Annotated in this window: 57 protein-coding genes, 2 tRNA genes and 2 riboswitches (2 of these 61 running past the window's edge); of the genes, 34 read left to right on the forward strand and 25 right to left on the reverse strand. The window is 58.8% G+C overall.

Translation table 11 applies throughout. From position 1 onward, the window contains the following. On the reverse strand, nucleotides 1-246 hold the 5' end (the start) of the coding sequence (locus ACN0X0_RS07625; RefSeq protein ID WP_417278658.1) for a hypothetical protein. 255 nt of this gene lie to the left of the window's left edge; the window shows 246 of its 501 coding nt (coding positions 1-246); it begins with the start codon at nucleotides 244-246; the stop codon falls past the left edge of the window. A gap of 65 nt (nucleotides 247-311) precedes the next feature. Continuing rightward, nucleotides 312-1,181: a branched-chain amino acid aminotransferase gene (locus ACN0X0_RS07630; RefSeq protein WP_417278659.1), complete on the reverse strand. Its 870-nt coding sequence runs from the start codon at nucleotides 1,179-1,181 to the stop codon at nucleotides 312-314. Nucleotides 1,182-1,359: 178 nt separating this feature from the next. Between ACN0X0_RS07630 and ACN0X0_RS07635 the strand changes: the two genes are divergently transcribed. The 6 genes from ACN0X0_RS07635 (at nucleotide 1,360) to ACN0X0_RS07660 (ending at nucleotide 7,034) form a co-directional block, all read left to right on the forward strand. Then, complete coding sequence (locus tag ACN0X0_RS07635) at nucleotides 1,360-1,884, forward strand: MarR family winged helix-turn-helix transcriptional regulator (RefSeq protein WP_417278660.1); 525 nt, start codon at nucleotides 1,360-1,362, stop codon at nucleotides 1,882-1,884. Between the two features lies 1 nt (nucleotide 1,885). Continuing rightward, on the forward strand, nucleotides 1,886-2,584 hold the full coding sequence (locus ACN0X0_RS07640; protein ID WP_417278661.1) for a response regulator: 699 nt from the start codon (nucleotides 1,886-1,888) through the stop codon (nucleotides 2,582-2,584). A gap of 93 nt (nucleotides 2,585-2,677) precedes the next feature. After that, entirely contained in the window at nucleotides 2,678-2,920 is a 243-nt protein-coding gene (locus ACN0X0_RS07645) for an exodeoxyribonuclease VII small subunit (RefSeq protein WP_226551860.1), read from the forward strand. Then, nucleotides 2,920-3,786, forward strand: a complete 867-nt coding sequence (locus tag ACN0X0_RS07650; RefSeq protein WP_417278662.1) for a polyprenyl synthetase family protein — start codon at nucleotides 2,920-2,922, stop codon at nucleotides 3,784-3,786. The genes ACN0X0_RS07645 and ACN0X0_RS07650 overlap by 1 nt, the downstream gene beginning before the upstream one ends. A 14-nt stretch (nucleotides 3,787-3,800) precedes the next feature. Next, nucleotides 3,801-5,729 (forward strand): 1-deoxy-D-xylulose-5-phosphate synthase, encoded by a 1,929-nt coding sequence (gene dxs / locus ACN0X0_RS07655; protein WP_417278663.1) that lies wholly within the window; start codon nucleotides 3,801-3,803, stop codon nucleotides 5,727-5,729. Between the two features lie 111 nt (nucleotides 5,730-5,840). Further along, nucleotides 5,841-7,034, forward strand: a complete 1,194-nt coding sequence (locus ACN0X0_RS07660) for an MFS transporter (protein WP_417278664.1) — start codon at nucleotides 5,841-5,843, stop codon at nucleotides 7,032-7,034. A gap of 5 nt (nucleotides 7,035-7,039) precedes the next feature. Here the strand turns inward: ACN0X0_RS07660 and ACN0X0_RS07665 are convergent, their stop codons facing one another. Then, complete coding sequence (locus ACN0X0_RS07665; protein ID WP_417278665.1) at nucleotides 7,040-7,906, reverse strand: SDR family oxidoreductase; 867 nt, start codon at nucleotides 7,904-7,906, stop codon at nucleotides 7,040-7,042. Nucleotides 7,907-8,053: 147 nt separating this feature from the next. On the opposite strand from ACN0X0_RS07665, the gene ACN0X0_RS07670 reads away from it, so the two are divergent. Both ACN0X0_RS07670 and ACN0X0_RS07675 read left to right on the forward strand, forming a co-directional pair. Beyond that, nucleotides 8,054-9,538, forward strand: coding sequence for an AMP nucleosidase (locus tag ACN0X0_RS07670; RefSeq protein WP_417278666.1), 1,485 nt, complete (start codon nucleotides 8,054-8,056; stop codon nucleotides 9,536-9,538). A 134-nt stretch (nucleotides 9,539-9,672) separates the two neighbouring features. Further along, on the forward strand, nucleotides 9,673-9,960 hold the full coding sequence (locus tag ACN0X0_RS07675) for an HU family DNA-binding protein (protein WP_167601248.1): 288 nt from the start codon (nucleotides 9,673-9,675) through the stop codon (nucleotides 9,958-9,960). A gap of 86 nt (nucleotides 9,961-10,046) precedes the next feature. On the opposite strand, the gene ACN0X0_RS07680 is transcribed toward ACN0X0_RS07675, so the two are convergent. The 3 genes from ACN0X0_RS07680 to ACN0X0_RS07690 all read right to left on the reverse strand — a co-directional run bounded on the left by ACN0X0_RS07680 (nucleotide 10,047) and on the right by ACN0X0_RS07690 (nucleotide 12,958). Further along, a complete protein-coding gene (locus ACN0X0_RS07680) occupies nucleotides 10,047-11,000 on the reverse strand; it encodes an AEC family transporter (protein WP_417278667.1) in 954 nt (317 codons plus the stop codon). Then, nucleotides 10,993-12,093: a chorismate synthase gene (gene aroC / locus ACN0X0_RS07685; RefSeq protein ID WP_417278668.1), complete on the reverse strand. Its 1,101-nt coding sequence runs from the start codon at nucleotides 12,091-12,093 to the stop codon at nucleotides 10,993-10,995. The genes ACN0X0_RS07680 and aroC overlap by 8 nt, the downstream gene beginning before the upstream one ends. 97 nt (nucleotides 12,094-12,190) lie before the next feature. After that, a complete protein-coding gene (locus ACN0X0_RS07690) occupies nucleotides 12,191-12,958 on the reverse strand; it encodes a DeoR/GlpR family DNA-binding transcription regulator (RefSeq protein WP_417278669.1) in 768 nt (255 codons plus the stop codon). Nucleotides 12,959-13,138: 180 nt separating this feature from the next. Here ACN0X0_RS07690 and ACN0X0_RS07695 point away from each other — a divergent pair, with 180 nt between their 5' ends. From ACN0X0_RS07695 to ACN0X0_RS07720, 6 genes are read left to right on the forward strand one after another with little or no spacing between them, the layout of a single operon-like run. Further along, nucleotides 13,139-14,107 (forward strand): ABC transporter substrate-binding protein, encoded by a 969-nt coding sequence (locus tag ACN0X0_RS07695; RefSeq protein ID WP_417278670.1) that lies wholly within the window; start codon nucleotides 13,139-13,141, stop codon nucleotides 14,105-14,107. Further along, nucleotides 14,107-15,810, forward strand: a complete 1,704-nt coding sequence (locus ACN0X0_RS07700; protein ID WP_417278671.1) for an ABC transporter permease — start codon at nucleotides 14,107-14,109, stop codon at nucleotides 15,808-15,810. The genes ACN0X0_RS07695 and ACN0X0_RS07700 overlap by 1 nt, the downstream gene beginning before the upstream one ends. Continuing rightward, nucleotides 15,798-16,838, forward strand: coding sequence for an ABC transporter ATP-binding protein (locus tag ACN0X0_RS07705; protein WP_417278672.1), 1,041 nt, complete (start codon nucleotides 15,798-15,800; stop codon nucleotides 16,836-16,838). The genes ACN0X0_RS07700 and ACN0X0_RS07705 overlap by 13 nt, the downstream gene beginning before the upstream one ends. A 51-nt stretch (nucleotides 16,839-16,889) precedes the next feature. Next, a complete protein-coding gene (locus ACN0X0_RS07710; protein ID WP_417278673.1) occupies nucleotides 16,890-17,906 on the forward strand; it encodes an MBL fold metallo-hydrolase in 1,017 nt (338 codons plus the stop codon). Beyond that, complete coding sequence (locus ACN0X0_RS07715; RefSeq protein ID WP_417278674.1) at nucleotides 17,903-18,442, forward strand: histidine phosphatase family protein; 540 nt, start codon at nucleotides 17,903-17,905, stop codon at nucleotides 18,440-18,442. The genes ACN0X0_RS07710 and ACN0X0_RS07715 overlap by 4 nt, the downstream gene beginning before the upstream one ends. Beyond that, the gene (locus ACN0X0_RS07720; RefSeq protein ID WP_417262339.1) at nucleotides 18,439-18,900 is read left to right on the forward strand and encodes an HAD family acid phosphatase; all 462 of its coding nucleotides are present in this window, start codon (nucleotides 18,439-18,441) and stop codon (nucleotides 18,898-18,900) included. Before ACN0X0_RS07715 ends, ACN0X0_RS07720 begins: the two co-directional genes overlap by 4 nt. Nucleotides 18,901-18,903: 3 nt before the next feature. Here the strand turns inward: ACN0X0_RS07720 and tenA are convergent, their stop codons facing one another. From tenA to ACN0X0_RS07745, 5 genes are all read right to left on the reverse strand, one after another. Further along, nucleotides 18,904-19,584, reverse strand: a complete 681-nt coding sequence (gene tenA, locus ACN0X0_RS07725) for a thiaminase II (protein ID WP_417262338.1) — start codon at nucleotides 19,582-19,584, stop codon at nucleotides 18,904-18,906. Continuing rightward, nucleotides 19,581-20,384 (reverse strand): bifunctional hydroxymethylpyrimidine kinase/phosphomethylpyrimidine kinase, encoded by an 804-nt coding sequence (gene thiD, locus ACN0X0_RS07730; RefSeq protein ID WP_417278675.1) that lies wholly within the window; start codon nucleotides 20,382-20,384, stop codon nucleotides 19,581-19,583. The genes tenA and thiD overlap by 4 nt, the downstream gene beginning before the upstream one ends. After that, entirely contained in the window at nucleotides 20,381-21,004 is a 624-nt protein-coding gene (gene thiE / locus ACN0X0_RS07735; protein ID WP_417278676.1) for a thiamine phosphate synthase, read from the reverse strand. The genes thiD and thiE overlap by 4 nt, the downstream gene beginning before the upstream one ends. Continuing rightward, nucleotides 21,001-21,798, reverse strand: a complete 798-nt coding sequence (gene thiM, locus ACN0X0_RS07740; protein WP_417278764.1) for a hydroxyethylthiazole kinase — start codon at nucleotides 21,796-21,798, stop codon at nucleotides 21,001-21,003. Before thiM ends, thiE begins: the two co-directional genes overlap by 4 nt. A gap of 55 nt (nucleotides 21,799-21,853) precedes the next feature. Then, a riboswitch (TPP riboswitch) is annotated at nucleotides 21,854-21,950 on the reverse strand. Nucleotides 21,951-22,063: 113 nt separating this feature from the next. After that, the gene (locus ACN0X0_RS07745; RefSeq protein WP_417278677.1) at nucleotides 22,064-22,585 is read right to left on the reverse strand and encodes a CBS domain-containing protein; all 522 of its coding nucleotides are present in this window, start codon (nucleotides 22,583-22,585) and stop codon (nucleotides 22,064-22,066) included. 78 nt (nucleotides 22,586-22,663) lie between these two features. Here ACN0X0_RS07745 and ACN0X0_RS07750 point away from each other — a divergent pair, with 78 nt between their 5' ends. Further along, nucleotides 22,664-22,861 (forward strand): hypothetical protein, encoded by a 198-nt coding sequence (locus ACN0X0_RS07750; protein ID WP_417262394.1) that lies wholly within the window; start codon nucleotides 22,664-22,666, stop codon nucleotides 22,859-22,861. 19 nt (nucleotides 22,862-22,880) lie between these two features. Here ACN0X0_RS07750 and nqrM read toward each other — a convergent pair whose 3' ends face one another. Together nqrM and ACN0X0_RS07760 are read right to left on the reverse strand one after the other, a co-directional pair. Further along, on the reverse strand, nucleotides 22,881-23,120 hold the full coding sequence (gene nqrM / locus ACN0X0_RS07755; protein WP_107815960.1) for a (Na+)-NQR maturation NqrM: 240 nt from the start codon (nucleotides 23,118-23,120) through the stop codon (nucleotides 22,881-22,883). A gap of 29 nt (nucleotides 23,121-23,149) precedes the next feature. Further along, a complete protein-coding gene (locus ACN0X0_RS07760; protein WP_417278678.1) occupies nucleotides 23,150-24,181 on the reverse strand; it encodes an FAD:protein FMN transferase in 1,032 nt (343 codons plus the stop codon). 169 nt (nucleotides 24,182-24,350) lie between these two features. On the opposite strand from ACN0X0_RS07760, the gene ACN0X0_RS07765 reads away from it, so the two are divergent. From ACN0X0_RS07765 to nqrF, 6 genes are read left to right on the forward strand one after another with little or no spacing between them, the layout of a single operon-like run. After that, nucleotides 24,351-25,694, forward strand: coding sequence for a Na(+)-translocating NADH-quinone reductase subunit A (locus ACN0X0_RS07765; RefSeq protein WP_417278679.1), 1,344 nt, complete (start codon nucleotides 24,351-24,353; stop codon nucleotides 25,692-25,694). Nucleotides 25,695-25,698: 4 nt separating this feature from the next. Continuing rightward, complete coding sequence (locus ACN0X0_RS07770) at nucleotides 25,699-26,898, forward strand: NADH:ubiquinone reductase (Na(+)-transporting) subunit B (protein ID WP_417278680.1); 1,200 nt, start codon at nucleotides 25,699-25,701, stop codon at nucleotides 26,896-26,898. Further along, a complete protein-coding gene (locus ACN0X0_RS07775; RefSeq protein ID WP_417278681.1) occupies nucleotides 26,891-27,703 on the forward strand; it encodes a Na(+)-translocating NADH-quinone reductase subunit C in 813 nt (270 codons plus the stop codon). Before ACN0X0_RS07770 ends, ACN0X0_RS07775 begins: the two co-directional genes overlap by 8 nt. Next, on the forward strand, nucleotides 27,703-28,356 hold the full coding sequence (locus ACN0X0_RS07780) for an NADH:ubiquinone reductase (Na(+)-transporting) subunit D (RefSeq protein WP_417262330.1): 654 nt from the start codon (nucleotides 27,703-27,705) through the stop codon (nucleotides 28,354-28,356). The genes ACN0X0_RS07775 and ACN0X0_RS07780 overlap by 1 nt, the downstream gene beginning before the upstream one ends. After that, complete coding sequence (gene nqrE, locus ACN0X0_RS07785; RefSeq protein ID WP_066601138.1) at nucleotides 28,356-28,964, forward strand: NADH:ubiquinone reductase (Na(+)-transporting) subunit E; 609 nt, start codon at nucleotides 28,356-28,358, stop codon at nucleotides 28,962-28,964. Before ACN0X0_RS07780 ends, nqrE begins: the two co-directional genes overlap by 1 nt. A 15-nt stretch (nucleotides 28,965-28,979) precedes the next feature. After that, nucleotides 28,980-30,203 carry an NADH:ubiquinone reductase (Na(+)-transporting) subunit F gene (nqrF, locus tag ACN0X0_RS07790; protein WP_417278682.1) on the forward strand — a complete coding sequence of 408 codons (1,224 nt, stop codon included), beginning with the start codon at nucleotides 28,980-28,982 and terminating at the stop codon, nucleotides 30,201-30,203. Between the two features lie 167 nt (nucleotides 30,204-30,370). Here nqrF and ACN0X0_RS07795 read toward each other — a convergent pair. After that, nucleotides 30,371-30,446 (reverse strand) — tRNA-Lys (locus ACN0X0_RS07795). A 114-nt stretch (nucleotides 30,447-30,560) separates the two neighbouring features. Between ACN0X0_RS07795 and dapF the strand changes: the two genes are divergently transcribed. From dapF to ACN0X0_RS07825, 6 genes are all read left to right on the forward strand, one after another. Next, nucleotides 30,561-31,397, forward strand: coding sequence for a diaminopimelate epimerase (dapF, locus tag ACN0X0_RS07800; protein ID WP_417278683.1), 837 nt, complete (start codon nucleotides 30,561-30,563; stop codon nucleotides 31,395-31,397). Next, nucleotides 31,397-32,656, forward strand: coding sequence for a tRNA (N(6)-L-threonylcarbamoyladenosine(37)-C(2))-methylthiotransferase MtaB (gene mtaB / locus ACN0X0_RS07805; protein ID WP_417278684.1), 1,260 nt, complete (start codon nucleotides 31,397-31,399; stop codon nucleotides 32,654-32,656). Before dapF ends, mtaB begins: the two co-directional genes overlap by 1 nt. Further along, nucleotides 32,653-33,306, forward strand: a complete 654-nt coding sequence (locus ACN0X0_RS07810; RefSeq protein ID WP_417278685.1) for a glutathione S-transferase — start codon at nucleotides 32,653-32,655, stop codon at nucleotides 33,304-33,306. The genes mtaB and ACN0X0_RS07810 overlap by 4 nt, the downstream gene beginning before the upstream one ends. Nucleotides 33,307-33,550: 244 nt before the next feature. Further along, nucleotides 33,551-34,114, forward strand: coding sequence for a ubiquinol-cytochrome c reductase iron-sulfur subunit (petA, locus tag ACN0X0_RS07815; protein ID WP_417278686.1), 564 nt, complete (start codon nucleotides 33,551-33,553; stop codon nucleotides 34,112-34,114). An 11-nt stretch (nucleotides 34,115-34,125) separates the two neighbouring features. After that, complete coding sequence (petB, locus tag ACN0X0_RS07820; protein WP_417278687.1) at nucleotides 34,126-35,439, forward strand: cytochrome b; 1,314 nt, start codon at nucleotides 34,126-34,128, stop codon at nucleotides 35,437-35,439. A gap of 17 nt (nucleotides 35,440-35,456) precedes the next feature. After that, nucleotides 35,457-36,275 carry a cytochrome c1 gene (locus ACN0X0_RS07825; RefSeq protein ID WP_417278688.1) on the forward strand — a complete coding sequence of 273 codons (819 nt, stop codon included), beginning with the start codon at nucleotides 35,457-35,459 and terminating at the stop codon, nucleotides 36,273-36,275. A gap of 48 nt (nucleotides 36,276-36,323) precedes the next feature. Here ACN0X0_RS07825 and ACN0X0_RS07830 read toward each other — a convergent pair whose 3' ends face one another. Genes ACN0X0_RS07830 through thiB form a run of 3 tightly spaced genes read right to left on the reverse strand, consistent with a single transcriptional unit; the run spans nucleotide 36,324 to nucleotide 39,509 of the window. Then, on the reverse strand, nucleotides 36,324-37,022 hold the full coding sequence (locus tag ACN0X0_RS07830) for an ATP-binding cassette domain-containing protein (protein WP_417278689.1): 699 nt from the start codon (nucleotides 37,020-37,022) through the stop codon (nucleotides 36,324-36,326). Then, nucleotides 37,015-38,559, reverse strand: a complete 1,545-nt coding sequence (locus tag ACN0X0_RS07835) for a thiamine/thiamine pyrophosphate ABC transporter permease ThiP (RefSeq protein WP_417278690.1) — start codon at nucleotides 38,557-38,559, stop codon at nucleotides 37,015-37,017. The genes ACN0X0_RS07830 and ACN0X0_RS07835 overlap by 8 nt, the downstream gene beginning before the upstream one ends. Next, nucleotides 38,535-39,509 (reverse strand): thiamine ABC transporter substrate binding subunit, encoded by a 975-nt coding sequence (gene thiB / locus ACN0X0_RS07840; protein ID WP_417278691.1) that lies wholly within the window; start codon nucleotides 39,507-39,509, stop codon nucleotides 38,535-38,537. Before thiB ends, ACN0X0_RS07835 begins: the two co-directional genes overlap by 25 nt. 44 nt (nucleotides 39,510-39,553) lie before the next feature. Then, nucleotides 39,554-39,658, reverse strand: a riboswitch (TPP riboswitch). 144 nt (nucleotides 39,659-39,802) lie between these two features. Between thiB and ACN0X0_RS07845 the strand changes: the two genes are divergently transcribed. Continuing rightward, nucleotides 39,803-40,714: an META domain-containing protein gene (locus tag ACN0X0_RS07845; RefSeq protein WP_417278692.1), complete on the forward strand. Its 912-nt coding sequence runs from the start codon at nucleotides 39,803-39,805 to the stop codon at nucleotides 40,712-40,714. A 58-nt stretch (nucleotides 40,715-40,772) separates the two neighbouring features. Here the strand turns inward: ACN0X0_RS07845 and ilvD are convergent, their stop codons facing one another. Next, nucleotides 40,773-42,617 carry a dihydroxy-acid dehydratase gene (gene ilvD, locus ACN0X0_RS07850; RefSeq protein WP_417278765.1) on the reverse strand — a complete coding sequence of 615 codons (1,845 nt, stop codon included), beginning with the start codon at nucleotides 42,615-42,617 and terminating at the stop codon, nucleotides 40,773-40,775. Nucleotides 42,618-42,764: 147 nt separating this feature from the next. Continuing rightward, nucleotides 42,765-43,823 carry a LacI family DNA-binding transcriptional regulator gene (locus tag ACN0X0_RS07855; RefSeq protein ID WP_226552009.1) on the reverse strand — a complete coding sequence of 353 codons (1,059 nt, stop codon included), beginning with the start codon at nucleotides 43,821-43,823 and terminating at the stop codon, nucleotides 42,765-42,767. A 263-nt stretch (nucleotides 43,824-44,086) separates the two neighbouring features. Here ACN0X0_RS07855 and ACN0X0_RS07860 point away from each other — a divergent pair. Further along, a tRNA-Arg gene (locus tag ACN0X0_RS07860) sits at nucleotides 44,087-44,163 on the forward strand. 48 nt (nucleotides 44,164-44,211) lie between these two features. Here the strand turns inward: ACN0X0_RS07860 and ACN0X0_RS07865 are convergent. The 3 genes from ACN0X0_RS07865 to ACN0X0_RS07875 form a co-directional block, all read right to left on the reverse strand. After that, nucleotides 44,212-46,500, reverse strand: coding sequence for a methyl-accepting chemotaxis protein (locus tag ACN0X0_RS07865; protein WP_417278693.1), 2,289 nt, complete (start codon nucleotides 46,498-46,500; stop codon nucleotides 44,212-44,214). Nucleotides 46,501-46,617: 117 nt separating this feature from the next. Then, on the reverse strand, nucleotides 46,618-47,316 hold the full coding sequence (locus ACN0X0_RS07870; RefSeq protein ID WP_417262318.1) for a winged helix-turn-helix domain-containing protein: 699 nt from the start codon (nucleotides 47,314-47,316) through the stop codon (nucleotides 46,618-46,620). Next, complete coding sequence (locus tag ACN0X0_RS07875; protein WP_226552014.1) at nucleotides 47,288-47,575, reverse strand: hypothetical protein; 288 nt, start codon at nucleotides 47,573-47,575, stop codon at nucleotides 47,288-47,290. The genes ACN0X0_RS07870 and ACN0X0_RS07875 overlap by 29 nt, the downstream gene beginning before the upstream one ends. Nucleotides 47,576-47,749: 174 nt before the next feature. On the opposite strand from ACN0X0_RS07875, the gene ACN0X0_RS07880 reads away from it, so the two are divergent. From ACN0X0_RS07880 to ACN0X0_RS07890, 3 genes are all read left to right on the forward strand, one after another. Beyond that, entirely contained in the window at nucleotides 47,750-48,226 is a 477-nt protein-coding gene (locus ACN0X0_RS07880) for a hypothetical protein (RefSeq protein ID WP_417262317.1), read from the forward strand. A gap of 123 nt (nucleotides 48,227-48,349) precedes the next feature. Next, complete coding sequence (locus ACN0X0_RS07885; protein ID WP_417278694.1) at nucleotides 48,350-48,988, forward strand: ribonuclease HII; 639 nt, start codon at nucleotides 48,350-48,352, stop codon at nucleotides 48,986-48,988. A 114-nt stretch (nucleotides 48,989-49,102) separates the two neighbouring features. Next, nucleotides 49,103-50,203 carry a site-specific DNA-methyltransferase gene (locus ACN0X0_RS07890; protein WP_226552020.1) on the forward strand — a complete coding sequence of 367 codons (1,101 nt, stop codon included), beginning with the start codon at nucleotides 49,103-49,105 and terminating at the stop codon, nucleotides 50,201-50,203. A 107-nt stretch (nucleotides 50,204-50,310) separates the two neighbouring features. Here ACN0X0_RS07890 and ACN0X0_RS07895 read toward each other — a convergent pair whose 3' ends face one another. After that, nucleotides 50,311-51,450 carry an alkane 1-monooxygenase gene (locus ACN0X0_RS07895; RefSeq protein ID WP_417278695.1) on the reverse strand — a complete coding sequence of 380 codons (1,140 nt, stop codon included), beginning with the start codon at nucleotides 51,448-51,450 and terminating at the stop codon, nucleotides 50,311-50,313. Between the two features lie 34 nt (nucleotides 51,451-51,484). Continuing rightward, complete coding sequence (gene mutY, locus ACN0X0_RS07900; RefSeq protein WP_417278696.1) at nucleotides 51,485-52,534, reverse strand: A/G-specific adenine glycosylase; 1,050 nt, start codon at nucleotides 52,532-52,534, stop codon at nucleotides 51,485-51,487. A 168-nt stretch (nucleotides 52,535-52,702) separates the two neighbouring features. Between mutY and ACN0X0_RS07905 the strand changes: the two genes are divergently transcribed. Next, the gene (locus ACN0X0_RS07905; RefSeq protein ID WP_417278697.1) at nucleotides 52,703-53,170 is read left to right on the forward strand and encodes a DUF721 domain-containing protein; all 468 of its coding nucleotides are present in this window, start codon (nucleotides 52,703-52,705) and stop codon (nucleotides 53,168-53,170) included. Then, complete coding sequence (locus ACN0X0_RS07910) at nucleotides 53,170-53,823, forward strand: DsbA family protein (RefSeq protein WP_417278698.1); 654 nt, start codon at nucleotides 53,170-53,172, stop codon at nucleotides 53,821-53,823. The genes ACN0X0_RS07905 and ACN0X0_RS07910 overlap by 1 nt, the downstream gene beginning before the upstream one ends. A 4-nt stretch (nucleotides 53,824-53,827) precedes the next feature. Here ACN0X0_RS07910 and lpxK read toward each other — a convergent pair whose 3' ends face one another. Further along, on the reverse strand, nucleotides 53,828-54,414 hold the 3' portion of the coding sequence (gene lpxK / locus ACN0X0_RS07915; protein ID WP_417278699.1) for a tetraacyldisaccharide 4'-kinase. Its footprint extends 406 nt past the window's final position; only the last 587 of its 993 coding nucleotides appear in the window; its start codon lies off the right edge, out of view; its stop codon occupies nucleotides 53,828-53,830.

Below are 54,414 nucleotides of genomic sequence, written 5' to 3' on the forward strand. Positions count from 1 at the left end.
TTCCAGACTGGATTGGTATTGTGCTTTGTTGGTGGAATTCTTGGCGAGAGTTCCAATGTCGACCACGGCCAGAATGAGGCTTTTGTTCTCAATCTGCCCTGCTGCGGTCAGCCGTTCGACGGTGATGCCCAAAGGGCGCAGCGAGGGGTTTTTTGTGATCATGTAAGCGGTCAAGGCAAGGACCGCGGGGGTCACGATGAAGACCGTGATAAGAACGATAACAATACTGTCTTTGCGGCTGACCACGTCATGCCTCCTGCCAATCTGATCGTGCAAGACTGGCAGAAAGCTCTTATTTTAAGGTTAAAACCTTAGCTGCGAACCAGTTTTTCGTAGTCTTCGGAGATCTCGCGGGTCAGGGCGCCGACCTCGAACATATAATCCCCGATCTGGCCCACGGGCGTCACTTCGGCGGCGGTGCCGGTGAGGAAGCATTGTTCGAACCCGTCGAGCTCCTCGGGCATGATACGACGCTCATGCACCATGATGCCTTTGTCTTTGAGCATGCCGATTACCGTTTGGCGGGTGATGCCGTTCAGGATCGCGTCGGGGATCGGCGTGTGCACTTCGCCGTCTTTGACGAAAAAGATATTCGCACCGGTCGCTTCGGCCACATAGCCGCGATAGTCCATGAACAGAGCGTCGGAACAGCCTTTCGCCTCAGCGGCATGTTTCGACATCGTGCAGATCATGTAGAGACCGGCGGCTTTCGCGGCGGTCGGGATGGTTTCCGGCGAGGGGCGTTTCCATTTCGCGATGTCGAGCTTAGCGCCCTGCATTTTCGCATCGCCATAATAGGCGCCCCATTCCCAGGCGGCGACCGCCATGCGCACAGGGTTTCTGTTGGCCGCAACCCCCATATCGTCGCCTGCGCCACGCCAAGCCACGACACGCACATAGGCGTTGTCCCAACCGTTGGCCTTGAGCACCTCGTATTTTGCCTTCTCGATCTCTTCGACCGTGTAGGGGATCGGCATGTCGAGCGCCTTGCCGGAGGCCAGAAGACGTTCGGAATGCTCGACGGATTTGAAAATCTTGCCGTTGTAGCAGCGCTCGCCCTCAAAGACGGAGGAGGCGTAATGCATGGCGTGGGTCAGGATATGAACCTTCGCGTCACGCCAATCGACAAGGGCGCCGTCCATCCAGATATATCCGTCGCGATCTTCGTAGCTGCCCGCCATGGGTCTCTCCTTTTTGTCTCTCTGTCGCATCACTCGCTTTCGTGAAGTTGCGTGATGCGTATCATTTTGGGATTATTATTGCGCCAAATCCCGATTTCGCTATCAATTCGATCTTGGAATGTCAACAACGCTGACTTAAAGTGAGCGGAAATTACGCGATTTGAGAACGGGGCAGACTATGGCGGACGGTAAGGCTGGTGGCACGAAAAGCGGTGAGGCTCTTCTGTTCCTGACGGACGAACAGCTCCGCAAAGGGATTGAAGCCATGTTCTTTGCCTACCGCGGTTTTACGGCGGACCCGGATCGCATTTTGGAGAAATACGGCTATGGCCGGGCGCATCACAGGGCGGTCCATTTCATTGCTCGCGCGCCGGGGACGAATGTGAACAACCTTCTGGCCATTCTGGGCGTGACGAAACAGTCTCTGAACCGGGTGCTCAGAACCCTGATCGAGGACGGGCTGGTCGAAAGTCGTGTCGGTGTACAGGACAAACGCGAGCGTCACCTGTATCTTACGGACACGGGCCAGTCGCTTGAGGCGGAACTGTCGGAGGCGCAACGGGCTCGTATGCGGGTCGCTTATCGTGATGCAGGTCATGAGGCCGTCGCGGGATTTCGTCGGGTGCTTGAGGCTATGATGGACCCGGATCAGGCGGCCTATTTCAACGCCATGTCCAAAACCGGGTCGAAAAAGGAGGAGTGATGTGAGCGGGGAAATTCACCTTCTGATCGTTGACGATGACGAGCGCATCCGAGGCTTGTTGCAAAAATTCCTGATCCGTCATGGGTTCTGTGTGACGGCGGCCCGTGATGCGGCCCATGCACGGCGGCTTTTGGCGGGGTTGGAATTCGATCTCATCGTGCTCGATGTGATGATGCCGGGCGAAGATGGCATCAGCCTGACGCGAGATTTGCGCCAGTCTATCAGCACGCCGATCATGTTGCTGACGGCCAAGGGCGAGACAGAGGACCGCATCGCCGGGCTCGAAGCCGGTGCCGATGATTATCTCGCAAAGCCGTTTGAGCCAAAGGAGTTGTTGCTGCGCATCAACGCGGTTCTGCGCCGGATGCCGCAGATGGAAGAGGCCGAAGCCGGGCCGAAATACCTGCATTTGGGTCGATTCCGCTACGATGTGGAGCGGGGCGAGCTTTGGGAAGGCGATCAGATTGTGCGTCTGACCGGCACCGAAGCGCAGCTGATGAAAATCTTCGTCGCCTCGACGGGCGAACCTGTGACGCGCACCGACTTGGTCGAGCGGCTCGGACGCGATGGTGGGCAGGCGCAGGAGCGGGCTGTCGATGTGCAGATCACCCGCCTCAGACGCAAGCTCGAAGACGACCCGCGCCAACCGCGTTACCTGCAAACCGTGCGCGGTGCGGGCTATATGCTGACGCCTGAGTAGGCGCCCCAAGCAACGGGCCGGAATGCAAAACTCAAACTGGCCTTCCCCGGCGGTTTTCCTATATGCAGTGGGGGAAACATTCGGGAGAGTCCAATGAGCGATACGCCGGTCAGTGAAATGTCCTTTGAAACCGCCATGGCGGAGTTGAACGAGGTTGTGAGCAAGCTCGAACGCGGCGATGTGGCCTTGGAAGACAGCATTGCGCTCTATGAACGTGGTGCTGCGCTCAAGGCGCATTGCGAGGCCAAGCTCAAGGATGCCGAAGAGAAGGTAGAAAAGATCACCGTGGGGCCGGATGGAACGGCAACAGGGACGAGTAAGGCCGAAGGTGTCTGATGCAAGACGGGTTGGCGCGGTGTAAGGCGGCCGTTTCCGCCTGTTTCGACACTGTTTTGGCGCCTCTGGGGACCATGCCGGTCGAGGAGGGGATGCGCTATGCCCTCAATGGTGGCAAGCGCCTGCGGGCGTACCTTGTGATGGAGGGCGCCGCGCTTCATGGTGTGCCTGCCGAACGCTCCGTCTGGGCCGCCGCTGCGATTGAGGCGGTGCATGCCTATAGCCTCGTGCATGACGATCTGCCCTGTATGGACGATGACGATTTGCGTCGCGGACAGCCGACCGTGCACAAACGATGGGACGAGGCGACAGCGGTGCTTGTGGGCGATGCGCTTCAGACCCTCGCTTTTGAACTTTTGACGCGCCCTGAAATGGAGGTTTCGAGCCAGATTAGGGTCGATTTGATTGCCTCTCTGGCGAAAGCGTCTGGCGCGCAAGGCATGGTCTTGGGTCAGGCACAGGACATCGCGGCGGAGACCTCTGCGACCCCGCTCGATCTGCAAGAGATCACCGTCCTACAAGGCAACAAAACCGGCGCGCTGATCGAATGGTCCGCGCGCGCAGGCGCCATTTTGGGCGGTGGCGATCCCACCCATCTGGGCACCTACGCCAAGGCGCTGGGCCTCGCGTTTCAAATTCAAGACGACATTCTCGATGTCGAAGGCGATGTCGAGAAAACCGGTAAGGCCGTGGGCAAGGATGCCGAGGCGGGAAAGGCGACTTTCGTGTCGCTTCTGGGACTTGAGGGCGCCAAGGCCCGCGCTAGCTCATTGGTGGATGAGGCCTGTGCGGCATTGAGCCCCTATGGATCGCGGGCCGAGCCCTTGCGAGACGTCGCCCGCTTCGTTATTTCGCGGGAAACCTGAGAAAGCGAGACGCCATGTCCGACCGCCCAGCCACTCCGACCCTCGATCGCGTGAATATCCCAGCCGATCTCAAAGCTCTGTCCGACACAGAGCTCAAACGCGTGGCGCATGAGTTGCGGCAGGAAACCATCGCAGCCGTATCTGTGACGGGCGGTCATCTGGGTGCAGGTCTTGGGGTTGTCGAGTTGACCGTGGCGCTGCACGCCGTGTTCGACACCCCGAAAGATCGCCTGATCTGGGACGTGTCGCACCAATGTTATCCGCATAAAATTCTGACCGGGCGTCGTGATCGTATCCGCACCCTGCGAACCGAGGGCGGCCTCTCCGGCTTCACCAAACGTTCCGAAAGCCCTTATGACCCCTTTGGTGCGGCGCATAGTTCGACCTCGATCTCTGCCGCTTTGGGCTTTGCCGTAGCGCGCGATCTGGGTGGCGCGACAGAGCATGGCATCGGCGATGCGATTGCGGTGATCGGCGACGGGTCGATGTCCGCAGGCATGGCCTTTGAGGCGATGAACAACGCGGGCCATTTGGGCAAGCGTTTGATCGTCATTTTGAACGACAACGAAATGTCGATTGCGCCGCCGACCGGTGCGCTCTCGTCCTATTTGACCCGTCTCTATGCGGGCGAGCCGTTCCAGGATCTCAAAGCCGCGGCCAAAGGCGCCGTTTCCCTTCTGCCGCATCCGTTCCAAGAGGGCGCCAAACGGGCCAAGGAAATGCTCAAGGGCATGACCATCGGCGGCACGTTGTTCGAAGAGCTTGGGTTCTCTTACATCGGCCCGGTCGATGGCCACGATATGGACCAGCTTTTGAGCGTGCTGCGCACGGTCAAAACCCGCGCGACGGGGCCGATCCTGATCCATGCGATCACGAAAAAGGGCAAAGGCTACGCCCCCGCCGAAGGTCGCCCGGACAAAGGCCACGCGACCGCCAAGTTTGACGTGGTCACCGGTGAGCAGAAGAAAGCCAAATCCAACGCGCCGTCCTACACAAAGGTTTTCGCCGAAGCACTTCTCCAAGAGGCCGCGCAGAATGACAAAATCGTCGCAGTCACCGCTGCGATGCCCGATGGCACGGGCCTCGATCTCTTTGCCGAACGCTACCCGAGCCGGTGTTTTGACGTTGGCATTGCGGAGCAGCATGGCGTGACATTCGCGGCAGGTCTCGCCGCCGGTGGGATGAAGCCGTTCTGTGCGATGTATTCGACCTTCCTTCAGCGCGGTTACGATCAGGTCGTGCATGACGTGGCGATTCAGCGTCTGCCCGTGCGCTTCGCGATTGACCGCGCCGGTCTCGTTGGCGCCGATGGGGCGACGCATGCCGGGTCTTTCGATATTGCCTTTATGGCCAATCTGCCGGGCATGGTGGTCATGGCCGCTGCCGATGAGGCAGAGTTGAAACATATGGTCGCCACCGCCGTTGCGCATGATGAGGGGCCCATCGCTTTTCGTTATCCGCGCGGCGAAGGCGTCGGTGTTCAGATGCCGGAACGTGGTGAAGTGTTTGAGATCGGCAAAGGGCGCATCGTGCGCGAAGGCACGCGGGTGGCGCTTTTGTCCTTTGGCACACGTTTGGAGCCCGCCTTGAAAGCCGCTGAGAACCTCGCGGCCAAAGGCATCTCCTGCACCGTCGCAGACGCACGTTTCGCCAAGCCTCTGGATCACGATTTGATCCGTGATCTTGCGGGGAATCACGAGGCTCTGATCACCCTCGAAGAGGGCGCTATCGGGGGATTCGGCTCACATGTTGCCGATTTCCTCGCAGAGGAAGGCGTGTTTGATCGGGGCTTTAAATTCCGCTCTATGACGCTTCCGGACACCTTCATCGACCAAGCCAGCCCGGAGGCGATGTATGCCATCGCGGGGCTGAACACGCCGGACATCGAGGCCAAGGTGCTCTCTGTGCTTGGCATTGCGGATCTGACGAGCAAGCGAGCCTAAGGCCATGCACGTTTGTGCAAAGCGGGTATGAGCACAGTGGGTTGCTCGCAGCCTTGATCCCTGTGCGAGAATAAGGGAAGTCTCACGTGACTTCCTTTCAAGGTATATCCGATGGTTTCCACCACCTCCGTCTCTCCCGGCACCCGTCCGGGGATCGTCCTTTTTGCGCTCGCTATGGGTGGGTTTGCGATTGGCACGAGCGAATTTGCCAGCATGAGCCTATTGCCCTTCATGGCGCAGGGGCTGGAGATTGATGAGGCAACAGCCAGTCGTTTGATTTCCGCCTATGCTCTGGGGGTTGTTGTCGGCGCGCCTTTGATTGCGGTGGCGGCGGCGCGGATCGAGCGGCGAGTTTTGCTCATTGGTTTGATGGTGATGTTTTGCATCGCCCATATCCTCTCCGCTCTGGCGCCGACTTACCCGGTGATGCTTTTGGCACGTTTCCTGAGTGGGATGCCGCATGGTGCCTATTTCGGTGTTGCGGCTTTGATGGCTGCCTCTCTCGCGGGGCCGAACCAGCGGGGCAAGGCGGTGGCGCGTTTGATGCTTGGCCTCACCATCGCGACCATTGTCGGCGTGCCTGTCGCCAATGTGTTGGGGCAGACCATCGGGTGGCGCTGGGCGTTTGCTTTGGTGGGGGTTTTGGCGGCTTTAACGGCGACCATGATCCTGATTTTCGCGCCAGAAACCGCGCGTGATACCAATTCGAACGCGTTGAGAGAGCTTGGCGCACTGAAGAACCGGCAGGTGTTGTTGACGCTGTTGAGCGGGGCCATCGGGTTTGGTGGGTTCTTCGCCTTTTACACCTATCTCGCCTCGACGCTGATCGAGGTGACGCAGGTTAATGAAGCCTCGATTCCGCTGTATCTGGGTCTCATGGGCTTTGGCATGACGCTTGGTACTCTCGTTGCCGGATGGGCGGCGGACCGGGCGTTGAACTTTGCGGTTTTTGCGACGCTGATCGTGAATATCGCCTTGCTGTCACTGTTCCCGCGGATCGCTGATATGCCCTATGCCATGGTCGCGATGGTTTTGGCGATGGGGGTGGCGAATGGCTATCCGATCCTACTTCAAACCCGGCTCATGGACGTCGCCCGCGATGCGCAGGCACTGGCGGCGACGCTGCATCATGCTGCGTTCAATGCGGCCAATGCCTTGGGGCCCTATGTTGCCTCGATCTATATTGCCAAGGGCTATGGATTTCCCTCGGCGGGCTATGTCGGGGCGGCTTTGACCTTTGGCGGTGTGGTGATCTACGCCATCACGGTTCTGGATCATCGGCGATCCTGGCAGGACAGTCGCTGATTCAGCTACTCATCCTGCGCCAAAAGCGCCTTTAGCCCGGTTTTATAGTCCGGATAAATGAGATGAACGCCCAGCTCCTGTTTCATCCGGTCGTTTCGCACCTTTTTGCTTTCGGCATAAAAGCTGCGGGCCATGGGGGTCATCTTGGCGGTTTCAAAGTCTTCCTCTGGCGGCAAAGGCAGGCCCAAAAGGTCTGCGGCATAGCCGATGACCTCTTGCGGCGGCACGGGGAGATCGTCACAGACGTTATAAATTCCTCCGGATTGGGGGCTGTTTATCGAGGCTTCAAGAACCTGCGCGATGTCCTCGACATGGATGCGTGAGAAAATCTGACCTTCTTTGACGATCCTACGCGCGGTGCCGTTGCGGACCTTGGCGAACGGGCCGCGGCCCGGACCATAGATGCCCGCGAGACGAAAAATCGACAGATTAAGACCCAAATCCTGCGCAATCGCTTGCCAATCGGCCTCCGCCTGCATCCGCGCTTTGCCACGTTTGGTGCCGGGGGTAAGCGGCGTGGCCTCGTCGACCCAATCGCCGCCGTGGTCACCATAGACGCCCGTGGTTGAGAGATAGCCAACCCATTGGAGATTGGGCGCAGCATCGATCAGCTCATCACGATAGTTGCGCAAAAACGGATCACCCTCGGCATCGGGGCCTGCGGAAATCAAAAGATGGGTCGCGTGGCCAAGTTGGGCGGGAATAGGGTCTGTTTCGAGCAAAATGGGCTCTACGCCGTCAGTGTCAAACTGCTGTGCCTTTGCCGGGATACGCGTGGTGCCAATGATGTCCCAGCCTTGCGGGATCAACCGCCGTGCGAGGGCTTGGGCGCTATAGCCATGGCCAAAGGAAAACAGTTTGGGACGTGTCATGTGATCTCTTTCTCGGCCTGATACCGGGCCTTGCGTCTCTGTCGCAGTTGGTCTCAAGTGACGGGGCTGACACAAGATTGCAAGCGGAAGGCGATGATAGGGTCGTCTGGGGCGTTGAGCACCGTTTGTTGCGAAAAGGATATAAAAATGAACAGCAGTTTGAAAAGCCTGATCCTCGAAACAGCGCCCGCGCGCGACCCCCGGAGCTTTGGCGATCCGGCGGCGGCGGTGGCCCATCTTGAGGAGCTCTATTCAGAGGCCTGTTCTTTTTTGACAGAGAAATTTTCGCTCATTGCCAGCGGGGCGGAGCCTGAGGCGCGGTATCGGGCCTATTACCCGGAAATTCGCGTGGTCACGACATCCTATGCGACGATGGACAGCCGTCTGTCCTTTGGTCACGTCGCTAAGCCCGGCGAATATTCGACGACAATCACCCGGCCCGACCTGTTTCGAAATTATCTGAAACAGCAGATTTCCCAAATCCTGCGCAACCATGGTGTGATGGTGCAAATCGGCATTTCGGACACGCCGATGCCCGTGCATTTCGCGGTGGCGAATGACGAGAACATCACCGTGCCGCAGGAAGGTGCCATGGCCTATCCGCTGCGCGATATTTTCGATGTGCCGGATTTGACGACGACCCACGATGATATTGTGAACGGCTTCGACTACACCCATACGGATGGCTCAGGCGCCTTGGCACCCTTCATGGCACAGCGCATCGATTATTCGCTGGCCCGCCTGTCGCATTACACCGCGACGGATGCCTGTCATTTCCAGAACCACGTGTTGTTTACCAACTACCAGTTCTATGTCTCCGAATTCGAAGCCTATGCACGTAGCCAACTGGCCGATCCTGAGAGCGGCTACACCAGCTTTGTCTCTACCGGAAATGTCGAGATCACTTCGGCGGACGAAGACATCCCGCCGACAGCGAAGATGCCGCAGATGCCGACCTATCACCTGAAACGCGCGGACGGCTCGGGGATCACGCTGGTGAACATTGGCGTCGGGCCGTCGAATGCGAAAACCGCGACGGATCACATCGCCGTTTTGCGCCCGCATGCCTGGATCATGGTCGGCCATTGCGCCGGTCTGCGCAATTCGCAGCGGCTCGGGGATTTCGTCCTCGCGCATGCGTATCTGCGTGAGGATCATGTGTTGGATGATGACCTGCCGGTCTGGGTGCCGATCCCGGCTTTGGCGGAAATTCAGACCTCTCTCGAAGACGCGGTGGAGCAGGTGACCGAACTCGAAGGCTATGAGCTCAAGCGCATCATGCGGACGGGGACGGTGGCGACGATTGACAATCGCAACTGGGAGCTGCGCGATCAATCCGGCCCGGTGCAGCGCCTGTCGCAATCGCGGGCCATTGCGCTCGATATGGAAAGTGCGACCATTGCGGCGAACGGATTTCGGTTCCGCGTGCCTTATGGGACGCTCCTTTGTGTGTCGGATAAACCGCTCCATGGCGAGTTGAAATTGCCGGGCATGGCGTCGGATTTCTATAAATCACAGGTCTCTCGGCACCTGTTGATTGGTATTCGGTCGATGGAATTGCTGCGCGACATGCCGATTGAACGCATTCATAGCCGGAAATTGCGCTCTTTCGAGGAGACGGCCTTCCTGTAATGAGGGTTTTTTCGCTCAAAATGCGGGAAAAAGCTTCGGATTAGTACACTAGGCGTTGTGCGCCCCCTCAATATTCGCTTAGAAATGCGCGATAACCCCCAAATCGAAGGGGGGCGTACGAGGAGTATACAGACATGACGAAACCGATGACCAAAACCCAGCTCGTGGCTGCACTCGCCGAAGAAATGGGTTCTGATAAGAAATCCGCTGGCGCGGCGCTCGAGGCGATCACCTCCCTCATCACCAAAGAAGTCTCCGCCGGTGGCGCTGTGACTCTTCCCGGCGTTGGCAAAATCTACTGCCGTGAGCGTCCGGAGCGCATGGTGCGTAACCCGCAGACCGGTGCGCAGATGAAGAAAGAAGCCGACAAGGTCGTGAAAATGACCATCGCAAAAGCGCTGAAAGACAGCGTGAACGGCTAAGTCTTTCTGACTGATTATCGAAAAGGGTCGCGCGGGTCGCGGCCCTTTTTCGTTTTTGGCGGGTCCTGTGTTTCGGGAAATAGACCCTAAACCACCAGAAACAGCACGATATTGAGCGTGATAAAGGCCGCGAGTGTGTTTACGAGGATCGACAGAGAGGCCAGCGCGCCACGTCCAACTTCTTGGGCAAACAGGGCGGCGATCGCCATGGTCGGAAGCGCCGCGGAAATCAGGACAGCCGTCCGCAGGTCCGGATCAAGAGTGACGCCAAAACGTGCGACCAGAAAGATCACAAGCGCCGTGCAAAGCGGCATGACAATCAACTTGCCCACGGCGGCCTGACCGGCCAGACGCAGGTTTCCTTCAAAAGACAACCCGACAAGAGAGCCACCAATCACGAAAAGCGCAACGGCGGAGGCCGAGCCCGCCACCAGATCGATGAGTTTGTGAACCGGGCCGGGCAGGGACAGGCCAAGGGCGGAAATGACAAAGCCGAGGATAATGGCGATGATCAGCGGACGCTTGATCAGGTTTCTCAGGACTTGCCCGAGTTGTTGAAGGGCGTTGCCTTTGCGATCTTCACGCGGTTTGCCGGCTTCGATGGCCATGAGGGCAAGCGGGACGAAGATGATGTTTTCGACGAGGAAGTTCATCGCCAGAATGATCCCAGCATGGTCGGGGACCAGCATGAGAAACATCGGATAGCCGATAAAGCCTGTATTCGGGCAATAGGAAATCATCATCACCACACCGCGCCGTCCCGGATCGGTGGCAACGGAGAACCAGAGAAACATCAGCCCTGCGGTCAACAGGCCGGAAAACAGGTAGACGGTGATGTAGTCGAAGTGGACGACTTCTGAAATCGGACGCGAGGCGATGGCGCCGAAGACCAGAGCGGGCAGGGCGAAATTCATCACCCAGCCGCCGAGAATGCTCATGTCTTGCGGACGGAACACGCCTTTGGTGACCGATGCATAGCCGATAGCGACCATGGCGAAGATCGGGAAGGTGATGCCTAAAATTGTGAGAAGCTCAGCCAATGTGACCGCGAAGCCCCTCGCCGACTTGACCGCGATGCAGCAGCAGATGATCGAGCAGCACGCAGGCCATCATCGCTTCGCCCACAGGCACGGCACGAATGCCGACACAGGGGTCATGACGGCCCTTGGTGATCAAATCGGTGTCTTCGCCGGATTTCGTCACGGTTTTGCGCGAAGTTAGGATCGAAGAGGTCGGCTTCACGGCAAAGCGCACGACGACATCCTGCCCGGTGGAAATCCCACCAAGGATCCCGCCTGCGTGATTAGACCCGAACTCAGGCCCATTCGGCCCCATCCGGATTTCATCGGCATTTTCTTCGCCGGTGAGACAGGCGGAGTTCATGCCTTCGCCAATCTCCACCCCTTTGACGGCGTTGATAGACATCATCGCAGCGGCCAAATCCGTGTCTAACTTTGCATAAATCGGTGCACCGAGGCCTGTGGGCAAACCTTTTGCGACCACTTCAATAACGGCGCCAACAGAAGAGCCGTTTTTGCGAATTTCGCCCAAGTAGTTAGCCCATGTGTCCGCCGTGGCGGCAGAGGGCACCCAGAACGGGTTGTTGTCGATCTCGGCCATATCGCGCGGGCCTTCTATGCCATGCGGGCCGATCTGGGTCATATAGCCTTTGATCTCCAGATCAGGCACCAATTCGGCCAAAACCGCCCGAGCGATCCCGCCCGCGGCCACGCGCGCGGCGGTTTCCCGCGCCGAAGACCGCCCGCCGCCACGATAATCGCGGATGCCGTATTTCTGGAAATAGGTGATGTCGGCGTGACCGGGGCGAAACGCCTGCGCGATCTCGCCGTAGTCTTTCGAGCGCTGGTCCGTGTTGCGGATCATAAGCTGGATCGGCGTGCCGGTGGTCTTGCCCTCGAACACACCAGAGAGGATTTCCACCTGATCGGGCTCGCGCCGCTGGGTGGTGAATTTCGAGGTGCCAGGTTTGCGTTTGTCGAGCCAGACCTGAAGCATTTCTTCAGTGATCTCGATCCCCGGAGGGCATCCGTCGACCGTAGCGCCCAAAGCGGGTCCGTGGCTTTCTCCCCAGGTGGTGAAGCGGAAAAGATGTCCGAATGTGTTCATGCTCATGGCGGGCTCCTCGCGTTGGATTTGCTTTAACCGATGTCACTTCTTTGGGCAATCAATGCGATGAGGGGGATGTTGATCGAATTTTCCCTGGGGGTCTTTAAACATGAATGATCCGGCATTGATGCGCGTTGCAGGCCTGTGTCACATCCTCGGAAAGCTGGGCGCCGGTCACGACGATGTCGTAGTCCCAGAGGCGCCCGTGCTGACAGGCCAAATCCAAGTTATATTTTTCGCTATCCATCACCAGAATCGTCGTTTTGGCGCATTTGGATATGGCTTTGCGGGCGGTCACTTCCTCGGAGTTGTAATCCATCACGGCGCCGCTGGAGGACAGCCCGCCACAGCTGAAAACAGCGTAATCGACACGGTAGTTCGCAAAGAACTCAAGGGACGCCACACCGATCAAATCGAGGTCCCGCATCCGCACCGTGCCGCCCGCCATTTCCACCGAAACCCCCGGCGCGGATTGCAGGGCGCAGACGGCGTGGATGCTATTGGTGACGACGAAAAGGTTCTCACGAGACGCCAACAGGCGCGCGCAATGTTCGACCGTCGTCCCAGTGCCCAAAGCCACGCGGCTGCCATTCGGGATCAGGTTTTTGACGGCGAGGGCGATCCGTTGTTTTTCTTGCCGTGAGAGGCTTTCACGCGGCAGGTAGCCGATGTTTTCGCTTTGCTGTCGGAGGCGCGCGGCACCATTGCGCCGTTGGACCAATCCCGCCTCATCCAGATCGCGCAAATCTGTGCGAATGGTTTGAACCGAAACAGCAAGACGGTCGGACAGCTCTGCCGCAGAGAGCTCTCCGTGTTCTGACAAAAGCGCGATGATGCGATCACGCCGTTCCCCCAAATCCAAACGCCTCATGATTTTCCTTCGAAAATGACTTTGAGTTTCGACAAGGTTATGCGGCTTCGTTTTTTTGCGCAATATCATTAAAAAAGTTACTTTTTTGTCACAAAATTGTTGCGGGGCGCGGAAATAAGACCCTTGTCAAATGCTTTCGAACGAAAGCGAAATCTTCAGGCCAAACCGCAGGAGAGCCCCATGAAGACCGTCCTCACCACAACCGCTTTTGCCCTCATGGCCAGCACCGCCATGGCAGATACGATCACCATCTATACCTCGCAACCGAATGCCGATGCACAGCAGACCGTGGATGCCTTCATGGCGGCCAATCCGGGCACCGAAGTTGAGTGGGTGCGTGACGGCACGACCAAACTGATGGCCCGCCTGCGCGCCGAAATCGAAGCGGGCAACCCGCAACCCGACGTGCTTTTGATCGCCGACACCGTGACGCTCGAAGGCATGGCGCAAGAGGGTCTGTTGCACGCCTATCAATCGCCCGAAGCCGGCAACTATGACGCGGCGCTTTATTCGCCTGAGGGTTATTATTACTCCACGAAGCTGATCACCACCGGCATCGTTTACAACACCGGTATTGAGACCGCGCCGACCTCGTGGAAAGACCTCGAGGATGCGTCAATCAAAGGTCAGATCGCCATGCCGTCGCCGCTCTATTCCGGCGCCGCGCTGATCCATCTTGCCACGCTCACGGGCGATCAGGACCTCGGCTGGGACTACTACGGCAAACTCGCCGAGAATGAGGCCAGGGCTCAGGGCGGCAATGGCGGCACCTTCAAAGCCGTCGCTTCCGGTGAGAAACCCTACGGCATGGTCGTCGACTACCTCGCGATCCGCAACAAGGCGGACGGCTCCCCGGTCGACTTCGTCTTTCCCGAGGAAGGCGTGTCCTATGTGACCGAGCCGGTGGCGATCCTGTCTTCCGCCAAAAACGTCGAGGGCGCCGAGAAATTCGTCGACTTCGTGCTGAGCCAAGAGGGGCAGGAATTGGTTCTCGACATGGGTTATATCCCGGCGCGTAATGGCATGGGTGTGCCTGCGGGTTTCCCCGCACGCGAAGACATCAAACTGATGGCTTTTGATCCGGCTGACGCGCTTGCCAATGCCGAGGTCAACAAAACGAAATTCACTGAACTGTTCGGCGCAGAATAATGCAATCCGCCCTACAAAAAGGAGGCAGCCGGTCCGAATCCCGGCTGCTTTCCGCCATTCTGATCCTTGCGCTTTGTCTGACGCTCGCACCCGTTTTGCGGCTTTTTATCGAGGGCGTCACGGATCAGGGTGTGCCCTCTCTGTCGCTTGCAAAATCCGTTCTTGCGCAAGGTTCGACCCTAAATGCACTCAAACATTCGCTGATCACAGCGGGTCTTGGTACGTTGGTCTCCGTGGTTTTGGGAGCGGCTTTTGCCTTTCTTGTCGCGCTCACCGATTTGCGTGCAAAGGCGGCTTTGGTCTTTTGCCTGATGATCCCGATGATGATCCCGCCACAGATCACGGCGCTGTCCTGGACACAAATCATGGGACCGTCTTCGGTGCTCTTGAAGACCCTCGGCGTTGCCCCGCCGCTTGGCGCGCCGCAGCCGCTTTATTCGCCCGAGGGCATCATTCTTCTGCTCGGCATTCAGCATATGTCGATCATCTTTTTGACGCTCCGCGCGGGGCTACGGGCCATTCCGCAAGAGGTGGTCGAAGCCGCCCGGATCAGCGGCGCGCGGGGCTTTCGGACGTGGTGGCAGGTGGTGACGCCGCTGACGCTGCCGAGTCTTGCCGCGGGGACCGCCATCACCTTTGTTACCGCGCTGGGTAATTTCGGCATTCCGGCGATGCTGGGTATTCCGGCGGGCTATGTGACGCTGCCGACGCTGGTCTATCAAAAGCTCGCGGGCATGGGCACGACAGTGCTGGCCGAGGTTTCCGTGCTGGCCATGCTGATCGGCGCGGTCGCGATTGTCGGCATTCTCCTGCAACGATTTTTCCAAGGTCGGCAGAATGTGTATCTCGTCGGTTCGACCTCTCGTCCGCTGGCTATTCCACTGGGTTCGGCACGTTTGCCGGTAGAAATCCTGCTCTGGGCCGTGGTCTTCGTGATCCTGGTCCTGCCGATGTTTGGCCTCTTGGCGACCTCTCTCGTGCCCGCTTACGGCGTCCCTTTGCGTTTCGACACGATGACGCTGGTCTCTTGGGGGGAGGTGTTGTTTCGCCAACCCGTGACGGCCCGTGCCTTTGTCAACTCGTTCAGCCTCGCTCTGGGCGCGGCCGTCGTGTTGATGCTCATCTGCCTGCCGCTGGCGTGGCTCATGGAACGTCATCCCACGCGACTTTCGCGCCTCTTCGACAGCCTGCTCGATCTGCCTTACGCGTTGCCCGGCGTGGTCCTCTCGATCGCGATGATCCTGTTGCTGATCAAGCTGCCTTTCACCGACGCGACGCTCTACGGCACGATCTGGATCATCTTCCTCGCCTATCTCGCGCGCTTCTTCGCGGTGATGTTCCGCCCGGTTCAGGCCAGCCTGAAACAGCTCGATCCGGCGATGGCCGAAGCCGCGCAATCGGTGGGGGCGGGTCTGTTTCAACGCCTGCGTGATGTCATCCTGCCGCTGTCCGCCCCTGCGGCTGCGGCCGGCGCAATCCTTGTCTTTCTCACCGCGTTCAATGAACTCACGGTTTCTGCGCTGTTGTGGTCTTCGGGCACCGAGACCCTGGGCGTGGTGATTTTCAATCTCGACGACAGCGGCGAAACCGCGATGGCGAGTGCTTTGGCGATGACCATCGTCTTCGTTGTCATGGCACTTATGACCCTAATCCAGCTGTTTTCGCGTCGTTTTCCGAAAGGAGTGGTCCCATGGCAGACATAAACATCACGTCTCTGGGCAAGGTTTTCGCAGGCGCCCCTGCGCTTCAGGACATTACAACCCGGTTCGAAGACGGCGAATTCGTCGCGCTTCTGGGGCCGTCGGGCTGCGGCAAGACCACGCTTTTGCGTCTTTTGGCTGGGTTCGATATGCCGAGCTCCGGGACGATCCGTATCGGTGCGCGGGACGTGGCGACGGCGACCAATATGGTCCCGCCCGAAGAGCGCAACATCGGCTTCGTGTTCCAGTCTTACGCGCTCTGGCCGCATATGTCGGTGCGTCGCAACGTGTCCTATCCGCTCGAAATCCGTAAATTGACGAAACCTGAGATCGCCGCGCAAACGGATGCCGCATTGGCCGCCACCGGCCTGACCGAGTACGCAGATCGCATGCCCTCCGATCTGTCCGGCGGTCAACGCCAAAGGGTGGCTTTGGCGCGCTGTCTGGTCTCCGCGCCGGATGCGGTGTTGCTGGATGAGCCGCTCGCCAATCTCGACGTCGCGCTGCGCGCTTCGATGCAGGCGGTGTTCACCGATTTCCACAAACGCACCGGTGCCACCATGGTTTATGTGACCCATGATCAGGCCGAAGCCATGGCGATGGCGGATCGCATTGCGGTGATGAATCAGGGTCTAATCCAGCAGTTTGATACGCCTCAGACGCTTTATGAACGTCCGAAAAACCGTTTCGTCGCCGAATTTGTCGGGCGTGGCACTGTGGTGCCTGTGAAGGCCGTCGAGCAAGGCGAAAACCAGCTGCACGCGCATATTCTGGGCACTCGGATTGCGATTGCAAGCGAAGCGCAGTCCAAGGTCAGCCATGTCTGCCTTCGTCCCGAAAACCTATCGATTTCCGAGACCGGCGATTTGCGCGCCAAGGTGGCGCGGGTCACCTATCTGGGGGGCAAATACCTCCTTGAAACCGTGTCCGCCTGCGGCACACGGCTGCTGGCGGAGACGCGGGCGAAATTTGACGTGGGTGCGCAGCTTGGGCTCACCATCACGACCCCCTGGGCGTTTTCCGAGGATTAAATGCAAAGCGTAAGACTTCTTTCCGGCATCGGGGACAAGGGCCCCGCTTGCATGCAACTCACCATCGACGACCGCATCTGGCTTTTGGATTGCGGGTTCGGTCCCGAGGCCAACGCGCACTTCAATCCGGAGTGGCTCAAGGGCGCCGAGGCCGTGTTCATCACGCATGACCATATCGACCATATCGGGGGTGCCTCCTATGCGGTGGAGGCTGGCTTGCCGATCTATGCGACGGCTCAGACCGCCAAGGCCCTGCCGCCCGCCGCCAAGGTGAATCTGTTGCCCGAACAAGGTGACAGCCACATCCATGGCGTCAAGCTTACCACCGGGCGCAACGGTCATGCGATGGGCGGGGTTTGGATGCATTTCGATCTGGGCGAGGGTCTGTTCTATTCCGGCGATTGGTCGGAGGAATCGGATTGGTTCCCGCTCGATCTGCCGCCGCCCGCCGCGACGGCCATTTTGGATTGCTCCTATCACCTCGACGATGTGCCACAGTCTGCGCGTTTCGCGGTTTTGGATGCCTTGCTCGATGGTCTGCATGGCCAAGTGCTTTTGCCTGTGCCGCCATCCGGACGCGCCGGTGAAATGGCGCTGCATTTGATCCGGCGCTATGGGATGGAAAGCGTCATGCTCGACCCGGAGTGTCAGTCTGCCTTGCGTGCCGCGCTCGCCAGCCAGACGCTGAGCCCCGAGGTGCAAGAAATCGCGCCGCTTCTGAACCGTGGTCCGATGGAGCAGGCCCGGTTTCTCATTTGCGACACGCCGAATGCCGATGGCGGCGCGGCTTGGGGCTATGTGCGGGCGTGGAATGAAAGCGGGCGTTTGGGGCGTGACGCGCATGTCGTGTTCACCGGCCATATGACCGCCCATGCCCGTGGGATTTGCGCGGTGCCCGGCGGGTATTTCCAGCGCTGGAACGTGCATCCACCGCTGCGCGATCAGATCAAAATGCTTGACCGATTGGGTGCAAAACGCTTCGCGCCCGCTTTTTGTGCACAGCCAGAGGATTATCTGGTCGAAGATTTGGGCGTGGAGATTTTCCTCCATGATCCGGTGCGGCTATGAGCGTTCTTCCCGCCAAAGGTTTCTGCCTCATCCGCCACGGCGAGACCACGGCCAATGCCGATGAGATCATCGCCGGGCGCACGGATGTTTCGCTGACGGAGCGAGGTCGGGAGCAGGCGCGTGATCTGTCAAAACGCATGTGGCCGGAGCATATCGTGCTCTACGCCAGCCCGATGTCACGGGCGCGCGAGACCTGTGAATTGGCGTTTCCAGATCTGCCTTATGCCCTGCATGACGGTTTGCGCGAGCGGGATTGGGGGCTTTTTGAGGGGCGGCCTTTGAGCGAGCAGCCGGATCGCGAGGCCACGCCCGAAGGCGGCGAAAGCTGGCCGGATATGCTCTCACGCGTCGCGCAGACGATTGTCGAGATTTGTGACACAAGCGAGGACGCCTTGCCCGTTCTGGTCTGTCACTCCGGTGTCATCCGCGCCGCGCGGTTGCTTTGGACCACAGGGCATGTCGGCTCGCGCCCCCCAAATGCCACGCCGCTGATGTTCACGCGGTCGGGTCAAATTTTCAAGGAGACAGAGCTATGACGAACCTCGGCAAACCCTGTGTGGTCTTCGATGTGGATGGGACTTTGGCGGAGTTCGATGCGGGCAAACTCGGGCATCTCGTGCACGGGATTGAGAAGCAATGGGATGAGTTTCATCACGCCATGTCCGACGCGCCGTTGATTGCGCCTGTCGCCAAGCTGTTGCGCCGCTTGAAAGACAGCGGCGAGACCATCGTGATCTGTTCCGGACGACCGGCGGGCTGGGCCGAGCATACGATGGCGTGGCTGCGCAAACATGAGCTGCCGTTTGATGGCATTTACCTGCGGGCCGCGGATCAGGACGAGGCCAGCGATCCGGAGGTCAAACGCCGGGCTCTGGCGGAGATGAAAGCCGATGGTTTGGCCCCCTGGCTCGTCATTGATGACCGCAGTTCCGTGGTGGAGGCCTGGCGCGCAGAGGGTCTTGTCTGCCTGCAATGCGCGCCGGGCGATTTTTAAGATTTAAGCTGGATTAGACTCTATTTCTTTCCAGCCTTCACCATTGTAGGCACTGTCCCAAAAGCGCCATTCATGCCAGCAGCTGCGCTTGAACGCATGATGCATCCGGGCGCGAGTCTCGGAACTGGCCCCGGCTGCAACGCGGTCGGTCAGCGCCAACATGCGCGTGACGCTTTCGTCGAAAGCCTCGCCGGAATAGGTGGCGATCCACTCGGCATAGGGGTTCTCTGGGGGGCTGGTTTCAGCGATTTCCTTGCCGACATCACGGTAAATCCAGAAGCAGGGTAAAAGTGCCGCGACGGCTTCGGGGAAGTCCCCGATTGCGGCGGTGCGCAACAGGAAAGACACGTAGTGATCGCAGGCGGCTGAGACATCTGTGGCTTCAAAGCTGGCGGTCGTGATGCCGAAAAGGCCCATGTAATGGCCGTGCAACCCGCGTTCGACGGCGATGGCCCCTGCGGCTGATCCGGCAAGTTGTGCCACGGCCTGTGCATCGGGGGCTTTGGCGGCGGCAAGGGACAGGGCGCGGGCGAAGCCTTCGAGGTAATGGGCGTCTTGAATGATGTAGCCTTGGAAGGTTTCCGACGGCAAAGTGCCCGACGCCAATTCGCGGTTGAATGCCATGGCGTGGATTTGATCGCGCAGGGTTTGGGTCTCTTGCGCCAGCTCTTGGGTGAAAGTCATATTTGACGTCCTTGTAGGGAATAGAAGTGATGCACCGGGCCATGGCCCGCGCCGACCGACAGCTCGTCCGCGTGGGTAATGGCGGCTGTGATGTAGGATTTGGCACGTTTCGCGGCCTCCGGCAGGCTCAGCCCGGCGCCAAGCCACGTGGCCAGCGCAGAGGCATAGGTGCAGCCGGTGCCATGGGTGTTTTTCGTCTCGATCCGCGCGCTTTCGAGCCAGGTTTCTCCATCGTCCGTGACAAGCAGATCGGGGCTTTCAGGACCGCTCAAATGTCCGCCTTTGAGCAAAACCGCCTTTGGCCCAAGTGCGCGCAGGGACTGAGCTTGCTCCCGCATGTCGTCCAAGGTTTTGGCCTCGGCACAGTCGAGAAGATCGGCGGCTTCGGGCAGGTTCGGGGTGATCACGGAGACCTGTGGAAGAAACGCACGCAGGGCTGAGACGGCGCTCTGTTGCAACAACCGATCCCCACCTTTCGCGACCATTACCGGATCAAGCACAACGGGGCAGTCGAGATCGGAGATGGCACCTGCCACGGTTTGCGTGATTGCAGCATCGCCCAGCATGCCGATCTTGACCGCATCAAGGCGGATGTCGTCGCGGATGGCTTTGATCTGCGCCGCGATAAAGGCCGTGGGGCAGAGATGAACGCCGGTTACACCACGGGTGTTCTGCGCGGTGAGGGCGGTGATGACGGACATCGCATAGCCGCCATTGGCAGAAATCGACTTGATGTCGGCCTGAATGCCCGCGCCGCCGGAGCAATCGGAGCCGGCGATGGTGAGAATATTCGGGATCATGCGTCCCTCCATGCGTTGAGGAGATCGCGGCTTGCGACCTCCATATTGTCGGCTTGCGAGATGGCGGAAATCACCGCCAATCCCGCGCCGCCGGAGTGTTTGATGGCTGCGGCGTCGTGATGGGTCACCCCGCCGATGGCGAGACAGGGCAGCGGCGTTTGCGATATGATGTCCGCGAACCCATCGAGGCCGATGGGGGCGGCGTGATCGGGTTTCGAGCCGGTCGCCCGGATCGGCCCAACGCCGAGGTAATCGACGCCGGGGGGAATGGTCGCAAGCTGATCCTTGGTCTCGACCGAGAGGCCGAGGATCATGTCCGGGCCGATCCGACGCCGGATGTCGGCGGGGTTGCCGTCACTTTGGCCGATGTGCAGAACCGGTGCGCCTATGGCGATGGCCACCTCCACGCGATCGTTGATCACCAGCTTGGCGCCAAGCGGCTCCAAGGCGGTCATCAGGATCCGGGCGAGATCGGCGAACTCTGCGTCTGGCAGGGTCTTGTGTCGCAGTTGCACCCATCCGGTGCCCCCTTTTGCGGCGGCGATGCTTTGGTCGATCATCGCCTCGGGCGTGGCCGGTTCGGTGATGAAACAAAGCGGAGGAATATCGAGAGCGCTCATGACAGGCTGATCCTTGCGCCGTCGTTCAGCGCCTCGGGGCTCATGCCATAAAGCGCGTCGATGAAGGCGGTTTGGAAGGAGGCGGGGCCTTTGGCCTCACCTGCCATCTCTCCGGCCATTTCTCCGGCCAGGGCATAATAGGCGAGGGCGGCGACAGTGGCCTCGAACGGGTCTTGGTCGACCAGAAAGGCGGCGACGATCCCGGTCAAGGAGCATCCCAGAACGGTGACACGGGGCATCATCGGGTGACCATTGGCAATTTCCGCGATGCACGCACCATCGGTGACGACATCAATCGGGCCGGTGACCGCAACAACCGCACCGGTCTGGCGGGCCAGATCGCGAGCGGCGTCCTTGGCGGCCTCGACACTATCGGCGGCATCGGCGCCTTTGCCCGCTGTTTGCATCCCCGCCAGCGCCAGAATCTCAGAGGCATTGCCGCGAATGACTGTGGGTTTGCAGGCCAAAAGGCGCACGCCAAGGTCACGACGATAGCCGGTCGCACCGACGGCGACAGGATCAAAGACCCAAGGCTTACCCAGCCGATGCGCGGTGCGCGCGGTCTCCACCATCGCCTCGGCCCAGGCGGGGGAAGGGGTGCCGATGTTGATCGTCAGGGCCTGTGCGAGGGCGGTGAATTCGGCGGCTTCCTCGCGCGCATGGACCATGGCGGGAGAGGCGCCTGCGGCCAGCATGATATTGGCCATGACATTCATGGCGACGTAATTGGTGATGTTTTGCACCAAGGGCGCTGTTGCGCGCATTTTGGCAAGGCTTTGACCCGGTTGGTCCATCATGATCTCCTCCATCGCTGGCGGGGAGATCGAAAGAGACGGCGGGTTTGGCGCTGGTGTCTCTCACGCGCCTCCCTCCGCCGGCATTACCCGGTTCAGGTTCTAAGGGTTCGTCTCAGCCCGGGTGTCCCCGAGCGCCCCTGTCGCTCACTCTGTGAGTGCTCGCATTCTTGGGCAGGGACGTCAAGTGGAGAGGTCGCGGGCCTGAAAAAGACCCGCCGAACGCGGATGGTTCGACGCGCGGACATGTGGCGGGCGTTTGGTCTCAGCCGACAATCAATTGTTTGAGCTTCAACGCCTCATATTCCAGCGCGGTCAGGCGGTAATTCACCACATCGCCGATGGAAATCAGCCCGATCAGAGCCTCTCCCTCCATCACCGGAAGATGACGAAACCGCCCGTCGGTCATGCGGCGCAACACGGTGACGAGGGTCTCGTCCATCGTGGTCGTCTTTAGCTCTGTCGTCATCAGCGCATCGACGGTTTTGGGCAGGGTTTGCCCCGGTGTCTGCGCCAATTGCCGCACGATGTCGCGTTCGGACAGAATGCCGCAAAGCGCGCCTGGGGCGTCTTTGACCAGAACGACACCGATGCGATTTTCACTCATGATCTCAACGGCATGTTGCACGGTGTCCTGAGGGCGAATGGCGATGATGTCGCCGCCTTTGGTTGCCAAAACATCGCCGACGGTCGCCTGCGCTGCGGACATGTTGGTCGCGATGGTTTGGCTATGGCTGTGTTGGTCTGCCATGGCGCCTCGGGTCTTTGGGGTATAAGAAGCTGGCATGTTCATTCCTCCCTGAACTGTCTTTCAGGGTAGTGGAATTCGCGCTCAAGTAAACTTTTTCCGACCGGGAGACCCGTCTTGATTGAAAACCTGACCGGATCGCCGCTGGCGCTTTCGCCCTTGATGGCGACGACATTGTTCGTGATCGCCTGTCTGGCGGGCTATCGCTATCGCTCCGTCTGGAAAGCCGAAGGGCCGCGGGTTCAGCTTTGGATTTTCGGGCTGATCGCGGCGGTGATTTTGCTGGTTCTGGGGCTGGTGCCGATTAAGGCGTAAGAGCCGAAAAAAAGACGCCTCAGGCGGCGTCTTCTTCCATCTCATCGAGCATTTTGCGCGCGCGCGGGCAGGCAAGGCGTTCGCGCAGCGGGCTGTTTGGGTCGATCTCTTTCTTGCAGACCAGACAATGATCCGCGCCCTCGACCGCGTTCAAGCCGCCGCAGCTGCCTTTGATGGTGCGCCCGCTGAACATCACTCCAAGCGCCATGCCAGCCATCACAATCAAAAGAAGCCCAAAGGCGAGAATGAACGTCGACATGGATCGACCCCTGTAGAAATTCCGTCAGATCACGCGGTCAGCGCGGTGAACTTGTCCGAGGCATAGCTCACGCGGCCATGCTCGCCGTCTTTCACGACATGGTCAATGAACAGAACCGCGAGATCACGTTGATTTGCGATCTCGAGGCCACGTTCGCGACCCAGAACCAAAAGTGCTGTGGCCCATGCATCCGCCAGCATCGCATTCTCGGTCATCACGGTGACGGAGGCGGTGTTGTGGGTGACAGGGCGGCCCGTGGTGGCGTCGATGATGTGGGAATAGCGCTGGCCGTCCACTTCAAAGAAGTTGCGGTAGTCGCCAGAGGTGGCCATGCCCATGTCGGAGATGCCGACAACCTGTGCCACGCCGCGATCAAAGGCTTCGGGCGTCTCGATGCCGATCTGCCAGGCTTTGCCTTCCGGGTTGCGACCCGCGGTGTAGAGATCGCCGCCGATCTCGACCATGTAATCTGTGATGCCAAAGCTCTTGAGCGTGCGCGCGACCTGATCGACGCCAAAGCCTTTGCCGATGGCGGAGAGGTAAACTTCTGCGCCGTCGTTCATCTTGGTCAGCGTGCCGTTTTCCACTTTCAGCGAACGGGACTGGCCGCTGCGCGCCATGGCGTCGGCGATTTGTGCGTCACTCGGCGCATCCATGCGGGTGCCGTTTGCGCCAAAGCCCCAGAGATCGATGAGCGAGCCGACGGTGACGTCAAAACGACCTTCGGTGGCATCATGCACATGACCTGCGGCCAGCATCACATGTTCCAACTCGGGGGAAACGGTCAGGCTGTCGCCGGCAGAAGCAGCGTTGAAGCGGGAAATCTCAGAGGACGCATCCCAGTTCGACATCTGGGTGTTGACCTCGGCCAGAGCCAGATCGACGGCTTTCTGTACCTCGGCCTTGTTCACGTCCTTGGTGTGATCGACGGCGACGATGGAATAGCTGGTGCCCATCGTGAGGCCGGTGAGTTCCAGAACGGACCACCCTTTCTTGCAGGCGGCCAGACAGATCGGCATGACCATAAAGCTACGGCGAGAAAGGAGGAAAGAGTCGGACACGAGGCTGCTCCACTAAGCTGCGATGTTTCAATCTGCGGTGTTCTGCATGCTTCTGCGGCAGAATGACATTGGGTTCAACACTAAAGTAAAAGAACTGCCCTCGGAAGCCTTCCAAACCGTGGCTCATTATCGCATAAGGTAGCCGGAAAATGGACAGGGCTTAAAAGACGTGCAGCAACATGTGTTGAAGAAGGGTCTCGACGTTCCGGTGCTCGGCGCACCTGACGCCAGGATCGAAGATACAGCAGCGGTCCGGACCGTCGCCGTGCTTGGGCAGGATTATCTCGGTCTGAAACCGCGTTTGGCGGTGGAAGAGGGGGATGTGATTGCCGCTGGTGCACCGGTTCTGGCGCATAAGGATACGCCGGAGGTTCAGGTCACGGCACCTGTGTCCGGTCGAATCAAGGCGATCAATCGCGGCGCGCGTCGCGTGTTGGTCTCTGTCGAGATCGAGGTGGACGAGGCAGCCGCCGAGCCGGTCGATTTTTCACAAATCGGTGATGACAGCACGGCCGAGGGCGTGACGCAGAAACTCTGCGCCTCCGGGCTTTGGACCTCGCTGCGCACGCGGCCCTATTCTAAAGTGCCTGCGCCCGATACCAAACCTGCCGCGATCTATGTCACCGCGATGGACAGCGAGCCGCTGTGTGGCGATGCCGCGTTGATCATTGGGCAGGACGCTGAGGCCTTCGCGCGCGGACTTCAGGCCGTGGCTTTGTTGACCGAGGGCAAGACCTATCTTTGCCAAGAGATCGGTGCGGATATTCCGGGGGCCGATCTCGCGGGCATCACGGCGGTCGGGTTCTCCGGCCCGCACCCTTCGGGGCTTGCTGGCACGCATATGCATTTTCTTGAGCCGCCGTCGGCGTCGAAAATCGTCTGGACCATCGGCTATCATGATGTGATTTCCATCGGGAAACTGATGCTGACCGGCAAACTGGACGCGAGCCGCATCATCGCGCTCTCCGGTCCGATGTGTTCGAACCCGCGCCTTGTGCGTACGGTTATGGGCGCGTCGATGGAAGACCTCTGCGCCGAGGATCTGAACACCGATACGCCGATCCGCGTGATCTCCGGCTCGATCCTGAGCGGGCGCGCGGGGGCGGGGCAAAACGGTTATCTGGGCCGCTATGCGCGTCAGATCACTCTGATCGAAGAGGATCGCAAGCAAATTCCGATGGGCTGGATTCGTCCGATGCCGTCGAAATATGCCTTCCAGCCGGTGCTGGGCTCTGCGTTTTCCAAAAAGCTTTACGCGCTGACGTCGAATTTGAACGGCGGGCGTCGGGCCATGGTGCCGCTGGGCACCTTTGAAGAACTGATGCCGCAGGATTTCCTGCCGACGCAGCTTTTGCGCGCGCTTCTCGTGATGGACACGGATCAGGCACAGGCGCTGGGCGCTCTTGAGCTGGACGAGGAAGACGTCGCGCTTTGCGGCTTTGCCTGCCCGGCGAAATATGAATATGGCCTCGCGCTTCGCGACAGCCTCACCAAGATCGAGAAGGAGGGGTAAGGCTTTGGGTCTTCGCAATTTCTTCGACCGGATCGAGCCGCATTTTGAAAAAGGCGGCAAGTATGAGAAGTATTTCTCCATCTACGAGATGGTGGAAAGTCTTCTTTATACACCGAAAACGGTCACCACCGTCGCGCCCCACGCGCGGTCTTATGTCGATATGAAGCGGATCATGACCTATGTGGTCATCGCCACGTTCCCGACGATCCTTTTTGCGCTTTATAACACCGGGCTTCAGACCAATCTGGCGATTGCCGAGTACGGTCCCTCGGGCTGGCGCGCGGGCGTCATCGAGGTGCTGGGCATCGGGTTTAACGCCGAGAGCATTCTGGCCAACATGGCGCATGGGCTTTTGTACTTCCTGCCGATTTACATCGTGACGCTGGTCGCGGGCGGGATTTTCGAAGTGATCTTTGCGGTCGTGCGGGGCCATGAGGTGAACGAAGGCTTCCTCGTGACCTCCATGCTTTACACTCTGATCATGCCCGCTTCGACGCCTTTGTGGATGGTGGCTTTGGGCATCATCTTCGGTGTCGTGATCGGCAAAGAGGTCTTCGGCGGCACGGGCAAGAACTTCCTCAACCCCGCGCTTGTGGGTCGTGCGTTCCTCTATTTCGCCTACCCGGCCTTTATGTCGGGCGACTCAATCTGGACGCCTGTCGATGGCTTCTCCGGGGCGACCGCTCTGGCCATTGGCGCCTCTGAAGGCGTCGGTGCATTCGCGGCGCATGGCATCAGCTGGATGGACGCTTTCGTTGGCACGATCCAAGGCTCGCTGGGCGAAACCTCGACCATCGCCTGTATGATCGGGCTTGCCTTCCTGTTGCTGACCAAGATCGCCAACTACCGCCTGATCATCGGCTGTATGGCCGGGATGATGGCCTTTTCCGGTCTTCTGAACTTTATCGGCTCCGACACCAACCCGATGTTCGCGATGCCGTGGTACTGGCACCTTGTGACCGGCGGTTTCGCCTTTGGTCTCGCGTTCATGGTGACCGAACCTGTGTCCGGCGCGCATACCAACATGGGGCGTTACATCTACGGGGCGCTCATTGGCTTTATGGTCGTGATGATCCGCGTGGTGAACCCGGCGTTCCCCGAAGGCATGATGCTCGCCATCCTCTTCGGCAACGTGTTTGCGCCGCTGATCGACTATTTCGTCGTGCAGGCCAACATCAAACGGAGGGCCAAGCGCAATGTCTGAAGCGAATGAAAACAAAGGCTTGATCCGTCGTTTCCTCGACGCCCCGCCGGACAGCGTGGGCAAGACGGTGTTCGTCGCCGTGGCGCTCTGTCTTGTGGCCTCAATGGTCGTGTCTGCCGCCGCTGTGGCGCTGCGCCCGATTCAGGATGAGAACAAGCTGCGCGACAAGCGGATCAATATTCTTCAGGTTGCGGGCGTTTATGACGAAAACACCCCAGTGAACGAGGCCTTCGAGGCGTTCGAGCCGCATGTGTTGGATCTCTCGACGGGTGAATTCACCGACGCCTTCGAGACCTCCGAATTCGATGCGCTGGCTGATGCCAGAGACCCATCGATCATGCGCCCGATTGACGAAGACCCTGCCGGTCTCGGCGGTCAGATGCAGGCGTATCGCCTCGTCTATCTGCTGCGCGACGACAGTGGGGCGCTCGACAAGGTGGTGATGCCGATCGAGGGCTATGGGCTTTGGTCCACGCTCTACGGTTTCATCGCGCTCGAAGAGAACGGCAACGACATTTTCGGTCTGCAATTCTACCAGCACGGCGAGACGCCGGGTCTGGGCGCCGAGGTTGACAACCCGCGTTGGAAAGCGCTCTGGCGTGGCAAGAAACTCTTTGCCGAGGATGGCGATCTGGCGATCACCGTGGCGAAAACCCCGCCGCCTGAGGGCACGGATTACTATGTGGACGCGCTTGCGGGTGCGACGCTGACCTCGCGCGGGGTGGACAACCTTGTGCGGTTCTGGATGGGGCAGGCAGGTTACGGCAGCTTCCTTGAGCATCTGCAAGCAGGAGAGGTGAACTGATGGCACAGACATATCGTTCGCAACTGATCGACCCGTTGGTCGACGACAACCCGATCACCTTGCAGGTTCTGGGCATCTGCTCGGCACTCGCGGTGACCTCCTCGATGCAGGTGGCTTTTGTGATGGCGCTGGCCGTGACGCTGGTGACCGGGTTCTCGTCGATGTTCATCTCGATGCTGCGCAACCAGATCCCAAGCTCGATCCGCATCATCGTGCAGATGGTCGTGATCGCCTCTCTGGTGATCCTCGTCGACCAGCTGCTCAAGGCCTATGCCTATGAGATTTCCAAGACGCTTTCCGTCTTTGTGGGTCTGATCATCACCAACTGTATCGTGATGGGCCGCGCCGAAGCTTTCGCGATGAAGAACCCGCCGATTGCGAGTTTCATCGACGGCGTCGGCAACGGGCTTGGCTATGGTCTTCTGCTCATGGTCGTCTCCGTGATCCGCGAGCTGTTGGGCTCCGGTTCCCTGTGGGGCATCACCATCCTTGAAACCGTGAACAACGGCGGCTGGTATATCCCCAACGGTCTGCTTTTGCTGCCGCCCTCGGCGTTTTTCGTGATCGGTCTGATCATCTGGGCCGTGCGCACGTGGAAGCCGGAGCAGGTCGAAGAGCGTGAATATCAAATCCAGACGGTGGAGGACCACTGATGGAAGGTCTCATTTCACTCGCGGTCAAGGCCGTCTTTATCGAAAACCTCGCGCTGTCGTTCTTTCTCGGCATGTGTACCTTTCTCGCCGTGTCGAAGAAAATCTCGACCGCGATGGGTCTCGGCATCTCTGTGATGGTGGTTCAGGCGCTCACCGTGCCTGCGAACAATCTGATCCTGACCAAGCTTCTGGCGCCCGGTGCACTCGCATGGGCCGGGTTCCCGGATGTCGATCTGACCTTCCTTGGCCTGATCTCCTACATCGGGGTGATCGCGGCTCTGGTGCAGATCCTCGAGATGGTGCTCGATAAGTACTTCCCGCCGCTTTACAACGCGCTTGGTGTCTATCTTCCGCTGATCACGGTGAACTGTGCCATCATGGGTGGCTCTCTGTTCATGGTGGAGCGGGGCTATAACTTCGCCGAATCCGCCACCTACGGTCTGTCTTCGGGCTTTGGCTGGGCGCTGGCGATCACCGCCATGGCCGGTGTGCGTGAAAAGCTGAAATACTCTGACATTCCCGACGGGCTTCAGGGGCTTGGCATCACCTTCATCACCGCAGGTCTGATGGCGATGGCCTTCATGTCCTTCTCCGGCGTGAAACTGTAAGGGAGGGCCAGGATCATGATGACATTCAGTCTGGGCGTACTGCTCTTTACCCTGATCGTGATCGCGCTCGTTGCGGTCATTCTGGCGGCGCGCTCCAAACTTGTGAGCACCGGCAACGTCAACATCACCATCAACGGCGAAAAGACGATCTCTGTGCCCGCCGGTGGCAAGCTGTTGCAGACGCTGGCCGGACAAAAGCTGTTCGTGCCGTCGGCCTGTGGCGGCGGCGGCACCTGTGCGCAGTGTCGTGTGCGTATCCATTCGGGCGGCGGGTCCATCCTGCCGACCGAGGAAAGCCATATCACTAAGCGTGAGGCCTCCTGTGGCGACCGCCTGTCCTGTCAGGTGGCGGTGAAGCAGGATATGGAGATCGAAGTGCCCGAAGAGGTCTTCGGCGTCAAAAAGTGGGAGTGCACCGTGCGCTCGAACCACAATGTGGCGACCTTCATCAAGGCGCTGGTTCTGGATCTACCGGAGGGCGAGGATGTGAACTTCCGCGCCGGTGGCTATATCCAGATCGAAGCGCCCGCGCACAAGCTGTCCTACAAGGATTTCGATATCGAGGAAGAATATCGCGAAGACTGGGACAAGTTTAACCTCTGGCAATATGAATCGACCGTCACCGAGCCGATCGAGCGCGCCTATTCGATGGCGAACTACCCGGATGAGAAGGGCATGATCATGCTCAACGTCCGCGTCGCCTCGCCGCCGCCGCGTTCGACTGGCATCCCGCCGGGTCTGATGTCGTCCTACATCTTCAACCTGAAACCCGGTGACAAGGTCACGATTTCCGGTCCGTTCGGCGAATTCTTTGCCCGCGACACCAAAAAGGAAATGGTCTTCATCGGTGGCGGGGCCGGGATGGCGCCGATGCGGTCGCATATCTTCGATCAGCTCAAGCGCCTTGAGAATCGCGACCGCAAGATCACCTTCTGGTACGGCGCGCGCTCGAAACGTGAGATGTTCTTTGTCGAGGACTTCGACGAGCTGGCGAAAGAATTCCCGAACTTCACTTGGCACGTGGCGCTCTCTGACGCTCTGCCGGATGACAACTGGGGCGGTTATACGGGCTTCATCCACAATGTGCTGTTTGAAGAATACCTCAAGAATCACCCGGCGCCCGAAGATTGCGAATACTACATGTGTGGCCCGCCCATCATGAACCAATCCGTGATCAACATGCTGTTGGATCTCGGTGTGGACCGCGAAGACATCATGCTCGATGACTTCGGGGGGTAATCCCGCCAAGGGCCCGAAATAACGAACTGCCGCCAAGCCCAGTGGGGTTTTGGCGGCAGTTTGCGTTTTGAGCCTTGGGAACTTTGGGAGATGAGTCGCCAGACAAGTAAAACAAAAGCCGCCAGACGGATGTCTCGCGGCTTTTTGTCTTCGGTCTTTGGTGAAAGTGGTGAGCCGTGCAGGATTCGAACCTGCGACCCACTGATTAAAAGTCAGTTGCTCTACCAACTGAGCTAACGGCCCACTCTCTCAGTCTCATCGACTGTGCGGCGGGGTTTAATGTCGTGGGTCAGGACCGTCAAGCGCAAAACTGAGATTTTCTTGGAAAAGGTTCCGACAAGGTTTATATGCCCGCCCATGCAACAGGATTTTGACACCTCCCGCCGCCTTCCCTTTCTGAAAATGCATGGGCTGGGCAATGACTTCGTGATCGTCGATTCACGGGGGCGGGACGCGATTGTCACCGCTGAACTGGCACGCGCTGTAGGCGACCGCCATCGCGGCGTCGGTTTCGATCAGCTGGCAGAGATTCGGAGCTCGGATGCCGCAGACATTGATCTCGATTTCTGGAACTCAGACGGATCGCGTGCGGGCGCCTGTGGCAATGCCACCCGCTGTGTCGGGCGGTTGATGTTGGATGAGACGGGACAGGACGAGATCACGATTCGCACCGAGCGGGGGATTTTGATCGCCCGGCGTGCGGGAGATGAGGTCTCGGTCAACATGGGCCACCCGCAGAGGATGTGGGACGAGGTGCCTTTGTCGCATCCGGTCGACACCGATTTCCTGCCGCTCGAGGGCGAGCCTGTCGCGGTGGGTATGGGCAATCCGCACGCCGTATTCTTTGTGCCCGATATCAAAGAGGTCGATGTTGCCGGTTGGGGCAAGCGCGTCGAATACGATCCGCTTTTCCCGCAGCGCACCAATGTCGAGTTCGCCGAAGTGCGCGCGCGCGACGAGATCAGAATGCGTGTCTGGGAGCGTGGCACGGGGATCACGCTGGCCTGTGGCTCTGGAGCCTGTGCAACAGCCGTGGCGGCCTTTGTGCGCGGCCTGACGGACAAAAAGGTGCGGATGGAGGTCGATGGCGGCTGGCTGACGCTCGATTGGCGCGACGACGGCGTCTGGATGACCGGACCGACGCAGCTGGTGTTCCAGGCGGAATTCGACACGTCTTTCTTGGAGCGCGTCTGATGTCCGCTAATCCCCCGATTTTTGCGACGCTCGGCTGTCGCCTCAACGCTTATGAAACCGAGGCGATGAAAGAGCTGGCCGAGGCCAATGGCGTCGAGAACGCCGTGGTGGTGAACACCTGTGCTGTGACCGCGGAAGCTGTGCGTAAGGCGCGCCAGGAGATTCGCAAACTGCGGCGCGAAAACCCGGATGCGAAGATCATCGTCACCGGTTGTGCGGCCCAGACAGAACCCGAGACGTTCAACACCATGTCCGAAGTCGATCTTGTGATCGGCAACACCGAAAAAATGCAGCCGGAAACTTGGCAAGCCATGGGACCCGATTTCATCGGCCAGACCGAGCGCGTTCAGGTCAATGACATCATGTCGGTGACAGAGACCGCCGGGCATCTGATCGACGGTTTCGGCCGGCATCGCGCCTATGTTCAGGTCCAGAACGGCTGCGATCATCGCTGTACCTTTTGCATCATTCCCTATGGCCGGGGCAATTCGCGCTCTGTGCCCGCCGGTGTCGTCGTGGATCAGATTAAGCGGCTGGTGGATAAGGGCTTCAACGAGGTGGTGCTGACGGGGGTCGATCTGACCTCTTGGGGGGCTGATTTGCCCGCGACGCCGCGTCTGGGCGATCTTGTGATGCGCATCCTGAAACTGGTGCCGGATTTGCCGCGTCTGCGGATTTCGTCCATCGATTCGATTGAGGCCGACGAGATGCTGATGCAGGCGATCGCGACCGAGCCGCGCTTGATGCCGCATTTGCACCTGTCCTTGCAGCATGGCGATGATTTGATCCTCAAACGAATGGCGCGGCGGCACCTGCGCGACGATGCAATCCGCTTTTGTGAAGACGCGCGCAAATTGCGGCCCGAGATGACCTTTGGCGCCGACATCATCGCGGGCTTCCCGACGGAGACCGAAGCGCAGTTCGAGAATTCGATCAAACTGGTGGCCGACTGTGATCTCACGTGGTTGCATGTCTTTCCATATTCCAAACGCGAAGGTACGCCTGCCGCGAAAATCCCGCGTCAAGTGAACGGCAAGGTGATCCGCGACCGCGCCGCGCGTCTGCGGGCCGTGGGCGATGAGCAGGTGCAAAAGCATCTTCAGGCTCAAATTGGCCGTGAGCATGTGATCCTGATGGAAAACCCGCATATGGGGCGGACGGAGCAGTTCACGGAAGTGAGTTTCGAGACGGCTCAAGACGAAGGCGCGATCCTCAAGGCCGTGATCTCCGGCGTCAAAGGCACGCAACTGACCGCATGAGACCCATCCTCTATTCCTTCCGCCGCTGTCCCTATGCGATGCGGGCGCGGCTTGCGATTGCTTCGGCGGGACTGGAAGTCGAGCTGCGCGAGGTTGTGCTTCGCGACAAGCCGCAGGAGATGCTTGCGGCCTCGCCGAAGGGCACCGTGCCCGTGTTGATCACCGAGACCGGCGTGATGACCGGCGTGATCGAGGAAAGTCGCGAGATTATGGATTGGGCGCTGGCGCAGAACGACCCGGAGGGGCTGTGCGATATGCCGCGCGAGGGCGAAGAGTGGATCGCGCAGATCGAAGGCCCATTCAAGGCCGCGCTGGACCGTTACAAATATGAGACGCGGTACGAGGGGGTGGAGCCTCTGGCGGAACGCGAGGCGGCGGCAGGTATTCTGAGACAGGTGGACAGCCAGCTTCGAGAGCGCCTTTGGCTTTATGGAGATCGACCCAGCTTCGCCGATCTGGCGACGATCACCTTCGTGCGACAATTCGCCATGGTGGACCGGGTATGGTTCGATCAGGAGGATTGGCCGGGTGTGCAGGGCTGGTTGGCGCGGTTTCTGGCGTCAGAACGGTTTGCGCAGATTATGCTGAAATATGAAAAATGGCAGCCGGGAGACGATCCGGTGGTTTTTCCGGCCATTTCATTGAATTGATATTCAACGAAAAACACGAGTTACCCGCAAATCGCGTCCTTGTTCGTGAATATAGGTATCTCGGAGATGTATCTTATCTGTCCCCAAGACACCACACCGCGACAGATCGCCTGTGTTCACAATTCATTGAATGCTAGACGTGAGCGCCTGCGCTCGCTAAAACCGCCTGCGAAGGGCTGCGGGAAAACTGCGGCCTCTCATGCATTGGCCGGGGAGGACCGGCCGAAGAAATTGGAGAATTGCAGTGTCCCACGTAGATGAACACGAAGGCACCCGACGCGATTTCCTGTACTACGCCACTGGTGGCGCAGGTGCAGTTGCCGCTGGTGCCGTAGTCTGGCCGCTGGTCAACCAGATGAACCCCTCCGCAGACGTTCAGGCGTTGAGCTCGATCCGCGTTGATATCAGCGGGATTGAGGTCGGCACGCAGCTGACCGTCAAGTGGCGCGGCAAGCCGGTGTTCATCCGTCGGCGCACCCAGGATGAAATCGACGCGGCGCGTGCGGTGACCATGGACGAACTGGTCGACCCGGTTGCCCGCAACGACAACAAAGATGCGGCGCTCGATGCCGAAGATGAGAACCGCACCATGGACGAAGCTGGCGAATGGCTGGTGATGATGGGCGTGTGTACTCACCTCGGCTGTGTGCCGCTGGGCGATGGCGCCGGTGATTTTGGTGGCTGGTTCTGCCCCTGTCACGGCTCTCACTACGATACCTCCGGTCGTATCCGCAAAGGGCCGGCGCCCGAGAACCTTCCGGTTCCGATTGCCGCCTTTGACGGCGACACCGAGATTGTTCTGGGCTAAGGGAGGAACTTATGTCTGGTATTCCGCACGACCATTACGAGCCGAAGACGACACTCACCAAAGGTGTCGAAAAACGGCTTCCGATCATCGGCCTGATCTATAACACGCTGATGATCCCGACCCCGAAAAACCTGAACTGGATGTGGATCTGGGGCATTGTGCTCGCCTTCTGCCTCGCGCTTCAGATCGTCACCGGTATCGTTCTGGTGATGCACTACACCCCGCATGTCGATCTGGCGTTCCGCTCTGTCGAACATATCATGCGTGACGTGAACGGCGGCCATATGCTGCGTTACCTGCACGCCAATGGCGCGTCGCTGTTCTTCTTCGCTGTGTATCTCCACATTTTCCGCGGTCTCTACTACGGCTCCTACAAGGCGCCGCGCGAGATCACCTGGATCATCGGCATGATCATCTACCTCCTGATGATGGCAACCGGCTTTATGGGCTATGTTCTGCCCTGGGGTCAGATGTCCTTCTGGGGTGCGACCGTGATCACCGGCCTCTTCGGCGCGATCCCGTTCATCGGCGAGCCGATCCAGACCTGGCTTCTGGGTGGACCGGCCGTGGACAACGCCACGCTGAACCGCTTCTTCTCGCTGCACTACCTCCTGCCCTTCGTGATCGCAGGTCTGGTGATCGTGCACATCTGGGCCTTCCACAACACCGGCAACAACAACCCCACGGGTGTTGAAGTGCGCCGCACGTCGAAAGCCGAAGCGGAAAAAGACACGCTGCCGTTCTGGCCGTATTTCGTGATCAAAGACCTCTTCGCCTTGGGCGTGGTGCTGATCGCCTTCTTTGCGGTTGTCGGTTTCATGCCGAACTACCTCGGCCACCCGGACAACTACATCGAAGCCAACCCGCTTTCGACGCCTGCACACATCGTGCCGGAATGGTACTTCCTGCCGTTCTACGCGATCCTGCGCGCCTTCACCGCTGACGTTTGGGCCGTGCAACTCGTGTCCATGCTCACCGGCGGCATCGTCGATGCGAAGTTCTTCGGTGTGCTCGCCATGTTCGGCGCCATCATCGCTATGGCCCTCGTGCCGTGGCTGGACACGTCGTCCGTGCGTTCGGGCAAATACCGCCCGAGCTTCAAATGGTGGTTCTGGCTTCTGGCCGTGGACTTCATCGTGCTGATGTGGGTTGGCGCCATGCCGACCGACGGCATCTACCCGTATATCTCGCTGATCGGCGCAACCTATTGGTTCGCCTACTTCTTCGTGATCCTCCCGCTTCTGGGTGTGCTCGAAAAACCGGCCCCGCTGCCGGCCTCCATCGAAGAAGATTTCGCGTCCCACTACCCGGGCGCGGCAGAGTGAGAAAGGAAACAGGGACAATGATCAAGAACCTCACCCTCTCCGCCCTCACCGCTTTGGGTCTTTCTGCCACGGCCGCTCTGGCCGCTGGCGAAGGTGGGCATATCCATGACGTGGACTTCTCCTTCGAGGGCCCGTTTGGCAAATACGACCAGATGCAGCTTCAGCGCGGTCTGCAGATCTACACCGAGGTCTGCTCCTCCTGCCACGGCATGAAATTCGTGCCGATCCGCACCCTCGCGGATGAAGGCGGCCCGCAGCTTCCCGAAGATCAGGTGCGCGCCTATGCGTCCCAGTTCCCGGTAAACGACGAAGCCTCGAACATGCATCTCTTCGACTATGACGAAGGCGCTGCGCGTCCGCTGACCGAGAACGACCACTTCCCGGCCAACGAATCGCAAAACGCTCCTGACTTGTCGCTGATGGCGAAGGCACGTGCGGGCTTCCACGGTCCGGCGGGCACGGGGATCAACCAATTCCTCAAAGGCATTGGTGGCCCCGAGTACATCGTCGCCATTCTCACCGGTTACACCGGCGAGGAGAAAGTTGAAGCGGGCACCACCTATTACGAGAACACCGCGTTCTCGACCGGTTGGATCGCCATGGCCCCGCCGCTCTACGGTGAGGACGTCGAATTTGCCGACGGTCACTCCAATGAGCTGCACCATGAAGCCGAAGACATCGCAGCCTTCCTGATGTGGGCGGCTGAGCCCAAAATGATGGCCCGCAAGAAAGCCGGTTTTGTCGCCGTGACCTTCCTTGTGATCCTGACCTCGCTTTTGTACCTGACGAACAAAAAGCTTTGGGCGCCGCACAAAGGCAAAAAGACCACGCTCTGAGTTTGCGTTGGTTTGATATAGAAAGCGCCCCGATTTGGGGCGCTTTTTTCATGCTCCGATGTAGGCTTTGAGCCCTTTTGGCGGATCGGCTTTCATCTCCGCCCAGTCCCTGGGCGGCTGGCAGTGCCCGTCCTCGATCCAGATTACCAGATCGGCAAAGCGGTCCACATCCGCGATGTCATGGGTGACCATCAACATTGTCGCGCCCAACTTCTCGCTGACCTCCTTGGCCAGCCCGATCATCTCGCCCCGCATCGCCGGCCCCAGCGCGGAAAACGGCTCGTCCAGCAGGATCAGAGGCTTTTCCTGCACCAGCACCCGCGCAAGCGCCACACGGCTTTGTTGCCCGCCAGAGAGCTCTGCCGGGCGGCGTGCTTCCATGCCTGAAAGACCGACGGCACTGAGCGCCTCGGACACGCGTTCTTGCTCCGCTTTGCTCAGACGCAGGTTGGGCTTGATCCCAAGCCCGACATTCTGCGCCGCTGTCATATGAGCAAAGAGGTTGTTGTCCTGAAACAGATGCGAGATCGGCCGCTCGTGGGGCAGGGCCTGCGTCACGTCTTTCCTGTCCCAAAGCAGTGCGCCCCCCGCGTCCGGCGCCTCGAACCCACCGATCAGGGACAACAGCGTGGATTTCCCCGCACCCGACGGGCCGATAATGGCAACACGAGCGCCGTTGGGGATGGAAAGGTCAGCAGAGAGAGTGAAGTCCCCCTGTGTCAGGCGGATGGATCGAAGCTCAAGCATGGCGTCTCCCCCAGAGATCGAAGATGTAGAACAGAGCCAAACTTAGCCCCAAAAGCAGCAAAGCCGCGCCCATCGCCTGGTCCATGCGGTAAGACCCCATGAGGCGATAGATTTGCAAAGGGAGCGTCGCGGCCTCTGGGCGGGCAAAGAGGGCAATCACACCCAAATCCCCCATCGAAAGAGCCGCGGCAAGACCCGCAGAGAACCCCATGGACACACGTAGGCGTGGCAAAAGAACGAGCCGCACCCGGCTCAATCCAGTCAGGCCAAGACTGTCAGACAGGCGTCCGTAGTCACGCTCTGCGCCACTCAGAGCCGGTCCCAAGGCGCGCAGGATGAACGGCATCGACATCACCGCATTGACCAGCGCCGTGATCGGCAGGGCCCAATCGGCGGGGTCTGTGACAGCAAAGAGCACGATGTAAAGCCCCGTGCCCATCACCAGCGGAGAGGCGGCGATGGAGGACATGCCGATGATCTCAAGACTGCGAAACCGAAGCGCGGCCAGCGCCAGCGTCAGAGACATGAAGATCGCCAGAAATGCGGAGCCGATGGCCGTCAAAATCGACCGCAAGGCCGCAGACCAGACGGAAGCAGGCAGGTCGATCAGGCCGGGCGCGCCACGCAAGGTGATGGCGAGCAGGGGCGTCAAAAGAAAGACACTGATCAGGCCAACCCAGAGCATATCCAGTGCCCGAGCCGGAGCGTTGTGGGCGTCGAAGCGTTGCACCACGCGATGAAGCCCGCCGGACCCCATCTGTGGCACGCGAAATTTCAAAGAAGCGGCTGCCGCGATAGCGCAGATCACCACTTGGAGTAGCGCCAAAAGCGAGGCTTTGCCCAGATTGAAATCATAGCGAAACGCTTCGTAGATCGCGAGTTCGACTGTGGTCGCCTTGGGGCCGCCGCCAAAGGTGAGCGCGATGGCAAAGGAGGTGGTGCAGATCAGGAAAATCACGGTGAAGGCGCCGGGCACGATCTCTTTGAGCATCGGCAATTCGAGGTGACGAAAGATGTCACGCGCACCGAAATGGAGCGAGGAGGCGAGACGGAATCTTTCCGCCGGAATGGCCCCCCACCCCTGAAGCAGAAGCCGGGTCGCCAGAGGCAGGTTGAAAAACACATGCGCCAATACGACGCCGTGAAAACCGTAGATCGAAATAGGCTCTAATCCGGCCCAATTCAGCACAACAGAGACAAATCCCGCATTGCCGAATACGGCAGTCAAGCCGAGGATGGCGACGATGGTCGGCAAGATAAAAGGCGCGCCCAAAAGCGTGATCAACAGGCCCCGACCCGGAAAGCTGCGCCGCGCCAAAGCACGTGCGGCGGGGATGGCGAAGAGCACGGAGAGCGCGGCGGACAAAAGCGCTTGCACCACCGTGAAGCGCACCGCCATCCAGTCAAAACGGGAGAGGGCGGAAAAGCTTTCCGCCCGCAACGCCACTGCGCCCAATGTGCCAAAGCTCAACGCGGCGACCAAAGCCGCCGCGATGAGGCCGGGCCAGAGGGTTACTGAGAAAACGCGCTGCGCCATTCGGCAATCGCTTCATCCCGCAGGGCAGCGGCTTCGTCCTCCCCCAAAAGGATCGCTTTGTCGGGGTAGTTCAGCTGCGAAAACTCGTCCGGCCATTGCTCTTTCGGAAGCGCGGAAGGATAGGACCAGTTGGCGGTCGGAATGATGTTCTGGAAGGCGGGCGAGAGCACGAAATTCATAAACTGATCCGCCAATTCCGGCTGGTCCGTGCCTGCGAGTTTCGCGGTCAGTTCGACGGACATGTAATGCCCTTCGTCGAAGAGGGCTGCGGATTTGGTTTCGTCCTCTTCTGCGATGATGTGATAGGCGGGGGAGACGGTGTAGGAGAGCACCATATCGACCTGACCGTCGGTGAACATGCCATAGGCCTCCGACCAGCCTTTGGTCACGGTCGTCACCTTGGGCGCCAGTTTGGCCCAGGCCTCTTCGACCTCATCGCCAAAGACCTCATGCCCCCAAAGCACCAAGGTGAGACCCGAGCTTGAGGTGCGGGGGTCCTGAATGGCGATTTTCCAATCCTCGTCGGAATTCACCAACTCATGAAAGGATTTCGGCGGATTGGTGATTTTCGTGTTGTCATAAACGAAAGCCGCGAAAGACCAATCGAAGGGCAAAAACGTCTCATCCGTCCACTCAATCGGCATGGTCAGGGGCGACAGGTCCACGCCATGAGGCGCGAACAGGCCGGTGTCGCGGGCTTGTTTCATCGCATCCACGTTGATGCCAATCGCGACATCGGCTTTGGTGCGTTTACCCTCAAGACGAATGCGCGGAAGGACATCGCCGGTGATATACTCAAGCTCGCAATCGCAGTCTTCCTCGAAGGCCGCCTTGATCGCGGGACCGGGACCCCATTCGGAGGCAAAATAATCCGGGGCGTAGACGGTGAGGGTCTCTGCCTGCGCAGAGGTTGCGGCCAGCAGTGCCGCAAGGGTCAATCCATATTTCATGGCTCGCTCCATAGTCATATGGGCGAAGAAAAAGGTCGCGTGTGGAACATCGCTGATACCTTCCCTCCGCCGGTGTTAGCCGGTTCAGGTTCAACGGGTTCGCATTTGCATCTCAGCCGTGTCTGGCACGGGCACCCCGAGGTAGGCGCGAAGCTATGGAAGCCCGTGGCGAAGTTCAAGCGTTTTCGATGAGGTGTGAGGATCGGCTCATAACGGCTCTTTGAAGGCTCCGAGATGGACCCGTGAGACCTAGGGGCGTAGTCTGATCTCATGATGATTGGTGAGAGGATGCCATGAGAATTTCGAGTTTTGTTTTTTGTTTGGGCGCGTTGACCGTGTCGGCGCCCGCTTTCGCGAATTCTGTGCCGGTGGGCTTTGGCACGAAAGTTATGTGTGAGGGTCTGTCGGGGCGCGCAGGCTTTGCTGACGAGGCCGCTATTTTGGAGATGGGCGGGCGTGTCGTGACCCTGCCTCAAACGATCTCTGCCTCCGGCGCGCGCTATGAGAACGAGGCGGAAGATGTCCTGTTCTGGATTAAGGGCGAAGAGGCGCTTTTGGGCTGGAATGGGGTCGAAATGGACTGTTCGCTCACTGGTTCCGAGGCGCCATGGGTGGCGCGCGGGAATGAGCCGGGATGGCGGATTTCGGTGAGTGAAGGCCAGATGCAGGCGGAATTGGACTATGGTGAAACCGTCATTGAAGGTGCGTGGCCTTTGGCGCAAATCGATGAGGAAAGCCTGACGTATCAAACGGCAGATCTTGATCTGGCGGTGTCACCGCAGCTCTGTCACGATGACATGTCTGGTCAAGCCTATCCGGAAATCGTGACCCTGATCCGAGGCGATAATAGTTTTCACGGATGTGCGGGGGAGACGATGGATCTTTTGAACGGGCCAGAATGGCAGATCGAGGATGTCGCGGGCGCTGGCGTGATTGATGCCAGCTATATCACATTGGCATTCGACGGTGACCGCGTGGCGGGATCAACCGGTTGTAACCGCTTCACAGGTGGCTTCGAGCTGACCGGTGAGGGGCTGTCTTTCAAGCCGCTGGCCGTGACCCGCATGATGTGCCCTGAGGCCCTGATGCAGCAAGAGGCGCATGTGCTGGAGACTCTGTCTAAAGTGGATCGCTTCGACATCGACGAGACCGGCGCGCTTGTGCTCTTTGGTCAGGGTGAGCCGCTGATCACGGCACGTCGCTAATGCAAAACGCCGCCCCAAAGGAGGCGGCGTTTTATATCTTTCCAGCTGGATTAGAGCCTTATTGTGCGTCTTCCGGCAAGATGCGCACCCCGCCTTTGTCCGCGGCAGAGGCAAGCATGGCATAGGCCTTGAGTGCGGTGGAGACGGCGCGCGGACGCGGGGCCGCAGGTTTCCACGGCAGCGGGCCTTTTTCTTCACGACGAGCCGCAAGCACGGCGTCATCGACCTTGAGCTGGATCGAACGGTTCGGGATGTCGATCTCAACCGTGTCGCCGGTTTCCACCAGCCCGATCAAACCACCCTCGGCCGCTTCGGGGGAAACGTGGCCGATGGACAGACCCGAGGTGCCGCCGGAGAACCGTCCATCGGTCAAAAGTGCGCATTTCTTGCCCAGACCTTTGGATTTCAAATAGGACGTCGGGTAGAGCATCTCCTGCATCCCTGGACCACCTTGCGGACCCTCGTAGCGGATGATGACCACTTCGCCCGCCTGCACTTCGCGGGTCAGCACGCCGTTCACCGCATCGTCTTGCGACTCGTATACGCGGGCGGTGCCAGTGAATTTCAGGATGCTTTCATCCACACCCGCCGTTTTGACGATACAGCCACGCTCGGCAATGTTGCCGAACAGAACGGCCAGACCGCCGTCTTTCGAGAAGGCATGTTCCACAGAGCGGATCACGCCATTTTCACGGTCGGTGTCGAGCTCCTTGTAGCGGTTTTGGGTCGAAAACGCTTGCGTCGTGCGCACGCCGCCCGGTGCCGCTTTGAACAGCTGCTCGGCCTCGGGGTTGTTGGCGACCGTGATGTCCCATTGGGCAATCGCCGCCGCCATTGTGTCGCTGTGCACCGTGCGCACGTCGCCATGCAGCAGACCGCCACGATGCATCTCGCCCAGAATGGAGAAGATGCCACCAGCGCGGTGCACGTCTTCCATATGGACGTTGTGGATGTTCGGTGCGACTTTGCAGAGGCAGGGAACCTTGCGCGACAGGCGGTCGATGTCTTGCATGGTGAAATCCACCTTGCCCTCATAGGCGATGGCCAAGAGGTGCAGCACCGTATTGGTGGAGCCGCCCATGGCGATATCAAGGGACATGGCGTTCTCAAACGCTTCGAATGTGGCGATCTCACGCGGCAGGTAGCCCGGAAGCTCTTCGTCGTAGTGCTTCTTGGTGATCTCGACGATCTTACGACCGGCCTCGAGGAACAGGTTCTTACGATCCGCATGGGTGGCAAGCGTCGAGCCGTTGCCCGGCAGTGCCAGCCCCAGCGCCTCGGCCAGACAGTTCATCGAGTTGGCGGTGAACATGCCAGAACACGACCCGCAGGTCGGGCAGGCGTTTTGTTCGAACGCGTCGACCTGTTCGTCGGTGTATTGATCATCGGCGGCGGCAACCATCGCATCGACGAGGTCCACAGCGCGCTCGAGATCACCGATCTGCACCTTGCCGGCCTCCATCGGGCCACCGGAGACAAAGATCACCGGAATGTTGAGGCGCATCGCGGCCATCATCATGCCGGGGGTGATTTTATCGCAGTTGGAGATACAGACCATGGCATCTGCGCAATGTGCGTTGACCATATACTCGACCGAATCCGCGATGATTTCGCGCGAGGGCAGGGAGTAGAGCATCCCGTCGTGGCCCATCGCAATGCCGTCATCGACCGCAATGGTGTTGAATTCTTTCGCCACACCGCCCGCTTTTTCAATCTCGCGTGCCACCATTTGGCCGAGGTCCTTGAGGTGGACGTGGCCGGGCACGAATTGCGTGAACGAGTTCACGACCGCGATGATTGGCTTACCAAAATCTCCATCGGTCATGCCGGTCGCGCGCCAAAGGCCGCGGGCACCGGCCATGTTCCGGCCATGGGTCGAGCGGCGGGATCTGTAATGAGGCATGGTGTTGGCTTTCTGTAACGTCATATGAGCCGCCTACTGGGCGGGTTGACGTTGCATAAGGCTTTCGGCGCGACATTTCCAGTCACGACCGCATGTGCGTGGATGAATAATCTTGCTTGAATCGAGGCCGATCCGGTGATCTGGCGCTTAGATCAGCTTTTTCTTGCGTTTGAGCGTGTCGCCAAATTCAAGCGAGGGTTCGAGCGTGACGATCTCACCCCCTGCTGCGTTTTCATCTTCGACCCGGTTGGCGATGATCTGCGCCGCAGCGCGTCCGATCTCGGCGCGGCAGGCATCCATCGTCGCCAGTTTGCGCGGCAGTCCATCAAGGAATTCGATGCCGTTGAACCCGGCAAGGCCGATGTCGCCCGGCACGTCGATGCCGTTGTCGAGGCAATACATCAACCCACCAGCGCCGATCATATCATTGGAATAATACAGGAAATCGAGCGGGTCTTCTTCGTTGCGTTTGAGAATGGTCTCGGTCATCTCGCGGCCTTTTTTAAGCGCGGAGCCGCCGGAGTAGAATTCACTGTCGGCAATCTCGAGACCGGATTTCGCGAGCACTTCTGTGAAACCCTCAAAGCGTTTGCGGGCGCGGTGGTCGAGCGGCATTTTGGTGCCCAGAAACCCGATCCGTTTGTAGCCCGCGTCGACGATGGCCTGCGCCATTTTGCGACCGGCACGACGATGTGAAATACCAACGGCGGCATCGATCGCCTCGCCATCGGTGTCCATGATTTCCACGATCGGAATGCCAGCGGCGGCCATCATCGCCTTGGCAGCTTCGGTGTGTTCCAGCCCTGCAATAATCACACCGGAGGGACGCCAGGATAGCATCTGATAGAGCACTGCTTCTTCGCGTTCGGGTTTGTAATTGGTGATGCCGACGACGGGTTGTAGCTCGGTGTCTTCGAGCACTTCGTTGATGCCGGTCATGACCTCGGGGAACACCATGTTGGACATCGAGGGGATGATCACGGCGACAAGGTTCACGCGCGACGAGGCTAGCGCACCTGCGATCTTGTTCGGCACATAGCCCAACTCGCGGGCGGCTTCCAAAACTTTCGTCCGCGTCGCCTCAGACACATCACCTCGGTTGCGGAGCACGCGGCTGACGGTCATTTCAGAGACGCCGGAGGCCTCAGAGACGTCTCGAAGCGTGAGTGGCCGTTTCGACGGTGCGTTTCCTGAACCCTGTGACATGGCCTGACCCTCTGAACTGTTTGTAATTCCTGTCAGTCTACACCATAAAATTGCCTTGTCCATCTGGCGTGGATGAAAATTGTTAACGCTAACATTTCTTGCCGTTCCTGCGATCAGTCATTTGATGCCCCGTTTGGGACATCTGTGCGCATTTGGTTGGGTAAGCAAAGCCAGCGCCAATCAGCCGCAGGTGCGATTTCTCAGCGGCAAGGCGCGCCTCACCCCTTGTGCCGTGATAGCCCACGAGGCTATGAGACCAATGTGGCCCCGTGGCTCAACTGGATAGAGCAGCCCCCTCCTAAGGGGCAGGTTGCAGGTTCGAATCCTGCCGGGGTCACCATATTCACTGAGTAGACGACATGACCTCTTGGCCGTTCGGACTTAGACATCAGCTGGCTTTTGAGAGCGTACCCGGAGAGGATTGTTGGCTGGTCTGAAATTTTGCGACGAGATCTGCAAGCGTATCTGCCTGCATGCTCAGGATCGTGCAGGCGGAGGTGGTTTCTTCAGATGTGGCGGCATTGCGTTGTTGTGCGCGGTCGATCTGGTTGACGGCTTCGTTAATTTCAGAAATGCCGGAGGCCTGTTCTTTCGAGGATGCGGCGATGTCGCGGATGAGGGTCGAAATTGACGCGATCGATTGGAAAATCAATTGCAGAGATTCGCCTGTTGTATTGACCTTTTCCACACCATTGATAACCTGATTTCCGGATTTGACAATGAGATCATTGATCTCGCGCGCCGCTCCAGAAGAGCGTTGAGCCAACTCGCGGACTTCGGAAGCGACGACCGCAAAACCACGACCAGCTTCTCCCGCACGCGCAGCTTCGACGCCAGCGTTGAGCGCGAGAAGATTGGTTTGGAAGGCGATGTCATCAATCACCGAGATGATTTTCGAGATTTGTGTCGAGGACGTTTTGATCTCTTCCATGGCCATGACCGTGTCTTCAACCACTTTCGAAGTGCTTTGCGCTTGTTCCGAGGTTTCGCTGACCAGCGTATTGGCCTTATGCGCATTCTGGGCCGCAGATTGGACAGAGGCAGTCAATTCATTGAGTGCGGTTGCGGTTTCTTCCAGTGTGGCGGCGTTGCCTTCGGTCTGGCGCGACAAATCCGAGATTGCACTGGTGATCTGCTGGGCGCCCTCATTGATTTCTCCGGTGGCAGTGCCAATCGAGAAGACGAGTTCAGACAGGCGATCAACGGTTTGGTTGAAGTTGATCCGCAGGGGATCGTATTGGTCGTCGAATTTTTCGGCGATTTTCACATCCATATTGCCCTCGGCCAGCCCCCGAAGGGCCGTCGCGAGAAAATCAATGACGCGGGAGAGCTCTGCTGCGCGCGTAGCACGTTCGATCTCTTCTTGGCGAAGGCTGGCCTCTTTCGCGTCCCGCTCTTGTTGTTCGCGCAAACGCTCCTGGCGTTCGCGTTCCGCCGCTTCTTCGCGTTGACGTTCTTCATTTGCAGCATGGTCTGCGCGTGCTTTTTCGGCATCTTCTCTCAGACGTTGCTGTTCTTTTTCCAAATCGCGATTGGCGTAGAGTGTTTTCCGAAGGCTTTCGAGAGAATGCGCCATGGCGCCGATTTCGTCACGACGCGTCGTACCTGAGACGTCTTGCTCATAATTGCCGTCGGCCAGCGCATTTACATCCTTGAGCATCGTGGCCAAGGGCAGGCGGACTTTGCGATGAGAGGAGAGAAGGATCGTGCCAATTGTCAGCATCAAAATGAGCAAGCCGGTGATGACATTTATCAAAACTTCCTGGCGCACCGGAGCGGCGAACACATCGCGCGGGACATCGAGGATTGTGGCCCAGGTCCGGTTCATGCCATTGGCTGTGAAAGGATAAACGACCCGGATGACGCCATCGGGCAGTCCGCGAATGATGCGGGGTTGACCGTCACCGAGCGCGGCTTTGACCTCTTCGAGACCGACGCCATCGTAGACCTGCATCAGGCGTTCGGAATTCTGATGTGCGAGCCATTTGCCATTGCTGTCCAGCAAAGCCATTTGGCTGTCTCCGAACACCTTCATGTTCGACAGAAGCTCCGTCAGATGTGCCAGCGTGATATCGACACCTGTAACGCCAATGATTTCACCGTTGTGCCGCACAGGCACCGAAACCGATGTCATCAAATGACCGTCATCCGTTTGATAGGGCTCTGTGATCAGGCTTTTCCCGGTGCGAACAGGTTCGGCAAACCATTCCTGCGATGGGTCAACTGTGAAGGTCTGAAAGTCGAGACCGCCCGAGTCGTTTTTGGTCCAGTAAGGCGTGAAAACACCTGCTTCATTCAAACCGTCCGGGCCGCCAATCAAGGTCGATGCGCTGCCGCCGGGTACCGCTGACATCCAGGAGGAGTAGAGATTCTCGAATTGCATCGGAACATCTTCCAGCATCGAAATGATCTCGGCGCCTTGCGGCTGATCCGTGCCGACATAGCCTTCGATCATCCCGCTGAGCGCCAGACCCGTCGAGGTGGCTTGGGTCACCAAAAGGCCGACCTGATCCCCCGCCCATTCCGCCCGTTCGGTGGCCGTTTGTAGAATGCGATCGTTCACCTTTTCAGACGTACGTAAGCCATTGAAGGCGGTGATGCCGATAACGATGACCGAGATGATGACTCCCGCTGCAAGGATGAGTTGACCGGAGACGGTCTTTAACGAGATCTTCATAGCGCACTCCAACACGAAATTCGTGGGAGTTATTGCACGTATCTCTTAATGGACTGCGAAGATGGCCTAAGATTTATAAGGCCAAAGGGTCATGAGGCTGAAGAACAGGGGGTATTTTCAGACCATTTTAATGACATCGCGCGGACAGGACAGCATGTACCCTTTGCGGGCAATGTTTTTGACCAGCAACTCGCTCACCATCTGATTCCCAAGCGTATCGCGCAGGCGTTTGATCCGGGTGGCGCCAGCGGCCTCGTCACAATCCACTGAATTGCGGCCAGAAATCACCGCTTCGATTTCGGCGCCGGACAGGACGTCATCGTCGAGACGCGCTTCGGCCAGAACAGAGAGGGTTTCAATCGCGGCAGGGGTCAGTTTGAATTCCATATTGTTCAGATAGACGGTGTTCTCCGCGCGAGAGATCAGGAGCGAAGAGACCTCGATCCCGCGCTTCTCTATTTCGCTCATCCGCTTGTTCAGCGCAATGATCACAACGAGGAACACGAGGGCTGCGATCAAGAGCGCGGTGGAAAACACCAAGAGCACAAAGATCACCATGCGGTAGGAATTGAGCACGCCGGAAAAGGAGGTGCCTGATTGCGCGAGGATTTCGAGCAATTTGATTTCCGCCTGAGTGGTCAGGTCGTTCTCAACGAAAATCCGCTCGACTCGCGCGTTAAACGCGTTGGCGTCTGGCAGGTTCACGAACAGCAATACGGCGGCGATCAACAGAATCGCGACAATCGCCACGATGCCATAGATCGCCACACGCGATACTTTGCGGCTGTCAGTATCGGAGGAAATAGTCGCCAGCATCGGCTTTGACCTCGCCCAGTTTCTCTTCGGGGATCATCGCGACGATGGAGAGAAGATGCCAGCCCTCTTTCTCAAGCCGCGGGCCAATCGCCTGAGCCGCCGCTTTTTTCGAGCAGTGCTGGTCGCCCACCTCGGCCACGCCGAAGTGCAGCTTGAGCGGATTGTCACGCTTGGCTTTGTAGCTGGCGTAACAGGAGGCGCTGGCCAGACCGGGCAGGGTGGCAAGCGCAACAATGAGGGGGAGAAGGTGCTTTTTCATGCTCGCGATCCTGTGAGTTTCGCGGATGTTATTCAATAGCAAAGCCGATTTTGCCACCTGTTATCCAATGACAGTCCACTGTTATTGAGCGATTTTCCCAAAACCGGCCATCACCGTCCCATCAACGTGCTCAGCCCTCGAAAAGGCGGGCCGCAGGCTTTGAAAGGACGACCGATGAGACTGACCAAATTCACCGCAGGGCTGCTTGCGCTTTCCATTGCCACCGCTGGCATTTCCGCCGCACCGGCACGCGCCGGAGACAATGACGCCGCTTTGGCGCTGGGCGGGCTTTTGACCCTCTTTGTCATCGGCAAGGCGCTGGATGACAGGAACGACAATAAAGTCAAAGTCACCCAGCCACGTCCCGACAAGGACCGCACCCCCGGACGGGACTGGGGGCATGACTATCGCATTCCGAACCAATGTGTCGTGAGTGCGGGCTATGGCAACAAACACCGTCTGGTGGCTTTGGAAAACTGTATCGAGCGCCAAACCCCTAAAAAGGCCCGTGTGCATTTGCCCCGCGCCTGTGAGACCCGCGTGCAAACCCGTCAGGGCAAACAGGATGCCTATGACGTCGGTTGCCTGAACAATTTCGGCTACCGCATCGACCGTGATCGTGATCGCGACCACGGTTACAGCCGACGTTGAGTTATAAAAATCGAGCAGATACGCGGTTTCATGTCCCCATGTGTCGCGTCAACTTGCGGGTGGGTTCATGCGTCCCACCCGCTTTTTTCTTGCGCCTCTCTCTGGCTTCGGCTTCACAGGGGTATGACAAAACCGATCCCAGATTATAGTTTCGAAGAGGCCGCTTTACGGCGTGGCTACACCCGTATCGTTGGCGTGGATGAGGTGGGGCGTGGCCCCTTGGCCGGTCCCGTGGTGGCCGCCGCCGTTTGGCTCGACCCGGATCACATCCCCGAAGGCCTCAACGATTCCAAAGCGCTGACCGCGAAGCGACGCGAAGCGCTCTATAGCGAGATTTTCACGAAGGCCGATGTCTCCATCGCGTCGTGTTCCGTCGAGGAGATCGACGAGATCAATATCCTTCAGGCGTCCTTGCGGGCGATGGAGCGGGCGGTGGCCGGGCTCAAGGTCAAGGCGGACTATGTGCTGGTCGATGGCAACAAGGTGCCGCCGGCGTTCGGGCTTGATGCCGAGGCCATCGTCAAAGGTGACGCGCGCTCTTTGTCGATTTCGGCGGCCTCAATTGTGGCAAAAATATGGCGCGATCGCCTTATGGTGGATTTGGCGCAACAGTACCCCGGCTATGGCTGGGAGAAAAACGCAGGTTATGGGACCAAGGTGCATCTCGAAGGCTTGCGAGATTTTGGTGTGACCCCGCTCCATAGACGTTCGTTCAAACCTGTACACAATATCTTGTATCAAGGTAAAAACATAAGTGACTGATTCGAAAAAGAAATTGACTGCGAATCCCGGATGACTCATCTTTAGGCCCATAAATGACGTCAAAAATGGCGCGTTAAAACGACGTCCCTTAAGGGGCGCGATATGAGGCAGAACATGAAGAATACCATCCGCAAGGGGGCCAATGCGCTCCCTCTCAATGAGATATTGTCCGGTGATTGCATCGAGGTGATGAACGCTCTTCCCGAGGAAAGCGTCGACCTGATTTTCGCCGATCCGCCCTATAACCTGCAACTTCGGGGTGATCTGCACCGTCCGGACAATTCCAAAGTGGATGCGGTCGATGACGCCTGGGACCAGTTCGACAGCTTCAAGGTTTATGACGATTTCACCCGTGAGTGGCTTAAGGCTGCGCGTCGCATCCTCAAACCGAATGGTGCGATCTGGGTGATCGGCTCCTATCACAACGTCTTCCGCCTCGGCGCTGAGCTTCAGAATCAGGGCTACTGGATTTTGAACGACGTCGTGTGGCGCAAATCCAATCCGATGCCGAACTTCCGGGGCAAGCGTCTGACCAATGCCCATGAGACGCTGATCTGGGCGTCGAAGGCAGAGGCCGCGAAATACACGTTTAACTACGAAGCGCTGAAATCTCTGAACGAGGGCATCCAGATGCGCTCCGATTGGGTTCTGCCGATTTGTAACGGTGGCGAGCGCCTGAAAGACGACAACGGCGACAAGGCCCATCCGACGCAAAAGCCCGAGAGCCTGTTGCACCGTGTCATCGTCGGCACCACCAATCCGGGCGACGTGATCCTCGATCCGTTCTTCGGCACGGGCACCACCGGCGCGGTCGCCAAGATGCTCGGCCGTGAATTCATCGGCATCGAGCGCGAAGAGAAATACCGTGAAGTGGCCGCAAAACGCATCGCCTCCGTGCGCAAATTCGACAAGGACGCGCTGCGCGTTTCCACCTCGAAACGCGCCGAGCCGCGGGTGCCCTTTGGTCAGCTCGTGGAGCGTGGCATGCTGCGTCCGGGCGAAGAGCTTGTCTCCATGAACGGTCGTCGTACTGCCAAAGTGCGTGCCGATGGGACACTGGTCGCCAATGATGTGAAGGGCTCGATCCACCAGGTTGGCGCTCACCTCGAAGGTGCGCCGTCGTGCAACGGCTGGACCTATTGGACCTTCAAACGCGACGGCAAACACGTTCCGATCGACGTGCTGCGCCAGCAAATTCGCGCGGAGATGCAGTAAGTTCTCCCCTATAATTTAGATTGGAAATTCAAAGTTACCGCCTGGTGCCTGCGGCCTGACTTCGCGGCACCACCTTCTGCCCCGCTGTCTTATCAGCGGGGCTTTTTTTAAAGCCGAGGCAGGGGATTGGTGCCGTTTTTATAAGGCTCCCAATCGGCAAATGTCGCCAGATCGGGATAGTAGCGCTTGCGCCAGGCTTTGACCTTTGGGTTCATCATCCGGCGCCAGACAGGGGGCACCATCGCAGCCACGCCCATGACCGTATAACCATAGGGAAGCTGTGGCGCTTCGGTTTCGTCGTAATTCTGCAAAAGCGGAAACCGCCGGTCGGGTTTGTAATGGTGGTCCGAATGGCGTTGCAAATTGATCAGCAGCCAATTCGTCGCCATATGCGCGGCGTTCCAACTATGATGCGGTTTCACGTGTTCGTATTTGCCCTCGCCCAGATGCCGCCGGGTGAGGCCGTAGTGTTCGACGTAATTGGTGAGTTCCAATTGCCAAATCGCCACAATCGCCTGCCAGACAAAGAGCAGCAGCCCCGGCACACCGCCAATCAGCGTGGCGAGGATCAGCATCATGATCTGCAACGTCCAATAGCGGAAATGCGGATTGCGCGGATGCCAGGCCGACAAGCCTCTGCGTGCCAGCAATGCTTTTTCCGCCTCCCAGGCCGAGCGCGGACATTCGCGCAGTACGCGGAGAAAATAGTGGTGAAATCCCTCATTATAAAGCGCCGTCACCGCATCGCGCCGCGTGCCGACATGTTTGTGATGGACCAGCAAATGCTCGGTGCGGAAATGAGAATAAAGGACAGAGGCCAACAACAGATCGCCCAGCCAGCGCTCCATCGTGTTGCGCTGATGGCAAAGCTCATGGGCATAAACCATGCCAGTCGTGCCGGACGAGACGCCAAGACCAAAGAACACCACGAGAGTTTCCAGCACGGAGAGGTGATCCGTGTGGGTCACAAACCAGATCAGCCCAAAGATGTTCACGAATTGCACCGGGAACCAGATGATCGTGATGGCGCGATACCAGAAAAGCTCGCTTTCGGCTGTGTTCGGGTCTGGATTGTCGGTGTTGAGACCTAAAATGCCGTCGAGAAATCCGAACATATACCATGCGTAAAGCGGGACGATGATGACCGTCCAGCCGCCGACAATCGCACCGAGCCAGATCAAGGGCACGAGGGTGAGCGACAGCCAAAAGGGGATCGCATTTCGGAAACTGATTTGGGCCATATTCATTGGATCAAACTCCCAAAGACCAGCGCGTCTTGCGCTAATCTTCTAGGCTCCGGTGGGCGAGGTCAAACGCCTTTCGCATCACGGTCGGAAGATCGGAGGCGCGAAAGGCGTTTGGCCCCCTCAAAGCGAGCTCTTCGGGCGGATTTGTCACATCTTTTGCGGCATGTACGGTGAGGATCAAATGGAAATGGGTGAAGGTGTGGCGCACCTCGCCAAGCTCGATCCAATCGCCCTCAAATGGCGCTTCTTTGGGGTGCTCTTCCTGCCATTCGGTGCCGGGCCAGCCCAGCATGCCGCCCAGAAGACCCTTCTCTGGCCGTTTCTCCAACACCCATTCGCCGCGCGATGTGCGCCCGACATAGGCGTGCCCATGCCGGGTGGGTTTCGGCTTTTTGGGGATTTTTAGCGGGAACCGAGCCGCATCTCCGGCCTCTCGCGCTTCGCAATTCTCTATCAGAGGGCAAATCGCGCAGGTCGGCGATTTCGGGGTGCAGATCGTCGCCCCCAAGTCCATCATTGCCTGCGCATAGTCGCCGGGACGCTCTTCGGGCGTCAAACTGTCGGCCAATTCGGTCAGCTTGGGCTTGGCGGCAGGAAGCAGTGTTTCGACCCGAAACAGGCGCGAAACGACCCGTTCGACATTGCCGTCCACGACCGTTTCGGACTGATCAAAGGCGATGGAGGCAATGGCCGCAGAGGTATAGGGGCCAACACCGGGAAGGGACTGCAATGCGACACGCGTTCGGGGAAATGCGCCCTGATAGTCATCCCGGATCACGCGGGCACATTTCAAAAGGTTCCGTGCTCGGGCGTAATAGCCAAGGCCGGCCCATTCACCCATGACCGCCTCATCTTCCGCATTCGCGAGATCAATGACGCTGGGCCAAAGCGAGGTGAACCGTTCGAAATAGGATTTCACGGCGGCCACTGTCGTTTGCTGCAACATGATTTCCGACATCCAGACCCGGTAGGGATCGGGGATGACGCCATGCGCGCGATCCGCGGGCGAGATGCGCCACGGCAAAACGCGCGCATGGGCGTCGTACCAGTCCAAAAGCTGCGTCGCGATGTCGCTGTGTTTCATTCCGTCACGCAATCTTTAGGTCCTGTCATCTGCTTTCTTCTGGCGTGTAGCGCCTATGGCAATAGAATAGGGGTCACAAGCAGAGAAACCAGACGGGAAATCATGACCGAGGCGCAACCATATGTGAAAAGACGCAAGAAGGGGTTCGAAAGAACCGCCAGTCTTTTGATGCGCCGTATCCAGGAGGCGTCCGAAACCCGTGGGTTTTCGCAATCCAAACTGCTCACCCATTGGGAAGAAAGCGTCGGGCCGGAGATCGCGGCCATGTCGCGTCCCGTCAAAGTGTCCTATGCCAAGGGCGGTTTCGGCGCCACCCTCACGCTTTTGACCACCGGGGCCTATGCGCCGATGCTTCAGGCTGAGATTCCAAAGATTCGCGATCGCGTGAATGCCGTCTATGGCCACAACGCGATCAGCCACATTCACATCACACAAACCGCGCCGATGGGATTCTCCGAAGGCCGCGCTGTTTTTGAGACGAAGAAACCCAAAACCAAACCGCAAATGACGCCGGAAACCCAGGCGCAGGCCAAATCCCTCGCTGATGGGGTGCATGATGAAGCCCTGCGTCAGGCACTTGAGAAATTCGCCGGGACATTCCTGACCCGGCACAGCACGACAACAAAGGAAAACTGATGAACCGCCGCACCTTCATGATCACCACCGCCATGGCTACACTCGGTGGCGCGCTTTTGCTGAACCCCTCTGCCGTCACGAATTTCATCGTGTCCCCGGCCGCGGCTCAGGAGGCCGATAGCACTGGAATCTCTGATCTGGTTCTTGGCGATGCGGAGGCTCCGATCGAATTGATCGAATACGCGTCCTACACCTGTCCGCATTGTGCGAACTTCCATAGCGCTGTGTTCGAGCCCTTGAAGAAAGACTATATCGACACCGGCAAAGTGAAATTCGTCTACCGCGAAGTCTACTTTGACAAATTCGGGCTTTGGGCCTCGATGGTCGCGCGTTGTGGCGGTGAAATGCGCTATTTCGGCGTTCAGAAAATGCTCTACGAAGAGCAGGCCGAGTGGCTTGCCGGGGGCAAGGACACGATGGAGATTGTCGAGAACCTGCGCAAAATCGGCAAGCGTGCCGGTCTGACCGATGAGAACCTCGACGCCTGCCTGAACGACGGCGAAATGGCGGAACAGCTCTACGCGAAATTCACCAAAGAAGTCGAAGAATACGACGTGAACGCCACGCCGACGCTGGTCATCGATGGTGAGAAACATTCGAACATGAGCTACGCGGATCTCAAGGCAATCTTGGACGCGAAACTCGAAGGATAAGGCTCTAACCCAGCCCTAAACGGCTCAAATGTGCATCAATCTCTGACCAGTCGGAGACATTAAGCCGCACGGGCAGGGTGACCACCTTCATACGAAAGGCGCGGGGCAAACGCACCGCGTCTTTTTCTGTGGTCACCATCTGTGCCCCCAGCGCCATAGCTTCGATTTCGAGCCTTTTCATCAGCGGAATGGAGAGAGGCTGGTGATCCTTAAGCGCCTCAGTCCGCAGAAGATCAGCCCCCAGATCGCGCAGGGTTTGAAAGAACTTTTCCGGATGACCGATGCCTGCGAAAGCCATGACCTGCAGCCCCTGCCAATCGAGGCCGGTGGGTAGCGGTTGAAGCATGGCCTGGGTTCGTGGAATAGACACCAATCCGGCCCAATTCGACGTAAATCGCGCTTGAGCGGCGGCATCACCTATCGAGATCAGAACATCGCCACGCGCCATGCCGACAGAGACAGGTTCGCGCAAAGGCCCACCGGGCAACACGCGACCATTGCCAAAGCCACGATGGGCATCGACCACAACGAGCGTGAGGTCCTTTTCGACGGACGGATTCTGCATGCCGTCATCAAGAAGGATGACGTCGG

Origin of the sequence: Celeribacter sp., assembly GCF_048270365.1 — a bacterium.
Lineage (GTDB): Bacteria > Pseudomonadota > Alphaproteobacteria > Rhodobacterales > Rhodobacteraceae > Celeribacter.

What these genes read in the sequence shown, in the direction of transcription:
- ACN0X0_RS07865 (WP_417278693.1), bottom strand. Translation starts at nt 46,500, where the DNA reads ATGAAGATCTCGTTAAAGACCGTCTCCGGTCAACTCATCCTTGCAGCG.
- mutY (WP_417278696.1), bottom strand. Translation starts at nt 52,534, where the DNA reads ATGAAACACAGCGACATCGCGACGCAGCTTTTGGACTGGTACGACGCC.
- ilvD (WP_417278765.1), bottom strand. Translation starts at nt 42,617, where the DNA reads ATGCCTCATTACAGATCCCGCCGCTCGACCCATGGCCGGAACATGGCC.
- dapF (WP_417278683.1), top strand. Translation starts at nt 30,561, where the DNA reads ATGCAACAGGATTTTGACACCTCCCGCCGCCTTCCCTTTCTGAAAATG.
- nqrM (WP_107815960.1), bottom strand. Translation starts at nt 23,120, where the DNA reads ATGTCGACGTTCATTCTCGCCTTTGGGCTTCTTTTGATTGTGATGGCT.
- ACN0X0_RS07825 (WP_417278688.1), top strand. Translation starts at nt 35,457, where the DNA reads ATGATCAAGAACCTCACCCTCTCCGCCCTCACCGCTTTGGGTCTTTCT.
- ACN0X0_RS07845 (WP_417278692.1), top strand. Translation starts at nt 39,803, where the DNA reads ATGAGAATTTCGAGTTTTGTTTTTTGTTTGGGCGCGTTGACCGTGTCG.
- thiB (WP_417278691.1), bottom strand. Translation starts at nt 39,509, where the DNA reads ATGAAATATGGATTGACCCTTGCGGCACTGCTGGCCGCAACCTCTGCG.
- ACN0X0_RS07645 (WP_226551860.1), top strand. Translation starts at nt 2,678, where the DNA reads ATGAGCGATACGCCGGTCAGTGAAATGTCCTTTGAAACCGCCATGGCG.
- ACN0X0_RS07885 (WP_417278694.1), top strand. Translation starts at nt 48,350, where the DNA reads ATGACAAAACCGATCCCAGATTATAGTTTCGAAGAGGCCGCTTTACGG.
- mtaB (WP_417278684.1), top strand. Translation starts at nt 31,397, where the DNA reads ATGTCCGCTAATCCCCCGATTTTTGCGACGCTCGGCTGTCGCCTCAAC.
- ACN0X0_RS07660 (WP_417278664.1), top strand. Translation starts at nt 5,841, where the DNA reads ATGGTTTCCACCACCTCCGTCTCTCCCGGCACCCGTCCGGGGATCGTC.
- ACN0X0_RS07890 (WP_226552020.1), top strand. Translation starts at nt 49,103, where the DNA reads ATGAAGAATACCATCCGCAAGGGGGCCAATGCGCTCCCTCTCAATGAG.
- ACN0X0_RS07690 (WP_417278669.1), bottom strand. Translation starts at nt 12,958, where the DNA reads ATGAGGCGTTTGGATTTGGGGGAACGGCGTGATCGCATCATCGCGCTT.
- thiE (WP_417278676.1), bottom strand. Translation starts at nt 21,004, where the DNA reads ATGAGCGCTCTCGATATTCCTCCGCTTTGTTTCATCACCGAACCGGCC.
- ACN0X0_RS07630 (WP_417278659.1), bottom strand. Translation starts at nt 1,181, where the DNA reads ATGGCGGGCAGCTACGAAGATCGCGACGGATATATCTGGATGGACGGC.
- tenA (WP_417262338.1), bottom strand. Translation starts at nt 19,584, where the DNA reads ATGACTTTCACCCAAGAGCTGGCGCAAGAGACCCAAACCCTGCGCGAT.
- ACN0X0_RS07705 (WP_417278672.1), top strand. Translation starts at nt 15,798, where the DNA reads ATGGCAGACATAAACATCACGTCTCTGGGCAAGGTTTTCGCAGGCGCC.
- ACN0X0_RS07910 (WP_417278698.1), top strand. Translation starts at nt 53,170, where the DNA reads ATGAACCGCCGCACCTTCATGATCACCACCGCCATGGCTACACTCGGT.
- ACN0X0_RS07745 (WP_417278677.1), bottom strand. Translation starts at nt 22,585, where the DNA reads ATGCCAGCTTCTTATACCCCAAAGACCCGAGGCGCCATGGCAGACCAA.
- ACN0X0_RS07715 (WP_417278674.1), top strand. Translation starts at nt 17,903, where the DNA reads ATGAGCGTTCTTCCCGCCAAAGGTTTCTGCCTCATCCGCCACGGCGAG.
- thiD (WP_417278675.1), bottom strand. Translation starts at nt 20,384, where the DNA reads ATGATCCCGAATATTCTCACCATCGCCGGCTCCGATTGCTCCGGCGGC.
- nqrE (WP_066601138.1), top strand. Translation starts at nt 28,356, where the DNA reads ATGGAAGGTCTCATTTCACTCGCGGTCAAGGCCGTCTTTATCGAAAAC.
- ACN0X0_RS07855 (WP_226552009.1), bottom strand. Translation starts at nt 43,823, where the DNA reads ATGTCACAGGGTTCAGGAAACGCACCGTCGAAACGGCCACTCACGCTT.
- ACN0X0_RS07835 (WP_417278690.1), bottom strand. Translation starts at nt 38,559, where the DNA reads ATGGCGCAGCGCGTTTTCTCAGTAACCCTCTGGCCCGGCCTCATCGCG.
- ACN0X0_RS07650 (WP_417278662.1), top strand. Translation starts at nt 2,920, where the DNA reads ATGCAAGACGGGTTGGCGCGGTGTAAGGCGGCCGTTTCCGCCTGTTTC.
- ACN0X0_RS07700 (WP_417278671.1), top strand. Translation starts at nt 14,107, where the DNA reads ATGCAATCCGCCCTACAAAAAGGAGGCAGCCGGTCCGAATCCCGGCTG.
- ACN0X0_RS07665 (WP_417278665.1), bottom strand. Translation starts at nt 7,906, where the DNA reads ATGACACGTCCCAAACTGTTTTCCTTTGGCCATGGCTATAGCGCCCAA.
- ACN0X0_RS07880 (WP_417262317.1), top strand. Translation starts at nt 47,750, where the DNA reads ATGAGACTGACCAAATTCACCGCAGGGCTGCTTGCGCTTTCCATTGCC.
- ACN0X0_RS07695 (WP_417278670.1), top strand. Translation starts at nt 13,139, where the DNA reads ATGAAGACCGTCCTCACCACAACCGCTTTTGCCCTCATGGCCAGCACC.
- thiM (WP_417278764.1), bottom strand. Translation starts at nt 21,798, where the DNA reads ATGGACCAACCGGGTCAAAGCCTTGCCAAAATGCGCGCAACAGCGCCC.
- ACN0X0_RS07780 (WP_417262330.1), top strand. Translation starts at nt 27,703, where the DNA reads ATGGCACAGACATATCGTTCGCAACTGATCGACCCGTTGGTCGACGAC.
- ACN0X0_RS07720 (WP_417262339.1), top strand. Translation starts at nt 18,439, where the DNA reads ATGACGAACCTCGGCAAACCCTGTGTGGTCTTCGATGTGGATGGGACT.
- ACN0X0_RS07895 (WP_417278695.1), bottom strand. Translation starts at nt 51,450, where the DNA reads ATGAATATGGCCCAAATCAGTTTCCGAAATGCGATCCCCTTTTGGCTG.
- ACN0X0_RS07905 (WP_417278697.1), top strand. Translation starts at nt 52,703, where the DNA reads ATGCGCCGTATCCAGGAGGCGTCCGAAACCCGTGGGTTTTCGCAATCC.
- ACN0X0_RS07810 (WP_417278685.1), top strand. Translation starts at nt 32,653, where the DNA reads ATGAGACCCATCCTCTATTCCTTCCGCCGCTGTCCCTATGCGATGCGG.
- ACN0X0_RS07670 (WP_417278666.1), top strand. Translation starts at nt 8,054, where the DNA reads ATGAACAGCAGTTTGAAAAGCCTGATCCTCGAAACAGCGCCCGCGCGC.
- nqrF (WP_417278682.1), top strand. Translation starts at nt 28,980, where the DNA reads ATGATGACATTCAGTCTGGGCGTACTGCTCTTTACCCTGATCGTGATC.
- ACN0X0_RS07675 (WP_167601248.1), top strand. Translation starts at nt 9,673, where the DNA reads ATGACGAAACCGATGACCAAAACCCAGCTCGTGGCTGCACTCGCCGAA.
- ACN0X0_RS07775 (WP_417278681.1), top strand. Translation starts at nt 26,891, where the DNA reads ATGTCTGAAGCGAATGAAAACAAAGGCTTGATCCGTCGTTTCCTCGAC.
- ACN0X0_RS07710 (WP_417278673.1), top strand. Translation starts at nt 16,890, where the DNA reads ATGCAACTCACCATCGACGACCGCATCTGGCTTTTGGATTGCGGGTTC.
- ACN0X0_RS07875 (WP_226552014.1), bottom strand. Translation starts at nt 47,575, where the DNA reads ATGAAAAAGCACCTTCTCCCCCTCATTGTTGCGCTTGCCACCCTGCCC.
- dxs (WP_417278663.1), top strand. Translation starts at nt 3,801, where the DNA reads ATGTCCGACCGCCCAGCCACTCCGACCCTCGATCGCGTGAATATCCCA.
- ACN0X0_RS07830 (WP_417278689.1), bottom strand. Translation starts at nt 37,022, where the DNA reads ATGCTTGAGCTTCGATCCATCCGCCTGACACAGGGGGACTTCACTCTC.
- ACN0X0_RS07870 (WP_417262318.1), bottom strand. Translation starts at nt 47,316, where the DNA reads ATGCTGGCGACTATTTCCTCCGATACTGACAGCCGCAAAGTATCGCGT.
- ACN0X0_RS07635 (WP_417278660.1), top strand. Translation starts at nt 1,360, where the DNA reads ATGGCGGACGGTAAGGCTGGTGGCACGAAAAGCGGTGAGGCTCTTCTG.
- petB (WP_417278687.1), top strand. Translation starts at nt 34,126, where the DNA reads ATGTCTGGTATTCCGCACGACCATTACGAGCCGAAGACGACACTCACC.
- aroC (WP_417278668.1), bottom strand. Translation starts at nt 12,093, where the DNA reads ATGAGCATGAACACATTCGGACATCTTTTCCGCTTCACCACCTGGGGA.